Origin of the sequence: Desulfobacter postgatei 2ac9 (assembly GCF_000233695.2) — a bacterium.
GTDB lineage: Bacteria > Desulfobacterota > Desulfobacteria > Desulfobacterales > Desulfobacteraceae > Desulfobacter > Desulfobacter postgatei.
The window spans coordinates 3,046,665-3,099,400 of sequence record NZ_CM001488.1 but is presented as its reverse complement, the minus strand read 5'-3'; the positions used below and the strand labels follow the sequence as shown (position 1 = coordinate 3,099,400).

At 47.0% G+C, this 52,736-nt stretch carries 60 protein-coding genes (1 of these 60 only partly in view); 27 read left to right on the top strand and 33 right to left on the bottom strand.

Annotated elements, in window-relative coordinates; all coding sequences use genetic code 11:
* Nucleotides 1–49: 49 nt before the first annotated feature.
* Both DESPODRAFT_RS14325 and DESPODRAFT_RS14320 read right to left on the bottom strand, forming a co-directional pair.
* Nucleotides 50–871 (bottom strand): IS66 family transposase, encoded by an 822-nt coding sequence (locus tag DESPODRAFT_RS14325; protein WP_004074354.1) that lies wholly within the window; start codon nt 869–871, stop codon nt 50–52.
* Nucleotides 872–987: 116 nt separating this feature from the next.
* Complete coding sequence (locus tag DESPODRAFT_RS14320; protein ID WP_004074352.1) at nt 988–1,638, bottom strand: cache domain-containing protein; 651 nt, start codon at nt 1,636–1,638, stop codon at nt 988–990.
* Nucleotides 1,639–1,947: 309 nt separating this feature from the next.
* Between DESPODRAFT_RS14320 and DESPODRAFT_RS14315 the strand changes: the two genes are divergently transcribed.
* Nucleotides 1,948–3,837 (top strand): DUF294 nucleotidyltransferase-like domain-containing protein, encoded by a 1,890-nt coding sequence (locus DESPODRAFT_RS14315; RefSeq protein ID WP_004074350.1) that lies wholly within the window; start codon nt 1,948–1,950, stop codon nt 3,835–3,837.
* A 68-nt stretch (nt 3,838–3,905) separates the two neighbouring features.
* Here the strand turns inward: DESPODRAFT_RS14315 and DESPODRAFT_RS14310 are convergent, their stop codons facing one another.
* From DESPODRAFT_RS14310 to DESPODRAFT_RS21980, 5 genes are all read right to left on the bottom strand, one after another.
* Complete coding sequence (locus DESPODRAFT_RS14310) at nt 3,906–4,643, bottom strand: hypothetical protein (protein ID WP_245531926.1); 738 nt, start codon at nt 4,641–4,643, stop codon at nt 3,906–3,908.
* A gap of 284 nt (nt 4,644–4,927) precedes the next feature.
* On the bottom strand, nt 4,928–5,695 hold the full coding sequence (locus DESPODRAFT_RS14305; protein ID WP_004074346.1) for a succinate dehydrogenase/fumarate reductase iron-sulfur subunit: 768 nt from the start codon (nt 5,693–5,695) through the stop codon (nt 4,928–4,930).
* Nucleotides 5,695–7,608, bottom strand: a complete 1,914-nt coding sequence (locus DESPODRAFT_RS14300) for a fumarate reductase/succinate dehydrogenase flavoprotein subunit (protein ID WP_004074344.1) — start codon at nt 7,606–7,608, stop codon at nt 5,695–5,697. The genes DESPODRAFT_RS14305 and DESPODRAFT_RS14300 overlap by 1 nt, the downstream gene beginning before the upstream one ends.
* Before the next feature lie 29 nt (nt 7,609–7,637).
* The gene (locus DESPODRAFT_RS14295; protein ID WP_004074342.1) at nt 7,638–8,279 is read right to left on the bottom strand and encodes a succinate dehydrogenase cytochrome b subunit; all 642 of its coding nucleotides are present in this window, start codon (nt 8,277–8,279) and stop codon (nt 7,638–7,640) included.
* A gap of 340 nt (nt 8,280–8,619) precedes the next feature.
* Nucleotides 8,620–10,902 carry an NADP-dependent malic enzyme gene (locus DESPODRAFT_RS21980; protein ID WP_004074340.1) on the bottom strand — a complete coding sequence of 761 codons (2,283 nt, stop codon included), beginning with the start codon at nt 10,900–10,902 and terminating at the stop codon, nt 8,620–8,622.
* A gap of 478 nt (nt 10,903–11,380) precedes the next feature.
* Between DESPODRAFT_RS21980 and DESPODRAFT_RS14285 the strand changes: the two genes are divergently transcribed.
* The 9 genes from DESPODRAFT_RS14285 to DESPODRAFT_RS14245 all read left to right on the top strand — a co-directional run bounded on the left by DESPODRAFT_RS14285 (nt 11,381) and on the right by DESPODRAFT_RS14245 (nt 19,176).
* Nucleotides 11,381–12,526 (top strand): ABC transporter substrate-binding protein, encoded by a 1,146-nt coding sequence (locus DESPODRAFT_RS14285; RefSeq protein ID WP_004074338.1) that lies wholly within the window; start codon nt 11,381–11,383, stop codon nt 12,524–12,526.
* A 1-nt stretch (nt 12,527) separates the two neighbouring features.
* A complete protein-coding gene (locus tag DESPODRAFT_RS14280; protein ID WP_004074336.1) occupies nt 12,528–13,403 on the top strand; it encodes a branched-chain amino acid ABC transporter permease in 876 nt (291 codons plus the stop codon).
* Nucleotides 13,404–14,363 carry a branched-chain amino acid ABC transporter permease gene (locus DESPODRAFT_RS14275; protein ID WP_004074335.1) on the top strand — a complete coding sequence of 320 codons (960 nt, stop codon included), beginning with the start codon at nt 13,404–13,406 and terminating at the stop codon, nt 14,361–14,363.
* Entirely contained in the window at nt 14,360–15,154 is a 795-nt protein-coding gene (locus tag DESPODRAFT_RS14270; protein ID WP_004074334.1) for an ABC transporter ATP-binding protein, read from the top strand. Before DESPODRAFT_RS14275 ends, DESPODRAFT_RS14270 begins: the two co-directional genes overlap by 4 nt.
* 151 nt (nt 15,155–15,305) lie before the next feature.
* Nucleotides 15,306–16,052, top strand: coding sequence for an ABC transporter ATP-binding protein (locus tag DESPODRAFT_RS14265; RefSeq protein ID WP_004074333.1), 747 nt, complete (start codon nt 15,306–15,308; stop codon nt 16,050–16,052).
* Nucleotides 16,052–17,299: a phenylacetate--CoA ligase family protein gene (locus tag DESPODRAFT_RS14260; protein ID WP_004074332.1), complete on the top strand. Its 1,248-nt coding sequence runs from the start codon at nt 16,052–16,054 to the stop codon at nt 17,297–17,299. Before DESPODRAFT_RS14265 ends, DESPODRAFT_RS14260 begins: the two co-directional genes overlap by 1 nt.
* Nucleotides 17,300–17,357: 58 nt before the next feature.
* Complete coding sequence (locus DESPODRAFT_RS14255; RefSeq protein ID WP_004074331.1) at nt 17,358–18,368, top strand: tRNA 4-thiouridine(8) synthase ThiI; 1,011 nt, start codon at nt 17,358–17,360, stop codon at nt 18,366–18,368.
* A 194-nt stretch (nt 18,369–18,562) separates the two neighbouring features.
* Nucleotides 18,563–18,823 (top strand): AbrB/MazE/SpoVT family DNA-binding domain-containing protein, encoded by a 261-nt coding sequence (locus DESPODRAFT_RS14250; protein WP_004074330.1) that lies wholly within the window; start codon nt 18,563–18,565, stop codon nt 18,821–18,823.
* On the top strand, nt 18,823–19,176 hold the full coding sequence (locus tag DESPODRAFT_RS14245; protein WP_004074329.1) for a type II toxin-antitoxin system PemK/MazF family toxin: 354 nt from the start codon (nt 18,823–18,825) through the stop codon (nt 19,174–19,176). Before DESPODRAFT_RS14250 ends, DESPODRAFT_RS14245 begins: the two co-directional genes overlap by 1 nt.
* Before the next feature lie 173 nt (nt 19,177–19,349).
* Here DESPODRAFT_RS14245 and rlmN read toward each other — a convergent pair whose 3' ends face one another.
* Nucleotides 19,350–20,390 (bottom strand): dual-specificity RNA methyltransferase RlmN, encoded by a 1,041-nt coding sequence (rlmN, locus tag DESPODRAFT_RS14240; protein ID WP_004074328.1) that lies wholly within the window; start codon nt 20,388–20,390, stop codon nt 19,350–19,352.
* A 100-nt stretch (nt 20,391–20,490) separates the two neighbouring features.
* Here rlmN and ffh point away from each other — a divergent pair, with 100 nt between their 5' ends.
* From ffh to DESPODRAFT_RS14185, 11 genes are all read left to right on the top strand, one after another.
* Nucleotides 20,491–21,816 carry a signal recognition particle protein gene (gene ffh / locus DESPODRAFT_RS14235; protein ID WP_004074327.1) on the top strand — a complete coding sequence of 442 codons (1,326 nt, stop codon included), beginning with the start codon at nt 20,491–20,493 and terminating at the stop codon, nt 21,814–21,816.
* 16 nt (nt 21,817–21,832) lie between these two features.
* Nucleotides 21,833–22,087, top strand: a complete 255-nt coding sequence (rpsP, locus tag DESPODRAFT_RS14230) for a 30S ribosomal protein S16 (RefSeq protein WP_004074326.1) — start codon at nt 21,833–21,835, stop codon at nt 22,085–22,087.
* Between the two features lie 80 nt (nt 22,088–22,167).
* A complete protein-coding gene (locus DESPODRAFT_RS14225; RefSeq protein ID WP_004074325.1) occupies nt 22,168–22,398 on the top strand; it encodes a KH domain-containing protein in 231 nt (76 codons plus the stop codon).
* Entirely contained in the window at nt 22,391–22,945 is a 555-nt protein-coding gene (gene rimM / locus DESPODRAFT_RS14220; protein WP_245531925.1) for a ribosome maturation factor RimM, read from the top strand. Before DESPODRAFT_RS14225 ends, rimM begins: the two co-directional genes overlap by 8 nt.
* Nucleotides 22,946–22,952: 7 nt before the next feature.
* On the top strand, nt 22,953–23,705 hold the full coding sequence (gene trmD / locus DESPODRAFT_RS14215; protein ID WP_004074322.1) for a tRNA (guanosine(37)-N1)-methyltransferase TrmD: 753 nt from the start codon (nt 22,953–22,955) through the stop codon (nt 23,703–23,705).
* Nucleotides 23,702–24,322, top strand: coding sequence for an RNA methyltransferase (locus tag DESPODRAFT_RS14210; protein ID WP_004074320.1), 621 nt, complete (start codon nt 23,702–23,704; stop codon nt 24,320–24,322). Before trmD ends, DESPODRAFT_RS14210 begins: the two co-directional genes overlap by 4 nt.
* 20 nt (nt 24,323–24,342) lie before the next feature.
* Complete coding sequence (rplS, locus tag DESPODRAFT_RS14205; RefSeq protein WP_004074318.1) at nt 24,343–24,696, top strand: 50S ribosomal protein L19; 354 nt, start codon at nt 24,343–24,345, stop codon at nt 24,694–24,696.
* A gap of 25 nt (nt 24,697–24,721) precedes the next feature.
* On the top strand, nt 24,722–25,315 hold the full coding sequence (rnhB, locus tag DESPODRAFT_RS14200) for a ribonuclease HII (protein ID WP_052314746.1): 594 nt from the start codon (nt 24,722–24,724) through the stop codon (nt 25,313–25,315).
* Entirely contained in the window at nt 25,312–25,686 is a 375-nt protein-coding gene (locus tag DESPODRAFT_RS14195; RefSeq protein WP_004074314.1) for a YraN family protein, read from the top strand. The genes rnhB and DESPODRAFT_RS14195 overlap by 4 nt, the downstream gene beginning before the upstream one ends.
* Nucleotide 25,687: 1 nt before the next feature.
* Nucleotides 25,688–26,527, top strand: coding sequence for a 16S rRNA (cytidine(1402)-2'-O)-methyltransferase (gene rsmI, locus DESPODRAFT_RS14190; protein WP_004074312.1), 840 nt, complete (start codon nt 25,688–25,690; stop codon nt 26,525–26,527).
* Between the two features lie 238 nt (nt 26,528–26,765).
* The gene (locus tag DESPODRAFT_RS14185; protein WP_004074310.1) at nt 26,766–29,066 is read left to right on the top strand and encodes an inorganic phosphate transporter; all 2,301 of its coding nucleotides are present in this window, start codon (nt 26,766–26,768) and stop codon (nt 29,064–29,066) included.
* A gap of 112 nt (nt 29,067–29,178) precedes the next feature.
* On the opposite strand, the gene sat is transcribed toward DESPODRAFT_RS14185, so the two are convergent.
* From sat to rpmF, 17 genes are all read right to left on the bottom strand, one after another.
* Nucleotides 29,179–30,456 (bottom strand): sulfate adenylyltransferase, encoded by a 1,278-nt coding sequence (sat, locus tag DESPODRAFT_RS14180; protein WP_004074308.1) that lies wholly within the window; start codon nt 30,454–30,456, stop codon nt 29,179–29,181.
* A 122-nt stretch (nt 30,457–30,578) separates the two neighbouring features.
* The gene (locus tag DESPODRAFT_RS14175; protein ID WP_040016002.1) at nt 30,579–31,220 is read right to left on the bottom strand and encodes an HAD family hydrolase; all 642 of its coding nucleotides are present in this window, start codon (nt 31,218–31,220) and stop codon (nt 30,579–30,581) included.
* 19 nt (nt 31,221–31,239) lie between these two features.
* A complete protein-coding gene (locus tag DESPODRAFT_RS21515) occupies nt 31,240–31,974 on the bottom strand; it encodes a DUF1573 domain-containing protein (protein WP_004074304.1) in 735 nt (244 codons plus the stop codon).
* A 177-nt stretch (nt 31,975–32,151) separates the two neighbouring features.
* On the bottom strand, nt 32,152–32,397 hold the full coding sequence (locus tag DESPODRAFT_RS14160) for a chorismate-binding protein (RefSeq protein ID WP_245531924.1): 246 nt from the start codon (nt 32,395–32,397) through the stop codon (nt 32,152–32,154).
* An 84-nt stretch (nt 32,398–32,481) separates the two neighbouring features.
* Nucleotides 32,482–32,655, bottom strand: a complete 174-nt coding sequence (locus DESPODRAFT_RS20090) for a hypothetical protein (protein WP_157488491.1) — start codon at nt 32,653–32,655, stop codon at nt 32,482–32,484.
* Nucleotides 32,655–33,275 (bottom strand): MBL fold metallo-hydrolase, encoded by a 621-nt coding sequence (locus DESPODRAFT_RS14155; protein ID WP_004074302.1) that lies wholly within the window; start codon nt 33,273–33,275, stop codon nt 32,655–32,657. Before DESPODRAFT_RS14155 ends, DESPODRAFT_RS20090 begins: the two co-directional genes overlap by 1 nt.
* 48 nt (nt 33,276–33,323) lie before the next feature.
* Complete coding sequence (gene nusB / locus DESPODRAFT_RS14150; protein ID WP_004074299.1) at nt 33,324–33,752, bottom strand: transcription antitermination factor NusB; 429 nt, start codon at nt 33,750–33,752, stop codon at nt 33,324–33,326.
* A gap of 3 nt (nt 33,753–33,755) precedes the next feature.
* Nucleotides 33,756–34,223, bottom strand: a complete 468-nt coding sequence (gene ribH / locus DESPODRAFT_RS14145) for a 6,7-dimethyl-8-ribityllumazine synthase (RefSeq protein ID WP_004074297.1) — start codon at nt 34,221–34,223, stop codon at nt 33,756–33,758.
* 11 nt (nt 34,224–34,234) lie between these two features.
* Entirely contained in the window at nt 34,235–35,440 is a 1,206-nt protein-coding gene (locus tag DESPODRAFT_RS14140; protein WP_004074296.1) for a bifunctional 3,4-dihydroxy-2-butanone-4-phosphate synthase/GTP cyclohydrolase II, read from the bottom strand.
* 11 nt (nt 35,441–35,451) lie between these two features.
* Nucleotides 35,452–36,129 carry a riboflavin synthase gene (locus DESPODRAFT_RS14135; RefSeq protein ID WP_004074295.1) on the bottom strand — a complete coding sequence of 226 codons (678 nt, stop codon included), beginning with the start codon at nt 36,127–36,129 and terminating at the stop codon, nt 35,452–35,454.
* A gap of 15 nt (nt 36,130–36,144) precedes the next feature.
* Complete coding sequence (gene ribD / locus DESPODRAFT_RS14130) at nt 36,145–37,284, bottom strand: bifunctional diaminohydroxyphosphoribosylaminopyrimidine deaminase/5-amino-6-(5-phosphoribosylamino)uracil reductase RibD (protein ID WP_004074294.1); 1,140 nt, start codon at nt 37,282–37,284, stop codon at nt 36,145–36,147.
* Entirely contained in the window at nt 37,277–37,786 is a 510-nt protein-coding gene (gene nrdR / locus DESPODRAFT_RS14125; protein WP_004074293.1) for a transcriptional regulator NrdR, read from the bottom strand. Before nrdR ends, ribD begins: the two co-directional genes overlap by 8 nt.
* A gap of 19 nt (nt 37,787–37,805) precedes the next feature.
* A complete protein-coding gene (locus tag DESPODRAFT_RS14120) occupies nt 37,806–38,288 on the bottom strand; it encodes a deoxycytidylate deaminase (RefSeq protein ID WP_004074292.1) in 483 nt (160 codons plus the stop codon).
* The gene (gene glyA, locus DESPODRAFT_RS14115) at nt 38,288–39,535 is read right to left on the bottom strand and encodes a serine hydroxymethyltransferase (protein ID WP_004074291.1); all 1,248 of its coding nucleotides are present in this window, start codon (nt 39,533–39,535) and stop codon (nt 38,288–38,290) included. The genes DESPODRAFT_RS14120 and glyA overlap by 1 nt, the downstream gene beginning before the upstream one ends.
* 31 nt (nt 39,536–39,566) lie before the next feature.
* Nucleotides 39,567–40,004 carry a ribose 5-phosphate isomerase B gene (rpiB, locus tag DESPODRAFT_RS14110; protein ID WP_004074290.1) on the bottom strand — a complete coding sequence of 146 codons (438 nt, stop codon included), beginning with the start codon at nt 40,002–40,004 and terminating at the stop codon, nt 39,567–39,569.
* 25 nt (nt 40,005–40,029) lie between these two features.
* Nucleotides 40,030–40,263 carry an acyl carrier protein gene (gene acpP / locus DESPODRAFT_RS14105; protein ID WP_004074289.1) on the bottom strand — a complete coding sequence of 78 codons (234 nt, stop codon included), beginning with the start codon at nt 40,261–40,263 and terminating at the stop codon, nt 40,030–40,032.
* Between the two features lie 31 nt (nt 40,264–40,294).
* Entirely contained in the window at nt 40,295–40,483 is a 189-nt protein-coding gene (gene rpmF, locus DESPODRAFT_RS14100) for a 50S ribosomal protein L32 (protein WP_004074288.1), read from the bottom strand.
* A gap of 251 nt (nt 40,484–40,734) precedes the next feature.
* On the opposite strand from rpmF, the gene gltX reads away from it, so the two are divergent.
* The 3 genes from gltX (at nt 40,735) to DESPODRAFT_RS14085 (ending at nt 43,899) form a co-directional block, all read left to right on the top strand.
* Nucleotides 40,735–42,138, top strand: coding sequence for a glutamate--tRNA ligase (gene gltX, locus DESPODRAFT_RS14095; protein WP_004074287.1), 1,404 nt, complete (start codon nt 40,735–40,737; stop codon nt 42,136–42,138).
* A gap of 221 nt (nt 42,139–42,359) precedes the next feature.
* The gene (locus DESPODRAFT_RS14090; protein ID WP_004074286.1) at nt 42,360–43,244 is read left to right on the top strand and encodes a DUF2334 domain-containing protein; all 885 of its coding nucleotides are present in this window, start codon (nt 42,360–42,362) and stop codon (nt 43,242–43,244) included.
* A 220-nt stretch (nt 43,245–43,464) separates the two neighbouring features.
* Nucleotides 43,465–43,899, top strand: coding sequence for a diacylglycerol kinase (locus tag DESPODRAFT_RS14085; protein ID WP_004074284.1), 435 nt, complete (start codon nt 43,465–43,467; stop codon nt 43,897–43,899).
* A 122-nt stretch (nt 43,900–44,021) separates the two neighbouring features.
* On the opposite strand, the gene DESPODRAFT_RS14080 is transcribed toward DESPODRAFT_RS14085, so the two are convergent.
* The gene (locus DESPODRAFT_RS14080; protein ID WP_004074283.1) at nt 44,022–44,552 is read right to left on the bottom strand and encodes a DUF6691 family protein; all 531 of its coding nucleotides are present in this window, start codon (nt 44,550–44,552) and stop codon (nt 44,022–44,024) included.
* Nucleotides 44,549–45,091, bottom strand: coding sequence for a YeeE/YedE thiosulfate transporter family protein (locus tag DESPODRAFT_RS14075; protein WP_004074282.1), 543 nt, complete (start codon nt 45,089–45,091; stop codon nt 44,549–44,551). Before DESPODRAFT_RS14075 ends, DESPODRAFT_RS14080 begins: the two co-directional genes overlap by 4 nt.
* A gap of 131 nt (nt 45,092–45,222) precedes the next feature.
* On the opposite strand from DESPODRAFT_RS14075, the gene DESPODRAFT_RS14070 reads away from it, so the two are divergent.
* Nucleotides 45,223–46,056: an SIR2 family NAD-dependent protein deacylase gene (locus tag DESPODRAFT_RS14070; RefSeq protein ID WP_004074281.1), complete on the top strand. Its 834-nt coding sequence runs from the start codon at nt 45,223–45,225 to the stop codon at nt 46,054–46,056.
* Between the two features lie 30 nt (nt 46,057–46,086).
* Nucleotides 46,087–47,202 (top strand): DUF2786 domain-containing protein, encoded by a 1,116-nt coding sequence (locus DESPODRAFT_RS14065; protein ID WP_004074280.1) that lies wholly within the window; start codon nt 46,087–46,089, stop codon nt 47,200–47,202.
* A gap of 18 nt (nt 47,203–47,220) precedes the next feature.
* Here the strand turns inward: DESPODRAFT_RS14065 and amrB are convergent, their stop codons facing one another.
* The 6 genes from amrB to DESPODRAFT_RS14035 form a co-directional block, all read right to left on the bottom strand.
* The gene (gene amrB / locus DESPODRAFT_RS14060; protein ID WP_004074279.1) at nt 47,221–48,105 is read right to left on the bottom strand and encodes an AmmeMemoRadiSam system protein B; all 885 of its coding nucleotides are present in this window, start codon (nt 48,103–48,105) and stop codon (nt 47,221–47,223) included.
* Nucleotides 48,106–48,259: 154 nt separating this feature from the next.
* A complete protein-coding gene (gene hypB / locus DESPODRAFT_RS14055) occupies nt 48,260–48,925 on the bottom strand; it encodes a hydrogenase nickel incorporation protein HypB (RefSeq protein WP_004074278.1) in 666 nt (221 codons plus the stop codon).
* A 22-nt stretch (nt 48,926–48,947) separates the two neighbouring features.
* Nucleotides 48,948–49,313 (bottom strand): hydrogenase maturation nickel metallochaperone HypA, encoded by a 366-nt coding sequence (hypA, locus tag DESPODRAFT_RS14050; RefSeq protein ID WP_004074277.1) that lies wholly within the window; start codon nt 49,311–49,313, stop codon nt 48,948–48,950.
* Nucleotides 49,314–49,315: 2 nt separating this feature from the next.
* A complete protein-coding gene (tgt, locus tag DESPODRAFT_RS14045) occupies nt 49,316–50,446 on the bottom strand; it encodes a tRNA guanosine(34) transglycosylase Tgt (RefSeq protein ID WP_004074276.1) in 1,131 nt (376 codons plus the stop codon).
* A 9-nt stretch (nt 50,447–50,455) separates the two neighbouring features.
* Nucleotides 50,456–51,547, bottom strand: coding sequence for a tRNA preQ1(34) S-adenosylmethionine ribosyltransferase-isomerase QueA (gene queA, locus DESPODRAFT_RS14040; RefSeq protein WP_004074275.1), 1,092 nt, complete (start codon nt 51,545–51,547; stop codon nt 50,456–50,458).
* Nucleotides 51,547–51,738: a DUF2065 domain-containing protein gene (locus DESPODRAFT_RS14035; RefSeq protein ID WP_004074274.1), complete on the bottom strand. Its 192-nt coding sequence runs from the start codon at nt 51,736–51,738 to the stop codon at nt 51,547–51,549. The genes queA and DESPODRAFT_RS14035 overlap by 1 nt, the downstream gene beginning before the upstream one ends.
* A gap of 141 nt (nt 51,739–51,879) precedes the next feature.
* Between DESPODRAFT_RS14035 and gatB the strand changes: the two genes are divergently transcribed.
* Nucleotides 51,880–52,736 carry the 5' portion of an Asp-tRNA(Asn)/Glu-tRNA(Gln) amidotransferase subunit GatB gene (gene gatB, locus DESPODRAFT_RS14030; RefSeq protein WP_004074273.1) on the top strand. Its footprint extends 568 nt past the window's final position, so 857 of the gene's 1,425 nt are visible here — the first part of the coding sequence; its start codon is at nt 51,880–51,882; its stop codon lies beyond the right edge, outside the window.

Below are 52,736 nucleotides of genomic sequence, written 5' to 3'. Positions count from 1 at the left end.
AATCAGGAAATAGACAACGGATTCAGAACGACTGACCCATAACCACCATTTATTTCCGATTTACCTTCAATTTCTTCAAAACCTTCCAGCTGCTTTCATCTTGATGGAATCTGTCTTCGGTCATTTGTTGAAGGTAAAGCCTGTTGCAGATGGGTTCAAATAATTCTTTGAGATTGTTCAAGCCGCCTGAAATTGTACCGGCTGAAATGGGTAAACCAAGCTCCTCATAATGATTTAAAAGACGATTGGTCGGCTGGCAATAACGAAATTTGTTCAACAAAACGTCTGCCCAGATTGAAATTCCGTATGGGCTTTTGGGCATCAGCTTTGGAGGCATTGGCGCAGTAATCGTTTGAGGCACCCCTTTGCACGAGCATATTTTTGTTCCTGTCTGACGGACAATTCTCCTTGTGTAGGCTTTGACGTCAACCTCAATAATTTGGGTTTCAGGTCCTGAACTCCCATCAAGTGTATAGGGCAACCCGCAACAAGGGCATACTGGATTTTGGGGAAAACAAGCTTGTTCGTATACTACAGGAAGATCAGGACGCTCTGTCAGGCCGTGACCTTCACTTCCAGGTTGTTGACCACGAGGCCTTTTGTTTTCATTTGATTTTGGATTGGCTTTTTCTGTTTTTGAAGGTCTCTTTTCGGTTTTTTTCCCAAATAATCGGTTTTTCAGATCCCGGATTTGGCCATCTTTTTCTTTTATTTCTTGCTTGAGCCCTTCTTCCCGCAAAAGAGCTTTTTGGTGCATGCCTTTCCAATACCCCACCTGGTTTCTTAATTCCAGATATTCGCTCTCTGGGATTGAAATATATGGCTGTGAATCAGCCTGCAGATCAATAGTCTGACCATCAATTTGATGCATGCACACTGCTGATATTTTTTGACAAGAAGATACCATGCTTCTTCTTGTATCAATATTTTATGATAGTGTCCCGCTTTTTTTGAGATGGGAGAAAAAATTATTACTAACCCGAATATTTACATTATAAAAGCAAGAATAAGTATAATTATTGCTGATATTAATAGTGAAATCTTTGTTAACCTTTCTTTTAAAGCACCTATTTCAGCTTGTACATCATTCAGATAAATACCGGTTCCTATAATCCATCCCCAATTTTCAAAGCCTTTTACGTATGATAGCTTTGGAACAATTTGAGTAGAATCGTCTTTCCATTGCCACATGTAGTTGATAAACCCTTCGTCCATTGTTTTTACAACTTTGACTGCTTCAATAAACAACCTTACCCCTTGCGGGTCTGTGTAATCATCCAGCATTGAATTATTGAGTTCTGGACGATAGGGGTGCATGATCATTACTGGTTTCATATCAGTAATCCAGAAATAATCTTTTCCCTCGGTACCATATCTCATTTTTCCAATTTTTTTTGCAGCAAGGCGTTGGGCTTCCTCAAAAGTAATTAAAGAATCCTTGTATTCATCGTCATATTCTTTTATTAAACTCCATGCAGTGTTGGTCAGTTCCCTGATCATTTCCTTTTTTTTGTTCATCATGTTTTTTTCAAATGATGGTATTAGGATCACATAGATTGAAGTGATAAAAAGCAAAATAGTAAGTATGGACGGTACGATAATCGAAAAAAAGAATTTTCGTATGACTTTGTTTGACATGGCGTGTTTATTCTTTAATCTTTAGTTGTGCGTTCGTAATTTTTAAAGCTATGTATTTTACATACCATAGAGGTGTATTTAAGAAAAGAATAAGAATTTCATTTTTTCGAGCAGTTTGGGCTTTGCATTTTTTATTTTAAATTTTTGATATAAAATACAATAGGTTTTATATATTTTATTTTAATATGAATTAATATATATACAATAAGTTGGACCGTTTTTAGGATGCTTTTATAAAAAAAGCAGGCTAACGTTCTTCAAAGTTGAAAAATTTTAATTCGGACATACGAAAAATCCTAAGGATAAAATATGAGTCAAGACTATTTTGTATTTTTATCAAATATTGCGCCTTTTTCTTTTTTATCTGAAAAAGAGATTAAACATATATCAGAGTTGATTCAAGTTGAGTTATTTAATGAAAAAAAAATATTGTTTCGTCAGGGAATATCAAGATTAGAAAAAATATATATATTAAAAGAAGGCACAGCAGAGCGCTTTTATGAATCTATAGATAAAAAAATAGTCAAGGATGCTTTACATAAAGGTGAAATTTTTGGCGGAATATCAATCCTTTTGAATGAATCTATTGCAATAAGATCTTTGGAAATACAGGAGAATACCTCTTTTTATACATTTCCTAAAAACGTTTTTATATCTTTATGTGATAAATATGACGATTTTAAATACCACTTTACCAATATATTCGGAAAAAGAATGCTTGATAAAACATATTTAAATCTCATTGTAAAAAAAAAAAGTGATAAAGAACAATCGATACAATTTTTTAGTAATTCCATATCAAGCGTTATAAGACGGAATGTACTTTTCTGCGGTGTAAATAATTCTATCAAAGATGCTGCAATTTTAATGAAACAGCACAGATGCAGTTCTATTCTGATAAAACAGGAAGGCAGATTTATAGGTATAGCTACAGATCAGGATTTTAGAAATAGAGTTGTGGCTGCTGATTTAAAAATTTCAAATCCTATTTCAGATATAATGTCTGATCCGTTAATAAGCATATCAGAACATTCAAGTGTCTTTGAAGCTTTCATAAAAATAATGAAAACAGGCGTAAAACATTTAGCTGTAATAAACAATGAGAATGATGCAGTAGGCGTGATTTCAAATAGCGATCTTATAAATGCCCAAGGCAAACTTCCTTTTTTATTTATAAAAGAAATAAATAAGGCTGTATCCTATGAAGAAATATCAAAAAAACAAAAACAGCTCCCTCAAAGCATTTATATCTTAATAAATGAGGGTGCAAAAGCTCAAAATATAAATAACTTTGTTACTGCAATAACAGATGCGATTTTAGAGAAGCTGATAAAATTTGCTATTGAAGAAATAGGACAACCTCCTGTCAAGTTTGCCTTTATGGTTATGGGAAGCGAAGGGAGAAAAGAACAAACGCTTAAAACAGATCAGGATAATGCTATTATATTTGAAGATGTAAATGGAGAAGAATTGGAATCTGTAAATGCATATTTTTTAAGAATAGGCGAACATGTATGTAATCTGCTTGATAAAATAGGATATGATTTTTGTAAAGGTGATATAATGGCAAAAAATCCCAAATGGTGTCAGCCTGTTTCTACATGGAAAAAATATTTTAAAGAATGGATCTATAACGCGAATTCCGAGGCTCTTCTCCAGATCAGTATTTTTTTTGATTTTCGTTTTGGATATGGAGATATCGGTTTAGTAAATGAGCTTAGAGAGGACCTTTTTAATCTTTTGGGCAACAGGAGGGGTTTTTTCAGGTATATGGCTGTAAACACAACTCATTTTAGAGTGCCTATAGGTTTTTTTGGTAATTTCATTGTTGAATCTCAAGGTAAATTTAAAAATACTTTTGATATTAAAGCCCCTATGATGCTCGTGGTAGATTTTGCAAGAGTATATGCGCTTCAACATAAAATATCAGCTACAAATACTATGGAACGATTAGAGTTGCTATATAAAAAAAATGCAATAAGTGAATCCGATTATAATGATATCACTCATTCTTATAGCTATATGATGAATTTAAGATTTATCAATCAAATAAATGGAATCATCAATGAAGGTGGAGAACCTAATAATAATATTAATCCTAAAAAGCTATCAAGAATAGAGCAGCAGACATTAAAAGAAATATTTAAAAAAATCGAAGCATGGGTAAAACTTCAACAGGATTTCTTAGGAGTAATATAATTTGGAAAATGTTTCTCATAAAAGACAATAAAAATAACGGATCGGTTTTAAGGGGTGAAGATCAGAACTTACAAATCTGAGGGAGACTCATCTTCCGGTTTGTAATCAATAATTGCTTGAGCTTGGTCGGATGGTTCCTCCAACAAAAGCGGCAGTCCTGATTGGGAGTGGTAATCCAGACTAAGACGATGCTTTTGGATTTCGGTCTGGCTTTCAATACTTTTTTTAGCCAGCAGGTAGCGAAGATAAACGATCCAAAGCCCTACGCAGAAAGAAATCACTAACAATGCTAGAAATATCCATTTGTACTGAATGAAAAAATCAATCCCGATGTGCCCTAGATAGGTGAGCATGTTTGGAATGATCCAGTATGAAATCACACCAATGAATACCAAAAAACCGATGTTGAAAATATTCATACGGCCAATGCGGTTTAAAATCGACTCCAACTTAGTCTCAGTCACGGGTTGATTTACAAGCCCTGGGTCGTTTTCCGCCACTTTCTCACCATGAAAAATCACAAGATAGGCTTTGACAACAAATGCAAAGAGCATCATAGCCCCAATGGGTATACAGATGGCCGCCACGAACCAGGCCCGAAATGGAAAAGGTACTTCTTTGGTATTGAGTTGTACCGTGTAATTTTCAAGGGGGCCAAATACCTGCTCAAAATTATGTTTGTTGAAATCGCTTAAATTATTCCCACTGGATTCGTGTATGAGATTGCCCTGATTATCTATGACCTGAAGGATGGATTGTTTGCCTGCCGTCATGGCCGCCAGGGCGAAGATTTCGATTTCAAGCAAAAAAATGCCCACAATAATGATAGTAAAAAGGCCCTTGTTTTCCTGCAATAGATTGGTTATTCGAGATGATTTCACGGCATTACTTTTCTTAACACTGGCAATTTGGCCAAATTATACATAGAGAATAAGAATTAATTTTAATAATCTCAAAAACAACCGACGCCATTTAATTCTTATCATTTTTGTTATGTCTTACCACATTGGAATCAATGCATTTTATTTAAAATTTAAAAAGGTGGGACAAACTTAAGTCCCACCCTGTAATGTCTCTTTATTGCTCAGCCTTACATAGATGTAGAACAAACGCCTGCTGACAGGAACTCTCTGTTCAGACGAGCAATATTGGTTATTTGAATATTTTTAGGACATGATGCTTCGCATTCTCTTTCGTTTGAGCAGTTGCCAAAGCCGCAACTATCCATCGCTCTTACCATAGCCAATGCGCGTTTAGCTGCTTCAGGTCTACCCTGGGGAAGCAAAGCAAGATGGGAAATCTTAGCGCCGACAAAAAGCATTGCAGAAGCATTCGGGCATGCAGCAACACATGCGCCGCAACCAATACATTCTGCTGCATTCATAGCAAGTTCACCGGTTTCATAGGTAACCGGGAAAATATTTGCGTCGGGAGCGCCCCCGGCTTTAGCAGTTATATAACCGCCAGCCTGGATAATCTTATCAAAGGCACTTCTATCGATAACAAGATCTTTTACGACCTTAAACGCTTTTGCTCTGAAGGGTTCAATAAATATAGTGTCGCCATCTTTGAAACGTCTCATGTGAAGCTGGCAAAGGGTAGTTCCTTTTTCTTCTCCGTGAGCATACCCGTTTACAACCTGCCCGCACATTCCGCAAATACCCTCGCGACAGTCATGATCAAAGGCAATGGGTTCTATACCGGCAATTGTGAGATCATCATTAACGATATCAAGCATTTCCAAAAAAGAGGCGTCAGTAGAAATATGCTTTGCCTGATAGGTTTCAATTTTACCTTTCTTCTCACCCCTCTTCTGGCGCCAGACCTTTAGTGTCAGATTTAAAAATTTTTCTTCCATCACTTGTAGCTCCTTTGCGTTAATTTCACACTCTCAAAAACAAGTGGTTCTGTATTACGTATCGGGTCTTTACCTTCACCCGCATATTCCCAAGCAGCTACATGGCAGAAGTTTTCATCATCTCTCTTGGCTTCGTTTTCTTCTGTCTGGGACTCTTCCCTGAAATGCCCACCACAGGATTCTTGACGGGTCAGCGCATCACGAGCCAGAAGCTCGCCGAATTCAAGGTAATCAGCAAGTCTGTAGCCTTTTTCCAGAGTCTGGTTAAAATCTTTGCTGCTTCCTGTGACATCCACATTCTCCCAGAATTCTGCGCGAAGTGCTTGAATCTTCTGGATCGCTGTTTTCAGTCCGGCATCATTACGGGCCATGCCGCAGTAATCCCACATAATCAGGCCAAGCTCTTTGTGAATATCATCAACGGTTCTCTTACCCTTAATATTCATAAGCTTGTTCAATTTCTCACTAAGCTGTTTTTCTGCATCTTTAAACGCCTGGTGAGAGGTGTTTACTGGAGACAGAGACTGGGTTGCAAGGTATCCGCCGATGGTATAGGGAAGAACAAAATATCCGTCTGAAAGGCCCTGCATCAATGCACTTGCGCCCAGACGGTTTGCGCCGTGGTCAGAGAAGTTGGCACCACCCAGACAGAAAAGTCCGTCACGGGTTGTCATCAGGTTATAATCAACCCAGGTGCCGCCCATAACATAGTGGATGGCAGGATAGATTTTCATGGGCACTTTATACGGATCTTCATCCGTAATCTTATGGTACATCTGGAAAAGGTTGCCATATTTTGCTCTGATGACAGCTTCACCATCGCGGTTGATTGCTTCGGTAAAATCCAGATATACGGCAAGTCCTGTGTTGCCAACGCCTCTTCCTTCATCACATGCCAGTTTTGCATTACGTGAAGCCACATCGCGAGGAACAAGGTTACCGAAACTTGGATATTTACGCTCCAGGTAGTAATCTCTTTCGTTTTCAGGAATTTGATCCGGACTGCGTTTATCTCCCTTATTAATTGGAACCCAAATTCTACCGTCATTTCTGAGACTTTCACTCATCAGCGTCAGTTTGGACTGGTAGTCTCCATGCACGGTAATACATGTGGGATGGATCTGGGTATAACATGGGTTGGCAAAGGCGGCGCCTTTTTTGTAAGCAGCCCAACATGCAGAGACATTGGAATGCATACCACTGGTGGACAGGAAGTATACATTATCGTATCCGCCTGTGGCAAGAACTACGGCATGGGCTGAATGACTTTCTATCTCGCCTGTGACCAGGTTACGGCAAATAACACCTCTGGCGCAACCGTCTACAATAACGATGTCAAGGATGTCACGTCTGGGGAACATCTCCACACCGCCAAGACCGATCTGACGGCTCAACTGACCGTAAACGCCCAGAAGCAACTGCTGCCCCGTCTGCCCTCTGGCATAAAAGGTACGTGAAACCTGGGCACCACCAAATGACCGGTTGGCATGAAGTCCGCCGTATTCTCTTGCAAAGGGAACACCGGTGGCAACACAATGGTCAATAATTGCATTAGCATTCTGGGCAAGACGGTAAACATTTGCTTCTCTTGCACGGTAATCGCCGCCCTTGATTGTGTCATAAAAAAGGTTATATACGCTATCGCCGTCACCGGGATAATTTTTTGCTGCATTGATACCGCCCTGGGCAGCAATACTGTGCGCTCTTCGCGGAGAGTCTTGGATGCAGAAATTTTTTACATGGTACCCAAGATCTGCCAAAGTTGCCGCGGCTGAACCGCCGGCAAGTCCTGTTCCCACAACGATAATTTCAAATTTTCTTTTATTTGCAGGATTGACTTTTTTTAAATCAAATTTATATCTATCCCATTTGCCCTCTAGAGGACCTGACGGAACATTGGAATTTAATTGCATGTATCCCCCTGATTAATTGATAGTTATAGCTATGATATCATATTAAAAGCGATTGGAATTAAACCGAATCCTGCTCCGACAATCACACTAAAAAGTATACCAAACCCTCTGACGATAGGCATATACTTCGGATGACTCGCGCCAAAGGATTGGAAAGCACTCCAAAAGCCGTGATTTACATGAAATGCCACCACTACCATAGAGACGATATAGAACGCAAGATACGCAGGCTTGGCAAAAACACCAGCTGTGACATCAAAGGTAGTTAAGGTGGAATGATCGGCAAATTTCATAGAAACAAGATGAACTACTATAAAAACCAATATAAAAAGACCTGTGTAGGGCATAGTTGCCGATGCCAATGTCCGACCGCCGGCATTTGACTTTTTCTTGTATTTAACAGGTCTTGCAGCAAGGTTTTGAAAATAGAGAATAAGTGCCGTACCGATGTGAATGAGGGCAAAAACAATCAAACCCGCTTCTGCGATGTGGATAAGTACCCCAAGTGCATGAAGATGCTCAACATAACCATTGAACGCATCTTTTCCGCCATAAACAAACAGGTTTCCAATGAGGTGACTTGTTAGGAAGAGGCAGAAAGCGAGACCGGTTACTGCCATAAACTGCTTCTTGGCTATAGAGCAGCTAAAAGTTCGTACCAGCCAGTTCATAATTTAATCCTTTCTAAATTCGACAGAATTGCATAAACTTATGCAATATTGCCTTAAATTTTAATAAAATTAAATACTAAATCGTATTCAGCGAAAAAGTGCCAATATTTTTTTATCTCCTCCTTTTAATCCTCCTTATTTTGACTAATATTATTAATATATACCCATGTAATACCAAACAAAATAAAGCCCTGTCGAATGCATACGAACCATGGAAGCTTAAAATTTATAAACAATACATATTGAATTGTCAATATAAAATTATTAATTAATTTTTCTACAATTTTGGTAATATTTTCAAAGACTTCACTTTTGACACAGGTGCTTCAACACGCTGTTTTTAATGGGTATTTAATGGGTATTCTTCCAGTTCGTTCATCTGCGCGTCGTTGACAGCCACTGCTGCCATATTGACAATATCCGAGACATCATCTGCGCGCTGCAGCACATGAATGGGTTTTTTCATTCCCATAAGGATAGGGCCGACAGCAACGGCATTTCCCAATTTGGCAAGCATCTTATAGGTAATATTACCTGATTGCAGGTCCGGAAAGATAAAAACATTTGCATCCCCTTTGAGGTTGGAGAAGGGATATTGACTTTTGACAATTTCCGGATCCAGGGCAACATTAGCCTGAATTTCCCCGTCTACCGTCAGCTCCGGAGCCCGTTCCTTAACCAGTTCGGTTGCTTTTTTCACTTTCTGAGTTAATGGGTGCTGGGCACTGCCGAAGTTGGAAAAGGAGAGCATGGCAACGCGTGGCGTGATGTCAAAACGCTGTGCCTGTTCAGCTGCCAGGATGGCGGTTTCCGCCAGTTCTTCTGCGGTCGGTTCAATGGTAACGGTGGTATCGGCGCAAAAAACCACCTCTTTTTTGAACACCATCATGTACAGGCCATGCACCTTAGACAAGCCGTCCTTTTTACCAACCACTTCTATGGCCGGCAGGGTGACATCAGGATAATGGGCATTGATGCCGGAAAGCAGGGCGTCCGCATCTCCTTGTTCCAACATGATGGCGCCGAAATAATTTCCATCCTCCTGCAGGCGGCGACGGGCATCATAGCGTGTCATGCCCTTGCGTTGACGCTTGGCAAAAAGCACTTCCGAATACGCATTAAGTTTTTCACTTTTACGAGGATTGATGATTTCCGTTCCCCGCAGCTCAATATTGAGAGCATTGGCCTTTTCGCGGATGACTTTTTCTTCGCCAATAAGAATCGGAATGGCTATCCTTTCGTCCAGGAGTACCTGTACGGAACGCAGGATTTTATCTTCTTCACCTTCCGGAAAGACCACTCGTTTAGGCGCCGCTTTTGCTTTGTTGATCATGGTACGCATGATCTCTTTTGAGCGCCCCTGCAATGCTTCCAGGTGTTCAGTGTATTTCTCCATGTCCAGAATAGGCCTGCGGGCGACACCGGAATCCATGGCTGCCTGGGCAACGGCGGGTGCCATGCGTAACAAGACCCGGGGATCAAAAGGTTTGGGTAGAAGATATTCACGCCCGAATTTGATTTCACTGTTGCCATAGGCACGGCCTACGGAATCGGGAACATCTTCTTTTGCCAGTTGGGCAAGGGCATGAACTGCCGCCAGTTTCATCTCATCATTAATGGCGCTGGCATGGGTGTCCAACGCGCCACGGAAGAGAAAAGGAAAACACAAGACATTGTTTACCTGGTTGTTATAGTCAGAACGTCCGGTGCCAATGATAACGTCATCACGCACTTTTTTTGCCTCATTCGGCGTGATCTCCGGATCAGGATTGGCCATGGCAAAGACAATCGGGTCTTTGGCCATGACGCGCAGCATGTCGGCGGTCAGCGCCCCTTTGACCGAAACCCCGAAAAAAATATCCGCACCTTTCATGGCATCGTCAAGGGTACGGGCATCCGTTTGTGCTGCCAAGCGTTCTTTATACGGGTTCATACCGACAGTGCGGCCTTTATATATAACACCCTTGGAATCGCAGAGGATCAACTTTTTTTTGTTGACACCCATGGAAATTAACAGGTTGGCGCAGGCAATACCGGCGGCTCCGGCCCCGTTAAAGACAATTTTGATCTCGTCAATCTTTTTTTCCACGACTTCAAGGGCATTGACCATGCCGGCTGCGACAATAATCGCCGTTCCGTGCTGGTCATCATGGAACACCGGGATGTTCATGGTTTTTTGCAGCGCTTCTTCGATATAAAAGCATTCCGGCCCTTTAATATCTTCCAAATTGATACCGCCAAAGGTCGGTTCAAGCAACTGTACTGTACGGATCAATTCGTCGGGATCTTTGGTGTTCAGTTCAATATCAAAAACATCAATGTCGGCAAAACTCTTGAACAGGACGCCTTTCCCCTCCATAACCGGTTTAGCTGCAAGCGGGCCGATATCTCCAAGGCCGAGCACTGCCGTTCCGTTGGAAACAACAGCGACAAGATTTCCCTTGGTGGTATATTCATAGGCCATATCGGGCTCTTTTTCAATTGCCAGACAGGGTTGCGCAACACCTGGGCTGTAGGCAAGAGACAGGTCTCTGCTTGTTGCGCATGGTTTGGTGGTGATCACTTCAATTTTACCCTTACGGCCACTCCGGTGATATTCCAGGGCATCAATGAATTTTAACATTGTTTATTCCTTTAAATATAGGTAAATAGCAGTCTATTTAACGCAGGATTTAGGGCAGAAAAAGAGGTATTATGTATTTTTTATATTAGGACTATTTCTAATATAGATTAATTTTACATATAAAACAAACAGCAACTCAAAATAAAAACAGACTTTTTAAACTCAAAACCGATTAAATAAAAAACAACCCGAGAACAGGTCAGCTAAAAAGGCTTGACACGAACGGCACGCTTAATTAGGTATGTAGCCAATACCTGATGTACAACATAAGGAAACATTGAGGAATTACCGGAAACCACCGTTTTTTTTACTTTTATATATATTTTAAGCCGCGTCTTTTTCAGACCCTCTGCACGGGGAGCCTTCATGTAGACCTTTTAAGAGAGAACAAAGGATCTTAAACCATTGGCGGACCGGAAACCGGGAAAGCCCATGGTTTTTTTTGCCGAAAAAATTTAATTATAAAGGAAGAGTTACCATGAAACAAAAACACCTTGTACTTGCAATGCTTGTCACTATCCTGTCGATACTTCTGGTATCAGAGGCCATGGCGGCAGACGTTTACAAAATCGGTGGCATTTTTTCGGTCACCGGAAGTGCCTCGTTTTTGGGAGATCCTGAAAAGAAAACCATGGAAATGATGGTTGAACAGATCAATGCCGCCGGCGGCATTGACGGACACATGCTTGAGGCGGTGATCTATGACTCCGAAGGAGATCCGGCCAAAGCCGTATCCGCCGTAAACAAACTGATCCACAAAGATCAGGTCATCGCCATCATCGGTCCCTCCACCACACCGACTACCCTTGCCATTGTCAATTTCACCAAGCGGGCCAAAGTGCCTTTGATCAGCTGTGCCGCCGGCATCAAAATCACCACTCCGGTGGATCCCTGGGTATTCAAAACAGCCCAGAGCGATTTGCTGGCCGTGGCAGCCCTATACCAGCAGATGCAAGCCGCCGGCATTAAAAAAATCGGCATACTCACAGTCTCCAATGCCTATGGTGAAAGCGGGAAATTACAACTTTTGGATCAGGCCGAAAAATTCGGTATCCAGGTCATCTTAAGTGAAAGTTTTGGCGACAAAGATACCGATACCACTACCCAGCTGGCTAAAATCAAGGCTGCCGGTCCGGACGCCATTGTGTGCTGGGGTACCAATCCCGGTCCGGCAGTCGTGGCAAAAAACGCAAAACAGCTGAAGATCGACATTCCGCTGTACCAGAGCCACGGGGTGGGATCACCCAAATTTATTGAACTTGCCGGAGATGCCGCCGACGGCAACATCCTGCCCACGGGCAAAATTCTTGTGACCAGCCTTTTAGATGATTCCGACCCCCAAAAGAAAGTACTTAAAGATTATCAAACCACGTATGAAAATAAATATTCCGCAGCCGTATCAGGATTTGGCGGGTATGCATATGATGCCGTGAACCTTCTGGCCGGTGCATTAAAAGGCAGCGGCGGAGACAAGGAAAAAATCCGGGACAATCTGGAAGCCACCAAAGGTTACGTGGGGGCCACAGGAGAATTCAACTTCACTGCCGAGGACCATAATGGCCTATCCCCGGCTGCATTTGTCATGGTTGAAATCAAAAACGGCACCTGGACCCTGTTAAAATAATATGCAAGAAATTGTCCAATATTTGTTTTCAGGTATTACCACCGGCGCCGTATACGCCGTGATCGCCGTGGGGCTGTCCATGCTTTACAGCTCCACGGAGCTGATCAACTTTGCCCACGGGGAGTTTGTCATGATCGGGGCGCTTGCCATGGTGACGCTGTGGGTGCGCTTAAGCCTGCCCCTGCCCCTGGCCGTGGCAGGCGCTGTGGCAGCCGGCTGTATCCTGGGGCTTGTATTTGAACGGCTTGCCATCCGTACGGCCCGAAATCCTAAACCGATTACCCTGATTATTATTACAGTGGGGGCAGGCATTTTCCTAAAAGGCGCAGCCATGATGGTCTGGGGAAAAGACCCTTTCAGCATGCCCTCGTTTTCAAGCCATGAATCCATTGAAATGTTTGGTGCTGCCCTTCTGCCCCAGAGCATCTGGATTGTTACAGCCGCCCTGGTGCTGGCAGGCGGTATCCATCTGTTTCTGAAACAGACGCTCACCGGCAAAGCCATGGTGGCCTGTGCCGTCAATAAAAAAGCGGCCTGGCTCTCCGGCATCCCGTCGGAAAAAATGGGGATTCTGGCCTTTGGCATCAGCGCCGGTTGCGGGGCGGTGGCAGGGATCTTCATTGCCCCCATTACCATGAGTTCCTATGACATGGGCACCATCCTGGGGCTGAAAGGGTTTTGTGCCGCTATGATCGGGGGGCTTGGCAGCCTGTGGGGGGCCTTTGCCGGCGGACTGCTTCTGGGCATTCTGGAATCCCTGGGTGCGGGCCTTATATCTTCAGGCTTAAAGGATGCCATAGCCTTTGTGCTCCTGCTTCTGATTCTTTACATCCGGCCGGGCGGACTGTTTGCGGCCAAAGAGGCCAAGCGGTTTTAGATGATGACAGAGAAAAAGAAAATCATCTGGATTGAATACTTAGGTTTTATCTGTGCCGTCTCTGCCTTTGGACTTGTCACGGAAAACACCTATTATCTTCAGATCATGACCTTTATCGGGATCAACACCCTCCTCGGATTAGGCCTTAACATGCTCATGGGTTACACCGGCCAGGTCTCTTTAGGCCATGCCGCCTTTTACGGCATCGGGGCCTATACCACGGCCATCCTCTCGGGCACATACGGCATAAACCCCTGGCTGGCCCTGGTATGTGCCGTGGCTGCCGCCGTACTCATTGCCTTTATTGTGGGACTTCCTACCCTGCGGCTTTCCGGCTATTATCTTGCCATGGGCACACTCGGCTTCGGCATGATTGTCAACATTGTGATCCGAGAGTGTGCCCACGTAACCGGCGGGGCATCCGGATTTGTGGGAATCCCCGTGCTGGAGGCAGGCTCCCTGGTCTTCATGGCCGGACCCGGTTACTATTTCCTTGTTTGGGCCACTGTGTGTGTCGCCATGATCATTTGCCGCAGGCTTCTTGACTCCCGCACGGGCCGTGCGCTTCGAGCCATCCATGACGGAGAAAAAGCCGCTGTTGCCATAGGTATAAACACCCACTTTCTAAAACTTGAAATATTTATGTTTTCCGCCGCCCTCAGTGCGATAGCAGGTTTCTTGTACGCCCATTTTGTCCTTTTTATCAGTCCTGAGTCATTCGGGTTTATGTTCTCTATAAAAATAGTCACCATGGTGGTAATCGGCGGCATGGCAAGCGTATGGGGGGCTGTGCTCGGTGCAGCCGTGCTGACCCTTCTGCCCGAAGTGCTCCACGGATTTGCCGAATATGAAATGATCATTTTCGGAACTGTTTTAATGGTTGTCATGATATTCATGCCCCAGGGGTTGAACCGGGGGATCATGGATATGATCCGGACAGCCCGGAGGGCCAAGGCATGATACTGTCACAACAACGGCCTCAAATCCGGGCCGAACAGATCCTTGAGGTCCAGGATCTGACCAAAATGTTTGGCGGCGTCAAAGCCCAGGACCAAATCAGTTTTTCTATTGAAAAAGGCATCGTATGCGGACTGATCGGTCCCAACGGGGCCGGGAAGACAACGCTGTTCAACATGATCACCGGCATTTACCGGCCCGATGCGGGCAAGGTGATTTTCAATGGAAAAAACATCAAAAAAACGCCGGTTCACAGATTGGTGAAAGCAGGGGTGGCCAGGACCTTTCAGCATGTGGAGCTTTTTTCATCCATGACCTTACTGGAAAACATCATGGTTGGGATGCATGTACGCACCAAAGCAGGCTTCTGGGCCGCCGTCACCCGGATGCCTGCCATGAAAAAAGAAGAGCGAGACTCCCGTCGGCGGGCGGAAGCGTTGCTTGAATTCACAGGTCTTTCAACAGATACCCATAAAATGGCAGGCGATCTGCCCGCAGGCCGGCAGAAAACCGCACAAATTGCCCGGGCATTGGCTTCGGATCCCCTGCTGCTCCTGCTTGACGAGCCGGCTGCCGGATTGAACCCGGTTGAAACCCACGCCCTGGGCAAACTGATCCAAAAAATTAAAGAATCGGGTATCACGATGATGCTGGTGGAACATGACATGAGCCTGGTTATGGGGATGTCCGACAAGGTGGTCGTTCTGGACCAGGGGAAAAAATTAGCCGAAGGCACACCCCGACAAATCCAGCGCAATGAGGCCGTAATGTCAGCCTACCTAGGCAACGGATAATATTTGGATGAGAACTCACCCATCTGCGGCGTTGCTGCAAAAATTTGTAATCCTCACATACTATCATGTATGCTCCGGTTACAAATTTCCTTGCGCCTTGCAGCTGGGCAAGTTCTCATCCAAATAAAAAACAATCGGACAAAACTTTTTTATGCTGAAAATTAAAAACCTGAGATGCTGTTACGGAAATATTGCCGTGGTTCATACGGTAAGTCTTTCGGTGAGACAAGGGGAGCTGATCTCCATCATCGGTGCCAACGGCGCAGGCAAAAGCACCCTTTTAGCCGCGGTGTGCGGCCTGTTAAAAAACTGGTCCGGGGAGATCGAGTTCAAAGGCCGCCCCCTTAATGGCATGTCAGCACCGGCCATTGTCAGGCAGGGTATCAGCATGGTGCCCGAAGGTCGGCAGATATTTTCACCCCTAAGCGTTATGGACAACCTGAAAATGGGAGCATATACCCGGTTCAAAAAAGATGGAAAAAGCCGTGTGGCCGAAGATCTTGATATGGTGATTCAGATGTTTCCCATTTTAAAGGAACGGGCAGGCCAGTTGGCCGGCACACTGTCAGGAGGCGAGCAGCAGATGCTCGCCATTGGCAGGGCTTTGATGGCGCGCCCTACCCTGCTCGTACTGGACGAGCCATCCATGGGCCTTGCCCCCAAAATTGTGGAGATGATCTTTTCCACGATCCAGGATCTGTCACACAACGGGGTGACTATTCTTCTGGTTGAGCAGAATGCCAGGGCAGCTTTGAAAATTGCTGACCGGGGCTATGTGCTTGAAACGGGTAAAATGGTACTCCAGGGCAGTGCAGATGAACTTTTAGTGGATGATGATGTGAAGCGTGCCTACCTTGGCAAAGATTACGGCGACTTTTTGGACGAAAGGAATCAATAATGTCCGAACAGATAAATATGACCGCAGATATGGATGAAAACGACAAGGCCCAGCGTCAACTTGAGCGCCTGCAGGCCACCGTGAACCGGGCGTGCAAAAATGTTCCCTTCCACCGAAACCGCATCCAGGAAACAGGTCTTTCAGACATTACCGGGCTTGAAGACATTGAAAAGCTGCCTTTCATGGACAGAACACACCTGGCCACCCACTATCCCTACGGACTTTTTGCCGTCCCCCTGAAGGATATTGTCCGCATCCACACTGCGCCCGGATCCGGTACAAGCCCCTCCATCAGCGGGTATACAAAAACGGATCTGATGATCTGGGAAAAAATGGTTGCAGGTGCCTATGCCGAAGCCAATGTAACGGACAGGGATATTATCCTGGTTCACCTGCCGCCGGGACTTGCCAACTGGGCCAGGGACTACAAAGACGGGGGTGAGGCCATAGGCGCCGGCGTGATTCCCAATGCCCCCCTGTCCGTGGCCAAAACACTTATGGTACTCAGAGACTACAAGGTAACAACCCTTGTAAGCACCCCAGCCTTTGCCCGGCATCTGACAGCCCACATGTTTGACCGGGAGTGCCATCCCAACGAATTGAACCTGAAACAAATCATCCTTGTGGGCGAGCCGGATGACGGGCATACAGTCACCGAACTCAGGGAAAGTCTTCATGTGGATGTCTGGCTCAATTACGGCTTAAGTGAGATCCCGGGGCCTGCCATTGCCTATGAATGCCGATATCATGACGGACTGCACATGAATGATGACCACATTCTGCCCGAAATCATTGATCCTTCGACAGGCAGGCCTGTTCCGACAGGGGAAAAAGGAGAACTGGTCCTGACCACGCTGTCAGCCCGTGCATTCCCGCTGATCCGCTTTCGTACCGGTGACATGGCAAAATTCTTTCCCCAGGCGTGCCCTTGTGGTGCAACCTCGACCCGGATAGAGTGGCTGGCTGAACAGGCTGATAATTACATGCTCATCTCAGGTATCCGGGTATCCCAGGCCCAAGTCAGGGAAAACCTTAAAAACGCATTAAAGATGCCGGGCATCCGTTGTACCATGGAAAAAGAGTGCCGGGCCGGAACGGACATGCTGCTGATATCCCTGATTATGGATGACCACCTGTTTTCAGATGAAATCAAACATCTGCAGCAGATGATCACATACGCCGAAGAGACCCTGACAGAACAAAACGGCATCAAGGTGAAAATCCGCCTGATACAGCAACGGGTTTAACCTTTCAACAATAACCGATACAAATCGGGATACCTGTTCCATAACTCAAAACTTATATATGAACCCTATTGAAACCACAAGACAGGTCAAAGCCTTAGGCCTTTGCTCGGGCGGGCTTGACAGCATACTATCGGCCCTCTTGCTCAAGGACCAGGGCATTGATGTGACCTGGATCAGTTTTGAAACACCCTTTTTTGATGCCAGGGCCGCAAAAAAGGCCTCGAAACAGACCGGCATCCCCTTGATCGTAAAAAATATTAGAGAAGCCTACATGGAAATGATGAAAGCCCCCAAAGCGGGGTTCGGCAAAAACATGAACCCCTGCATGGACTGCCATACATTGATGTTTGCCAAAGCAGGCGCCATAATGGCGCAAATAGGGGCTGATTTTTTATTTTCAGGTGAGGTGGTGGGGCAGCGGCCAAAATCCCAGACAAAAAGCGCCCTGCGCTATGTTGAAAAAAATTGCGGTTATGACGGCCTGATACTTCGTCCTTTAAGTGCAGGCATACTGCCCGAGACCATTGCCGAACAAAAGGGGCTTGTGGACAGAAGCCGCCTTGAGTCCATCAGCGGTCGGAGCAGAAAACCCCAGACCGCCCTGGCAAAAAAGTACGGCATCACGGAATATCCCTCTCCGGCCGGCGGATGTCTGCTCACGGACAAGGGCTATTCCCAGCGATTAAGAGATCTTTTATATGTCCAGAAAACAGAAGATAAAACCCAGCTGAACCTGCTTAAACACGGCAGGCACTTCCGCCTGGACAGCAGATCTAAACTTGTGGTGGGAAAAAATAAGGCAGAAAACAAACGGATCATGAATCTCTACGATCCCCAAACCCACATCCGGCTTCGCTGTACCCACCTGCCCGGCCCCGACGCCCTAGTTTTCGGACAGACCGACGAAGCCGCCCTGCACCTGGCCGCTACGATCACATCCGGATACACCAAAGCATCTGCCGGTGCGTTAACTACTATTAGTATTTTTCAAAAACAGGGAACAAAGGAGATAGAGGTTGTCGCACCGGAATCAGGGGCATTTCATAATCTGTTGATACAATCCCCCTGACCCGCCCCAGCCCTTTTTCTTAACCTTGCTCTTAATCTTACTCCTGTTATTCATCATCATGGGAACCGGGTAAAGCAAGAGAATTAATATTTGGACGTAGAATTGGGCTTAAAATGTTTATACGTTGTTGACACAACTTCTTTTGTGCTGCAATGTATGTTTATACATTGCTTAAACTCTTGAAGGAGCACAAAATGACAGAACTGGTGATTAAAAAGTGGGGTAACAGCTTGGCAGCAAGGATACCAAAAATGATTGCTGACATGATTCAGCTTGAAAAAGATCAGATCGTTACCATTGAGGCGAAAGACGGAAGGATTATTATTACCCCTATCAAAAAGAAGAAAGATTATACACTTGACGAACTTTTAAACCAATGTGATCCCAAGGCTGTTGCCTTGAATGCCGAGGATAAGGCATGGTTGAACGACAAGCCTGTAGGAAAGGAATGGTAATGGCCGCAAGATCTGAAAAAAAAGTGTTTATTCCTGAGCGGGGCGATCTTGTCTGGACAGACTTTGACCCTGCCGCTGGTCACGAGCAAATGGGGCATCGCCCTGTCCTGGTCCTTTCTCCTGCTATTTTCAATAAAAAAATTCTCCTGGCTTTGGTCGCCCCGGTCACAAGCAGGGTCCGGGGACATGGTTTTGAAGTAGTTTTAGCCGGAGAAAAGATTTCCGGTGTTATTCTTTGTCATCAGGTCAAGACAATTGATTTTGTGGAAAGAGGTTTAAAATTTGCTGAAAAGGCCTCTGCTTCAGTCGTAAGTGACGCTTTGGCTAAAGTAAGGGCACTTGTAACAGAATAAGGACTTTCAAAGCGAAGACTACTTATATTATTCATTCCTGTTGAAGCTAAAAGGTCATATTCAAAGAGTGTTAACGCCTATGAGACTTTTCGTACCTTTGTCGGAATAAGGCTGATTAAGAACAAGAACAGGAACAGGAACACGATGAAGTATCAATTCATTTGCGGTGAACTCTATTCTATCCGGGCTGCCTTGAGCTGCCCACAGGCCGCAGAAATATCATCCCCCTTACTTTTCCTGACAATAGCTGTCATGTTCCGATTTAAAAGAATGGTCAAAAAGGCGTTGATCCGATCCCGTGAAGGCCTTTTAAAGGGGGCTTGGGGATGTTCGTTAAATGGAATAAGATTCACTTTTGCCCGAATGGGAGAAAGCAGGCGGACCAGGTCATGGGCATGGGCATCACTGTCATTGACCCCGCTCATCAGAATATACTCAAAGGTAATTTTGTTCCTGGGCTTCATCTCAAATTCTTTGCAGGCCGCAAGCAGCGCCTCAATAGGCCAGGTACGGTTGACCGGCATCAGGCTTGAACGCAGTTCATTGTCTGTGGCATTGAGCGACACTGCAAGATTGACTTCGGTATCAAGGCCCAGCTGAATGATTTTAGGCGCAATGCCGGAGGTGGAGACCGTAACTTTGCGACGGGAGAACTTCATCCCGAAATCCGTATCAAAAATCACACCAAGGCTGCGCAAAAGGTTATCATAATTTGCCAAAGGTTCCCCCATACCCATGAACACGATATTGGACAGAGACAAAGGTTCGATGCCCTGTTGGGCAACAAACCTTCGGGCATCCCGTACCTGACCTACAATCTCTCCCATGGTCAGGTTTCTTTTAAACCCGGTTTTGGCGGTCAGACAGAACTTACAGTTCATGGCACATCCGGCCTGGGTGGACACACAAAGGGTATAATGCTCTTTTTCAGGTATGAGAACACTTTCCACATACTCCCCGTCTGCCAGTCGATGCAAAAATTTCTTTGTGGCATCAACGGAAGTTTCCATGTTTTCAAGTTCCAGTGTTCCCAGAAAAAAATGCTCGGCCAATTCCCCCCGCAGCGCCTTGCCCAGGTCGGTCATCTCTTCGAAGCTGTCGGCAAGCTTCAGGTGGAGCCATTTGAACACCTGGTCAGCCCTGAAACGCCGTATTCCTTTATTTTCAAACCATTCACCCAGATCCTGCCGGGTAAAATCCAGTATATCTTTCATTGTACGCACCTGCATAATTTTATTATTTTCTTGACATTACACGGATTATTTATTAATTTCAACGATTTGATTTGACACTGAGAAAAAGGTTATCTTGCACATGTTTGACGATTTAAGCGACCGGCTGGATTCTGTTTTTAAGAAACTAAGAGGGCACGGAACCCTTACCGAGAGAAACATTGAGGACGGCTTAAAACAGGTCAGATTGGCACTTCTGGAAGCCGATGTCAATTATAAGGTTGCAAAAAATGTCATTTCAGATATAAAAGCCCGAGCCCTTGGCCGGGAGGTTATGCAAAGTCTGACCCCGGGCCAGCAGGTCATCAAGATTGTAAACGAAGAATTTACAAAAATGATGGGCTCCACCCACCAGGAACTGAACTTTGCCGCCACCGGGGCATCATCAATCATGCTGGTGGGACTGCAGGGTTCCGGCAAAACGACCACAGCTGGCAAACTGGCGCGTTTTCTGCGCAAAATCGGCAGAAAGCCCTATCTTGTGCCTGTGGATGTGTACCGTCCGGCAGCCATAGACCAGCTGACCAAGCTGGGCAAACAGATGGACGTGCCGGTATTTGAATCCACAACCGACATGAAACCGCTCAGGATCTGCCAGGATGCAACGCTTGCCGCAAGGGAGCTTGGCTGCGACACCCTGCTCATTGACACCGCAGGGCGGTTGCACTTGGATGACGCGCTCATGGTCGAGCTTGAAGAGATCAAAAAGGGCATCAACCCCGCAGAAATTCTTCTGGTGGCAGATGCCATGACCGGCCAGGATGCGGTGAACATTGCCGGTGAATTCGACAAGCGGCTGGATATTTCAGGCTTTGTGCTGACCAAGATGGACGGTGATGCCAGAGGCGGTGCAGCGCTCTCCATCAAAGCGGTGACGGGCAAACCCTTAAAGTTCATCGGTGTGGGTGAAAAGAGTACGGCACTTGAGCCCTTTCATCCGGACCGTATGGCGTCCAGGATTCTGGGTATGGGAGACACCCTGTCTTTTATTGAAAAGGCAGTGGAGGCGGTTGACCAGAAAGAAGCCCAGGCCCTTGAAAAGAAACTGAGGAAAAATCAGTTTACCCTGGAAGATTTTAAAAACCAGATGCAGCAGGTCCGCAAAATGGGATCGATCAAGGATCTTTTGGGCATGCTGCCCGGGGTAAATAAAAAGATGCTCAATGATTTGAACATCAGTGATAAAGAATTTTTAAAAATAGAGGCTATTATCAATTCCATGACTCCTGATGAACGGGCCAAACACGCAATCATAAAAGCATCCCGCAAAAAAAGGATTGCCCTTGGTTCGGGGACATCGATTCAGGATGTGAATAAACTGCTTAAAAGCTATACCCAATCCATGAAAATGGTGAAAAAATTTAATAACGGCGGCATGAAATCCCTTCGGAGCATGCTTCCATTTTAAGGAGAGAACAAGAACTATGGCAGTAAAACTCAGACTTACTCGTAAAGGCACCAAGAAGAAACCCTTTTACAGAATTGTTGCCGCCGATATTCAGGCACCCAGGGACGGCAAGTTCCTTGAAGCCGTCGGCACCTATGATCCCATGCAGAATCCGGCCGTTATCACCCTGAAACAGGACCGGGTGCAGTACTGGCTGGAACAGGGTGCAATACCCACCACAACGGTAAAAAGTATCCTTAAAAAACAGAGTGCTCAAAGCGTTCCTGCCTAAGGGTACCTTAAAAGAATAGAATCGCTGTAGACGCCTTGAAAACGGCCGGGCCCTTATGTCATTGATTAGGAGACGTTTTTATGAAAGAGCTGATTGAGTATTTAGCAAAGGCATTGGTAGACAATCCAGATGAGGTTCAGGTATCTGAAGTGACAGGAGACCAGACTTCGGTGCTTGAACTCAAGGTGGCAAAGGAAGACCTGGGCAAAGTTATCGGTAAACAGGGCAGATCCGCCAGGGCCATGAGAACTATCCTGAGTGCCGCAGCCACAAAACTGAAAAAACGCACGGTACTGGAAATCATTGAGTAGTTCCATGGAATCTTCGGATACCTGGCTGACCATCGGCAAAGTCACGGGCGTTCACGGCCTTGGGGGCAACCTTAAAGTTTGGTCCTGGGCCCAGTCGCCCGACACCTTTACCCCAGGGCTTGACGTGGTACTCAAAGATGAGGACAAGACCCTGGACCCTGGCCGGGAATATGTGATAATCCAAACCGGCAGGTATAAAAAAGGCGTACTTTTAACCCTTGAAGGGGTCAGTACCCGGGAAGCCTCGGAAGCCCTTGTGGGTAAGCTTGTCCTGGTTGATAAAACCAAACTGCCGGACCTGGATGAAGATACCTGGTACTGGCAGGATCTGATCGGGTTGACGGTTGTAGATACCTGTAAAGGCGAAGTTGGAAGCGTTGAGCAGCTTTTTCCCACAGCTGCGGATGATATCCTGGTTGTTACAAATAAAACGTCCCGGGGGAAACAGGAAGTGCTCATCCCTATGAATGCCGTATTTGTCAAGGATATAAACCTTGAGACCGGCGTAATTTCAACACAGTTGCCCGAAGGCTTCATCACGGACTGATTTTCCCATGAAGTTTACCGTATTGACACTGTTTCCGGAATTTATGGAAGTTTTTTTTGCCAACGGCATCATGGCCAGGGCTTTGAACCGAAAGGTTATCAGCGCAGACAGCATCAACATCCGGGATTTTGCTTCAGATCGGCATAACAGTGTAGATGACCGCCCCTATGGCGGAGGAAGCGGCATGGTAATGATGCCGGGACCTTTGGAAAAAGCGATTGATTCTGCCAGACAAACCTCTCCCAGCCCTTGGGTGGTGTATTTAAGCCCCCAGGGCAGACCATTTACCCAGGCCCGGGCCTGTGAACTTGCCGCAAATCGACAGGACCTTATTTTAATCTGCGGCCGGTACGAGGGTATTGACGAGCGGGTCTATGTCCGCCAGGTGGATGAAGAGATCTGTGTGGGAGATTTTGTGATGACCGGCGGAGAGATTGCTGCCATGGCGGTTATTGATGCCGTTGCAAGAATGATCCCCGGGGTGCTGGGAAACAATGAATCATCCCAGTGTGAATCATTTATGGACAACCGCCTGGAATATGCCCAGTATACCCGGCCCGAGATATATGAGGAAATGGGCGTACCCGGTGTGCTTTTGTCCGGAAACCATGAAAAAATCCGGCAATGGCGCAGGCGATCTGCTCTGGAACGAACATTTATCAAGCGTCCGGACCTGTTTAAAACCCGGGTGCTGGATAATGAAGAAAAAGAAATTTTACGGCAGTGGTGCCGGGAGCTTGAGGCACTTATTGATAAATGAATTCAACAGATGAACCAATAGATCAAGGCCCCACAGGCCAGGGGTCGGAAACGGAACATAACACGCCGAATCTTTACCTGGCATTGATCCACTACCCTGTGGTCAATAAAAGAGGAGAAATCACGGGATCAGCCCTGACCAACATGGATCTGCATGACATTGCCAGGGCAGGCAGGACATTCGGTGTAAAGGCATATTACGTGGTCACCCCCTATGAAGACCAGAGAGCCCTGGCCTTCCAGATCATGGAACACTGGACAAACGGCCATGGCGGAAGAGTTAATCCGGCACGAAAATCCGCCCTTGAAAGGATCAGGGTGGCGGATACATTTGAAGCAGTCTGCAATGATATAGAAAATGAACAGGGGCAGGTCGTGGTTAAAGTAGCCACCAGCGCCAACACCCGGCACCCCACACACAGTTGCAGAAAACTTGGACAGGAATTGAAGGGTAATGCCCCCCATGTGATCGTGTTTGGTACGGCATGGGGGCTGGCACCGGAAGTAATCAATCAGTGTGACCATGTCCTTGAGCCCATACAGGGGGCAGGATCATATAATCACTTAAGCGTCCGGTCCGCGGCATCCATATATTTAGACAGATTAATAAACGGCTGAAAAAATAGAAGGAACAAAACATGACAGCAAACCTAATCCAAAAAATTGAAAGAGAACAGATGCGCCTTGACATCCCGAATTTCGACTCCGGGGATACCGTAAAGGTCCATGTAAAAATCAGGGAAGGTGAAAAAGAACGCGTTCAGGTTTTCGAGGGCGTTGTTATCAAAAAAACCGGAGGCCTTTCAAGCGCCCGGTTCACCGTTAGAAAGATTTCCGGCGGCGTAGGTGTTGAAAGAATTTTCCCCCTTTATTCCCCTGGCATTGACAAAGTTGAACTGATCACCCGGGGACGTGTAAGAAGATCAAAACTTTACTATTTGAGAAATTTGCGCGGCAAAGCTGCAAGAATCAAAGAAAAACGCTTTGCCTGATACCCGCGCCAATTTTCCAGCCGATATGCTGGTCTTTGAAAACCAGGCTATGTTGGGTGGATATAAAATAATTGCAGGTGTTGACGAGGCCGGCAGGGGACCCCTTGCCGGCCCTGTCGTGTCTGCGGCGGTGGTTCTGCCTGAAAATTTTGATATTCCCGGCATTAATGATTCTAAAAAACTTTCCGAAAAAAAAAGAGCGGCGCTTTTTCCAGTGATCCAAAGCCAGGCCATAGCATTTGGCATCGGCATAGCCGACCACGGAGAAATTGACCGGATTAATATTTTGCAGGCATCCCTGCTCTCCATGAAACGGGCGGTTGACGATTTAGGACTTATCCCGGATTATCTGCTCATAGACGGCAAGTTTACCATAGACAGTAACATAGATCAGCGTCCTGTCATTAAAGGGGACACCTTGAGCCTGTCCATTGCAGCAGCCTCTATTCTGGCCAAGGTCACCCGGGACCGGATCATGACGGACCTTGACTTACAATATCCTGAATATGAATTTAAGCGGCATAAAGGATACCCAACCAAAGCCCACAAGCAGGCGATCCTGACCCATGGCCCCTGCCCCATTCATCGCAAAAGTTTCAAGGGTGTAAAGGATATATGAGCCTTGGGGGAATAGCGCTTGGAAAAAAGGGAGAACGGGCGGCCCGGAAGCTCCTTTTATCGCGGGGCTATAAAATATTGGAATCCAATTATTCAACCCCGCAGTTTGAAATCGATATCATCGCAAGAGACGTTGACACCTTATGCTTTATTGAAGTGAAAACCCGGACAGGCGTAAAAAAAGGCTTACCCCGGGAAGGTGTAACAACAGCCAAGCAAAAAAAAATTATCATGGGCGCCCAGTACTATCTAAGCCTAAATAAAATCACCAACACCCGGCTGCGGTTTGATGTGGTGGAGGTGTTATACAAGGACGCTTCGCACACCGCCTGCGACATCACTGTGATCCCCAATGCCTTTCAAGGATCTTAAGATGTCCGGCACTCTTTATATCGTGGCAACGCCTATAGGCAATCTTGAAGATATGACATTCCGGGCGGTACGCATTCTAAAAGAGGTGGACCTGATTGCGGCCGAAGACACCCGCCACTCAAAAAAACTGCTGGGTCATTACGGCATCACAACCCCCGCGATTGCCTGTCATGAGTACAATGAAACCCAAAAAGCCCATGACCTGATCCAACGGCTTGAAACCGGGACTACCATCGCCTTGATCAGCGATGCAGGTACGCCTTTAATTTCAGATCCCGGGTACCGTCTGGTTTCCCAAGCCCAAGAAAAAGGCATACCCATAGTGCCGGTTCCCGGATGCAATGCGGCGCTTACCGGATTGAGCGCATCCGGCCTGCCCACAGACTCCTTTATCTTCCTGGGCTTTCCGCCTAAAAAACAGGGCCGCCTGGAGAGCTTTCTCAATGATGCCGCCCGTCACAAGGCCACACTGATATTTTATGAATCGCCCAGGCGCATTATGCGGCTGATATCTTCGGCCATAATGGCGTTTGGCGACCGCCAGGCCTGTCTCGCCAGGGAATTGACAAAACAGTATGAGGAGTTTATTCCTGGGCCCTTATCTCTTATTTTATCCACCCTTGAGGTAAGAGAGATCGTCAAAGGCGAATGTGTCCTGTTTATTAAAGGCGCGGATGAACAGCCCGCCGATTTATCTTCAGACCAGATAGAGATCATGATCATGGATGGCCTGAATCAGGATATGCGGACCGGTGAACTTGCAAAAAAGATAGCTGAACTTGCCAACCGCCCTAAACCCAAGGTTTACGACATGATTTTAGCCCTTAAAAAACGTTCTTAAAAAGTTAGGTAGATCATCCCTCCCTTAATCCGGGATTCAACCACTACCGATGACGCACAAAACGTGACTATACGCTACAGGTTGATAAACCCCTTGCCAAATCAGGGCCAAAAGCCTTATAAGGGATAAAATATTTGCAAAGTGTGAGAATATTGTTAGGATTGCAATTCTAATAAAACGGACAGACGTACTTCGTCCCGAATAGATATCCAACTTTCACAAAGGAAATAAAAACACCATGAGCATTGAAATATGCTATGTCATTGTAGGGATGCTGATCCTGTTTGCAATTTTTGATCTGATTGTTGGAGTCACCAATGATGCAGTGAATTTTTTAAACTCCTCAATCGGATCCAAGGCCGCACCGTTTAAAGTGATCATGATTATTGCCAGTGCCGGTATTCTGACCGGCGTTACTTTTTCAGCAGGCATGATGGAGGTTGCCCGGAAGGGTATTTTTCATCCCGAACTTTTTACCATGCCCGAACTTCTGACCATCTTTCTGGCTGTCATGATCACGGACATCCTGCTTTTAGATCTTTTCAACACATATGGCCTGCCCACCTCCACGACCGTATCCATTGTATTTGAGTTGCTCGGGGCTGCCGTTGCCCTGTCCATGATAAAACTTGCAGCCCATGCTGATTCGGGCCTTGGACTTTTGGATTATATCAACTCGACCAACGCCATCACCATAATCTTTGGGATATTATTATCCATTATCGTGGCATTTGCATCAGGTGCAACTATTCAGTTTATAGCCAGACTTATCTTTACCTTTAATTATGAAAAACGGCTGAAATATTATGGCGCGTTATGGGGCGGTCTGGCCCTTACCGCCATCACCTTTTTCATCCTTGTAAAAGGCGCTAAAGGGGCTACGTTCATGGATCCACAAATGGTGGCATGGATAAATAGCCACTCGTTAATTATCATGGGCGGTATCTTCGCAACCTCAACTATCATCCTTCAAATTCTTATCAGCGCATTCAAAATAAACATTCTTAAACCCATTGTTCTTTCCGGCACCTTTGCTCTGGCCATGGCATTTGCCGCCAACGATCTTGTTAATTTTATCGGTGTGCCCCTGGCAGGGCTGAATGCCTTCAGAACTGCTCTGGCCTCATCGGATCCCATGAATATCACCATGGGGGCACTGGGGGGAAAAGTACACACCCAGACCTTTATCATGCTCATTGCAGGCGCCATCATGGTGCTCACTCTCTGGGTATCACGAAAGGCAAGGACAGTGACCGAAACCGAAATCAGCCTGGGCCAGCAGGATGAATGCATGGAGCGATTCGAATCCGTCTGGCTCTCCAGGCGCATCGTCAACCTGTTCCACAGCCTGTTTGCCTCTGTCAAAGCCGTGTCCCCCACCGTCATTGGTGAAATTGTGGCCAAAAGAATCAGCCCGATCCCCGAGGATACCCATGTCGGGGGAAAGGAGAAACCATCATTTGATCTGTTGCGTGCGTCCGTAAACCTGATGGTGGCATCTGCCGTGGTCTCCCTGGCCACGTCTCTAAAACTGCCTTTATCCACCACCTATGTGACGTTTATGGTGGCCATGGGGTCTTCCTTTTCCGACCAGGCCTGGGGCAGGGAAACCGCCGTATACCGTATCACCGGCGTTTTGACAGTGATAGGTGGCTGGTTTATGACCGCCTTTATTGCCTTTGCGGCGTCTTTTATCTGCGCCTATATCATCTACTATTTCAAAATGCCCGGTGTCGCCGGCCTGATGATCTTTGTCTTTTTTATGATCCACAGGAACAAAAAGCATCACGAAGGCACTGAAAAGACCAAAGAGGAGATCACCATTTACCACCTTGAAGAGGTGGTAAATTTCCCGTCTTCTGTTTCAGCCACATTTGACCATCTTGCCCTTCATCTTCGGAGCATACGGCTCTCTTTGAAAACCACGTTTAATGCGCTGTTTGAAGAGGATTTGGATACCTTAAGGGAGCAGCGCAGGAAGGTCAAGCAGTTCCAGATGAGCAGCAATATAATCATTGCAAATATTTTTAAAGTGTTACGGCTCCTGCAGCGTACGGATCACAAGGGGTCTTACAACTATTACCAGATTATCCGGCGCCTTCAGAAACTGAACGATGGACACAGAGATACGGTGATCAGATCCACCATGCATGTGGCCAACCGCCATAAAGGGCTTTTACAGGCCCAGATTGAGGAACTCAAAGAGGTCAAAACAGAAATGCTTTACATTTTTGAGCAGGTTGAAATCGCATTTAATAAAAAGGATATTGTGGACTGCAGCCACATCGGGGCAAGATTCCACTATCTCAGAGATCTTGTGGATGAATACAATGCCAATCAAATTGCCAGAATCAGGGAAGAGTCCTCAAAAACACGTCTGAGCATCATGTACTACGCCATTTCAGGCAATTGCGTCATGATGGCCAAACAAACCGTTAAGCTGTTGGAAATATTCAATGAGGCCCTGCCCTCGGAAGACGGCGCTAACGCATGCAGAGGACTGCATTTTGTCCACAGCTTTAAAGTAGCTTTAAAGTAAAAATTCAAAACGTTGGCAAGTTGCCAAATAAAAAAGCGGCCCTTTCCAGTCAAGGAAAGGGCCGCCTTAATTTAGATCACCAAACAGATGTCAGTGAAGGAAAATCCTTTAATTACATCTTGGTGCCTTCTGCATGGCTCTGCAGTTTTACTTCAACCTTTTCGGTCAGGCTGGCATAGTATTCTCTAAGGATAACCAAAACTTCTTCACGGCCAAAGTGATCAACAACAGGTTGGTTGTTGGACAAGGCGTGACGCAGTTTGGTGCCGGAGAGGATAACACGGTCGTCTTTGCCATGGGGGCAGGTTCTCATGGAAGCCATACCGTCGCATTTGTGGCAGTAGAAGGTCCAGTCGATTTTCAACGGTTCGCACAGCAGGCGTTTGCCTGGGTCTTCCGGAGTGGGGATGGTATCAAAAATTTCCTGGGCTTCGAACAGGGTGTAGAAGTCACCAACGCCGGCATGGTCACGACCGATGATCATCTTGTTAACGCCGTAATTCTGGCGGAAGGTGGCATGAAGCAGGGCTTCACGGGGACCGGCATATCTCATGTCAAGGGGGTAACCGGCATTAATAACGTGTTCCGGTACAAAGTAACCCTTGATCAGGGTGTCGATACATTTGATACGTACGTCTGCGGGGATGTCGCCAGGTTTCAGGTTACCGATCAGGGAGTGGATCAGAACGCCGTCACATACGTCAAGGGCGATCTTGCACAGATGTTCGTGGGATCTGTGCATGGGGTTTCTCAGCTGCATGGAAGCAACGTTTGCCCAGCCTTTTTCATCCATGATAGCGCGGGTTTCAGCAGGAGTCAGGTATACGCCTTTGAATTTTTCGGGGAACTCGCCTTCGGAGAGTACTTTTACAGGACCAGCCAGGCAGAACTCTTTTCTGGCCATAACCATTTGAACGCCGGGATGATCTTTCAGTGCGATTTCCCAGAATACTTTGTCATCAGACTCTTCGCCATGACCTTTGTAAACTTTTTCACATTCCCATTTTTTCTCGGCTTCAGTCATTTCGAATTTTTCTTCGATCTTCATGGTGGCATAAATCTCACCATTTCTTTCCAGGGTGATCTCATCGCCAACTTTGATTGCTGCGGCATCAGCAGCAGAAGCATCGAGCATAACAGGAACCGGCCAGAAAGTACCATTAGCCAGCAGGAAGTCTTCGCAAACGCTTTTCCAGTCAGCTTTGGTCATAAAGCCGTTCAGCGGAGAGAAACCGCCGATACCCAGCATGATCAAGTCGCCTTTAACCTGGGAAGAGATTTCGATTTTTTTCAGACCTGCGGCTTTTTTCCGTTCAGCTTCCAGAGCAGCGCCTTCAAGTTTGCAGCATACAAGACCTTTTCCGCCATGGGGTGCAACTAATTTAGACATATTACGTCATTCTCCTTAATCTATGGTTAACTGCCATTATAGGTGTCAAATGCCTTGACCCGGCACCTGACTTCAATTTTATTTAAAAATCTTGTAAAATTTAATGATGATTGGCTGATTTGTCAAGAATTATATTTGCTTAACTTTAACAGTCCTCCCACCTCATCCATGGATACTGCATGGGCGTGGGCTTCAAGCCCGGGCTGCTTAAATGCTATGAACCATGTACCAGCAGATTCAGCAGCCTTTTTATCGTATATGGAATCCCCGATAAACACAAGCTGTTTAGGCACCAGCGCATACGCCCCCATAATTTTTTCAAGCTGGTCAGGAAAGGGTTTGGGATTTGCGACATCCGATGCCGTGACAACAATATCAAATGACTTTTTCAGCTTATGTTCAATCAGCACACGTCCCATGGTATTTGTCCGGTTCGTGGCCACACCGCGCACCAGGCCTGCCTGCTTTATTGCATCAAGCAACTCAATAAGGCCCGGTTCCATCAGCATCAAAGGCACCACACTTTCATAACCGATGCTTTTAATCATTTTGTATACAGGCTGGTGGTCATCCATTTCCGGATAAAGATATTCAACAGCAGCCCTTACCGTCATCATATGAATATTTTTAAACTGCTCATCGTCAAGGGGGGCTTTATTAAAAGCGGCCAAAAGATCATTATAAAATTTACGGTTGGCCAGAGCCGTATCAAACATGACGCCGTCACAATCAAACACAACGGCCTTAATTGCTGACGTATCCATTATGTTAGCTTTCTTTGGGCTATTCATTGTTTACATGTGTCCTTAAATCGCTCTTTTCCATAGGCTCATCTTTTTCAAAAATAGCATAGACCCTAATTCTCAAATGCGATTTATTGGGGTTGTCTGTTGTCAGTGTAATAAAATCATAAATATCCGCAGGGTGCTCGGAATAACAGGAAACCCTGACCTTCCAGGTTTTTTCCCCCTGGCCGGGCTTGATCAACTCAGCCTTTATCTGTTTATTATATTTAAGCGTCATGCCAAGGATCTTTAATTCATCCATCTGCACCGGTTCAATTGTGACCACCTCACTTACGGTCTGTCCGGGAATCCCGTTCAGGTTCACAGTGCTGGGGCTGATCTTGACAATCTCTTTAACTTTACCGGCAATTTTTAAATAAAATTTTTTGTTCTCAGGATCGTCGGATTTAACCAAAATATTTTTAATTAACTCACGCCCGCCATATCCTGCGGTCTTAACGCCAATAGTGATTTTTCCTTCCCCGCCCGGGGGAATCTGCTTGTCATAGGCTTTTCTGTCACACCCTCAAGGCGGTCGAACATCGGTAATATTCAAAGGGGCATCCCCCTGATTTCTTATTATAAAATCATGGGTTAAATCCTCTCCTTCAAGCACGGGCTCAAACTCAAAAGAGGGGGCCACCGGGACGGCCCTGGGGCCCGCCCAGACAGATGCCGTTCCCGCAAAAATAAACAAACATGAAGAAATGATTATAAAATTGATATGTTTCATTCTTTGTATCCATTGTATTTTACAAACAGCCATGAGCCGATCGGGTCTGTCAACACCCGGATTTAACCCACAACAAAATAAACGAAAGGGAAAATAGCCCATTTCACCCTTAAATTCAAGCTTGCCCATGAACAGCAGATAAAAATCAGGATTACCAATTGATCAAGTTCTACAATTTCAGACATTTCGCATCAGATCCAAAATCATGGTCAGTTCAGCATCCTCTTTGGTACTCAAGGATAAGATTCTTGCATTTTCCCTGTCCTGTTCAGGTCTGGCTCCTCGGGCAATGGTTCCCTTGATGGGCCGGGTTTCAACAATGTGCCCCGCCACTTTAAGAAAGCGTTCGGGTGAAGTGGAAACGACCTGGTGATCCCCTGTCTGGACAAAGGCGAAAAAAGGCGCAGGATTCTTTTTAAACACCTCTAAAACAAGGCATATGCATCGCGCCGCTGAAACCGGTTTCAAAACGCTGTGACAGATTGGCCTGATAGATATCACCCTGTCTTAAATGTTCAATAATCTGTGATACCGGGCACAATCCTGGTCAGATCCTGACAAAAGCACCACTGTTCCCTCTTGTTGGGAAAACCTGGCAGCAGCATGTTCAAAGGCCGGATCAAAATTAAAACCCCGGATCACAATGTCGGTGATCCGGGGCAAAAATAATTTTTCAGACATTATCTGAGAAAGGGGTTCATCCGCTTTTCATTGGCAATGGTTGTTTCCGGACCATGTCCGGGATAAACCACGGTACTTTCGTCTAAGTTCAGCAGCTTGGTCTTGATAGAGGAGATCAGGGTGTCATAATTGCCGCCGGGAAGGTCGGTGCGTCCGATTGAGCCCATAAAGAGGGTGTCTCCGACAAACAGGTGGCCGGGCGTATAAAGGCAGATTCCCCCAGGCGAGTGCCCCGGGGTGTGAATTACTTTAAAGGTAATATTGCCAAACGTGATTGTATCGCTCTCCTTAAGATGAATGTCGGCAGGCGGGGAATTTTCTGCCCCAAGACCAAACATGGCAGCATGACTGGAGAGATCCAAAAGCATGGGTTCATCATCAGGATGAATGGCGATCTGGGCAGCGGTAGCGTCCTTCATTCGCTTGTTTGCCCCGACATGATCAAAATGACCATGGGTATTGATCAAATATTTGACCTTCAGTTCAGCTTTGGCAAGGGCCATGAGTATCCGGTCTGCATCATCGCCGGGGTCAATGACTACGGCCTGTTTTGTTTCTTCACACCCTACAATAAAGCAGTTGGCCATAATAGGGCCGACTTCAAGTTTACGTATAATCAAAACATCCTCCTTGATCTTCACGTCCTGGTCTATCTTCACATCATAAGTCTATGCCTCATGCTGGACTTTGATCCGGTCAAGCACCCCGTTGATGAACGACCCGGAATCCCTGGTGCCGAATTTTTTACCGATTTCAACCGCCTCATTAATGGATACCGAAGGGGGGATATCCGGCAAATTAAGGATCTCAAATACGGCAATACGCATGATATTTCTGTCCACTGCAGGCATTCGGGAGGTCTTCCAGTTCTTGGCCCACTGATCCAAAAGAAGGTCTATCTTCACCCGGTTCTCCAGGACCCCCTCCACAAGTGTCAGAAAAAAAAGACGGGTGGACTCACTCAAACCTTCGCCGTGCTGTTCGAGGAAAGCATCCATTTGCGACGGGGTATCGATTTTATTCAGATCCAATTTATTCAGATCCAAGGCAAACAGAGCCTGCAGAGCCAGTTCACGGGATTTGCGCCTGTCACCCATGTTCTATTCCATATTCGCGCACAGGTTTGCCATTTCAATGGCCCCCAAAGCCACATCAAAGCCCTTGTTACCGGATTTTGTACCAGCCCGTTCAATCGCCTGTTCAATGGTTTCAGTGGTAAGGATACCAAACATCACCGGCACTTTGGCCTCAAGACTCACGGCAGCAACACCCTTGGACACTTCGGCACACACGTAATCATAATGGGTGGTGGCCCCGCGGATCACAGCACCTAGACAGATAATGGCGTCATACTTTTTCAAGGCAGCCATTTTGGCTGCAGCCAAAGGGATTTCAAAGGCACCAGGGACCTTGACAATGGCAATATCCTCATCCTGCGCACCGCTTCTGATCAGCGCATCCAAAGCGCCTGACACAAGTTTTTCGACGATAAAATCGTTGAATCTTGCGGCAACAATACCAAACTTTTTGCCCTTGGCGTTTAAATTGGCTTCAATTATTTGAGGCATATTTATTATCCTTATTTTATGTGTAGTAGATGACCCATCTTAGCCTGCTTACACTTCAAATACCCCTTGTTGAAAGGATTGGGCGCCACCTCAATGGGCACCTGCTCCACAACGCTTAACCCGTACCCTTCAAGACCCACCATCTTTTTAGGATTATTGGTAAGCAGACGCATTTTGCGTACACCCAGATCCACCAGCATCTGGGCACCGACACCGTAATCACGAAGATCTGCGGAAAATCCAAGCTTTTCATTGGCCTGGACCGTATCCAGGCCCTGACGCTGGTATTCATAGGCTTTCAATTTGTTCACAAGGCCGATCCCCCGACCCTCCTGACGCAAATAGAGAATAACGCCGCAGCCTTCATCATCCACCATTTTCATGGCCCGGTGGAGCTGATCCTGGCAGTCACAGCGCAAGGAAGAAAAAATATCACCGGTCATACATTCGGAATGCACCCGAACCAGAATCGCCTTTTCCGGGTCAATTTCACCCTTAACCAGAGCGATGTGGGTAAGATTGTCGATATCATTCTCATAGGCAATGATTCTGAATTCCCCGCCCACCCGGGTGGGAATAAGGGTTTCGGCAGCGCGTTTTACAAAGCTTTCTGTTTTTAAGCGGTATTTAACAAGATCCGCCACAGTGCAAATGCCGATGCCGTGCTTTTCGGCAAATTTTTCAAGGGAAGGCATCCGGGCCATGGTACCATCGTCATCCATAATTTCACAGATGACACCAGCGGGCTTCAGCCCCGCAAGCCGTGCAAGATCCACAGAGCCTTCGGTCTGGCCGATGCGCACCATTACCCCGCCGTCCCGAGCCCGTAACGGAAAAATGTGGCCGGGGCGTGCAATATCCTGGGGGCCTGTCTCATCAGCCACCGCCGTCAAAATGGTGGTGGCCCGGTCTGCGGCGGATATACCCGTGGTCACGCCGTGTTTTGCCTCGATGGAAACCGTAAATCCCGTACCATACTGGGAGGTGTTGTTTTCAACCATCATGGGCAGGTCGAGTTTATCTGCAATACTTGAATCAAGGGACAGGCAGATAAGTCCCCGGCCATAAGTAGCCATAAAGTTGATGCTTTCCGGGGTTACGGCCTGGGCCGCCATGGTCAGATCACCTTCGTTCTCCCTGTCCTCATCATCCACCAGGATGACCATTTTTCCGTTTTTTATATCTTCAATCGCCTGTTCAATGGTTAAATGCGGCATTTGTCTGTCCTTTACAAGAATCCGTTCCGGGCAAGAAATGACATACTGATGTCCAGGTCGGCATCAGCACCGGCGTCGTTGGCACTCTTGGCGCCTTTCCCCTGCCCTGATAAAAATTTTTTCACATATTTTCCCAGCATATCTGTCTCAATATTGACGCGATCCCCCACATTTTTAAACCCGATTGTTGTAATCTTTGCGGTATGGGGAATAATGCTTACCGAAAAACCGTTTTCCCAGCATTGGTTGATGGTCAGGCTGATACCGTCAATGGCCACGGAGCCTTTTTCTATCATCTCACAGGCAAGGTTTTCCGGCACCTGAATGTCATATATGATGGCATTGCTCCGGGTCTCAATTTTTGAAACCACACCTGTGCCGTCTATGTGTCCTGATACCAGATGTCCATCTATGCGGTCGGACAACTTCAGCGCCCGTTCAATATTGACCCGGGCTCCGGGTCCAAGAGAATCAAATGTGGTGCGGGAGACGGTTTCAGGCGCCATGTCCACCTTGAACTGCCCTTTACCAAGGCTTACGGCGGTCAGGCAGGCCCCATTGACGGCAATGGAATCCCCGATGCCTGTACCGGTCAGATCCAGGTCACAGGCAATGACCAGAATTTTACCCTCACCCTGGGTTTCAATGCGCCGAATGGTGCCCAGACTTTCTATGATTCCCGTAAACAAAAAATATCTCCCCACTCATTTCCCATTGCCGACCGGCCTATTCCGGGGCTCAAGATAGCCTGTAACCAGCATATCTGAGCCGAACTGCCGGGTAGTGACCCGGACCAGTTCAAACACGTCTTTTATCTTTTCAGGCCCCGACCCTTTGAAGACCGGGATGCCGTCATTTGCGCCCAAAATCTTGGGGGCAAGAAAATAACAGACTTTGTTAACAATCCCTGCGGCCAGAGCCGATGCTGCCACACGCCCCCCGCCTTCAATCAGAAGGCTTGTGATGGACAATTCTTTTAATCTAATCATCAGGTCATTTAAATCAAGCAGATTTTCCAACACCCGGCATTTAAGAACCTGTGCGCCCTTGTCTTTGAGACGCTGAATTTTACCTGGGTCACACTCCGGACCTGTAACAATGATGGTGGGTGCACTTGAGTTTTGAACCACAACCTTGGCATTTTCTTGAATGCTCAAACGGGTATCCAGAATTATCCGGGCAGGATCCCGGGTCGGTTTCCCCTCAATTCTGGCGGTCAGAGAGGGATCATCCCCATGCAGGGTGCCGGAACCAATAAGAATGGCATCATTTTGATGGCGCAGTTCGTGACCGAAGTTTCGGGATGCACTGGAGGTTATCCACTGGGAATCCCCGGTTCTGGTGGCAATATATCCGTCAAGGGTGGCAGCACATTTTAAGGTGACAAACGGTGTTTTATGGTTTTGGACATTCCAGACAAAATCTTCAATCAGGGTCAAGGCCTCTTGTTCCATAACCCCTGATACCACCTCAAGCCCTTTTCCCCTTAAAAATTCAATCCCGCCCCCAGCGACATTGGGGTTGGGATCTTTACAGGCCACAACAACACGGCCGATGCCTGCGTTAAGAATTTTATGGGTGCATGGGGGGGTTCTGCCGAAATGATTGCAGGGTTCAAGGGTGACGTAGATGGTGGCATGGGCCAGTTTTTCAGGCGCTCTTGCTGCGGCATCATCAATGGCCACCACCTCGGCATGGGGGCCACCTGCCTTAGAGTGAAAGCCCTGACCAATGATCCGGCCGTCTTTTACCACCACGGCACCCACACAGGGATTGGGGGAGGTATACCCTTTACCCTGGGCTGCAAGTTCCAAAGCCCTTGCCATATAGTCCAAATCAGTCATCGGTCTTAACAGGACCTTCCTTACCCGGCTCGGCGTCTGCGGACCGGTGCTCCTTATGAATCAGGCTCTCAAGTTCCTGAATAAAATCCGTCACATCCTTGAACTCCCGGTACACGGAAGCAAACCGGACATAGGCCACATCATCGAGCTCCTTGAGAGCATTGATAATTTTCTCGCCCACGACCTTGGCAGACACCTCCCGGTCCCGGCCTTCCCGCAGGTCGCGTTCAATATCATCGACAATCTGTTCGATCTGGTTGATGCTGATGGCCCGCTTTTCACACGCTTTCTGAATGCCCCGCAGCACTTTTTCCCTGTCAAACTCCTCCCGGCGGCTGTCTTTTTTAACAATCATGACAGGGACCTGTTCAACCCGTTCATATGTGGTAAAACGCCGGCCGCAATCCTGACACTCTCTTCGGCGCCGGACCTCGAACTCAATTTTACCCGGCCGAGAATCCACCACTCTGGTGTTCGGGTTGCCACAATAGGGGCACTTCATATCAGCCTCTTTAATTTATTTATTCAAGCCGGATGAGTTCCACCCCGGCCTGGGCAAACATCTCCAGGGAAAGGGGATCGTCGTATCCCTTTTTAAAGTACACCTTTTTAATCCCGGCGTTAATGATCATCTTGGCGCAGATGGAACAGGGCTGGGTGGTGCAGTACAGAGAGGCACCGGCAACTGGTATCCCGTGGAAGGCCGCCTGAATGATCACATTCTGTTCAGCATGAACGCCCCGGCAAAGCTCATGTTTTTCCCCGGAGGGGACATTAAGCTGTTCCCGCAGACAACCGGTCTCTCTGCAATGGGGGATTTGGGAGGGCGCCCCGTTATAGCCCGAGCATAAAATGCGTTTATCCTTCACCAGCACCGCGCCCACCTTTCGCCGAAGACAGGTGGCCCTGGAGGCCACAAGTTCTGTGATGGCCATAAAATACTCATCCCAGGATGGACGGCCATCACTAACGACGCTTGCGGAATCAGGTAAAACAGGGGGCATCAGCAGGCGGTATCCCCATACAGCGGGTAGTGGGTGCAAAGCTCTTTAACCTTGGTCGCAACTTTAGGGACATTGGCCTCGTCATCCAACACATCGCAAATAAATCCGGCGATATCCCCCACGGCATCTTCCTTCATGCCCCTGGACGTAATCAACGGCACACCGATACGTACACCCGAAGTCACAAAGGGGCTTCGTTTTTCATTGGGTACGGTATTTTTATTCACCGTAATATTTGCCTGTCCGAGACGCTCTTCCGCATCTTTTCCAGTGATATCCAACCCGGAAAAATCTACCAGGACCATGTGGTTATCCGTACCATTGGACACCAGTTTATAGCCTCTTTCCATGAGCACCTTTGCCAGGACAGCGGCATTTTTGACCACTTGTTTCTGATATTCAGTAAACGCCGGCAACAATGCCTCTTTAAACGCCACTGCCTTGGCCGTAACAACATGCATCAGGGGACCGCCCTGGATACCGGGAAAAATCTGGGAATTGATTTTTTTGCCCCGTTCGGCGCTGGAGAGAATCAGTCCACCCCTGGGACCACGAAGGGTTTTATGGGTGGTGGAAGTGATAATATCTGCATATCCAACAGGTGTGGGATGTACCCCCGCAGCCACAAGGCCTGCAATATGAGCCATATCCACCAGAAACAGCGCACCGCATGCTTTGGCAATTTCGGAAAAGCCCTTGAAGTCAAGGGTTCTAGGATAGGCCGAAGCCCCTGCCACAATCATTTTAGGCTTATTTGCCCGGGCCAGATCTTCCACCTGGTTCAAATCGATTGTTTCGGTTTCCGGATTTAAACCATAATGAGAAAAATTGAACAAACGGCCTGAAAAACTTACCCCTGCGCCATGGGTTAAATGACCGCCATGGGAAAGATCCATGGCCAGTATCCCGTCGCCGGGAGAGAGCACGGAAAAGTAAGCCGCCATATTGGCCTGGGATCCGGAATGGGGCTGCACATTGGCATATTCCACACCGAATAGCTTTTTTACCCGCTCAATGGCCAGATTTTCCGCCTCGTCCATGTACTGGCACCCGCCATAATAGCGCTTTGACGGATACCCTTCAGCATATTTGTTGGTCATGATGGAGCCCTGGGCTTCCATGACTGCCCGGCTGACTGTATTTTCCGAAGCGATGAGATTGAGCCCGTATTCCTGCCGACTGTATTCACGCTCAATAACGGAGGCAATCTCAGGATCACAAGCTTTGATAAATTGTATATTTTCCATAATTCAATCGTGCCTTTCTTAACCTAATCTTCTAATCTAGGGAACGGATACGGTCCAGATGGCGACCACCTTCAAAGGGGGTGGCAAGCCATTCCCTGACCAGTTCAAAGGCAAGAATATCACCGATTACACGACCACCCATGACCAGAATATTGGCATCATTGTGTTGCCGGCTCATCCTGGCGGAAAAGATATCCGAGCACAGGGCGGCACGTACACCTTTAAACCGGTTGGCCTGCATGGACATGCCAAGGCCGGTGCCACACAGAAGAATACCCCGGCCAAATGTACCGTCGGAAACGGCTTGGGCCACCTTTTTACCGAAATCGGCATAATTTACCGAAGCAGTGCTGTGGGTACCCGCATCCTCAACCTCATAACCAAGACCGGTGAGCAGATCCTTAATCTTTTCCTTTAATTCAAACGCGGCATGATCACTGCCGATGATAATCTGTTTATCCTTTTCCATATCTACCCCGGACCTTTATATTTATTTATGATTTCGATGCAATGAAGTCATAAATATCCTGGACAGTCGACAATTTCTCGGCCTGGTCGTCGTCAATTTCTATTTCAAAAATCTCTTCCATGGACATGATAAGCTCAACGATGGTCAGAGAATCAGCCCCCAGATCTTCGATCAACGACGCCTGGGGAACCACGTCCTCAATATCAATGCCGGGAATTTTTTCAGCAATAATTTTTCTTACCTTGGTTTCAATGGTCATAATCTGACTCCTTGAAGTATCTTCCGGCCTACTAATCGTCTGCATCCATATCAGTGTTTACATTTCTGCCTTTGTATGCACCGCATTCAGGACATGCTCTATGGGGCAATTTTGGCTCCTGACACTCGGAACATAAAGTTATGGTAGGGGAACCGGTTTTATAATGGGTACGTCTTTTTCTTCCTCTTGCCTTGGAGCTTTTCTGCTTGGGTACGGCCATGACTTTCTCCTAACTATATTATTTTATTTGGTTTTCATTTAATACTTACCAAAATTTAAAACATATCTAATTACCCTATTTTTTATTTGAAGTCAACCAAAGATTCTAATTAGAATTGCTGATTGCTTTAGGCCTCGCAATTATGATAGATAAACCGTCGATTTTACGCTGTTTATACGAATTCGGGCAGTACAAGGCCCAAATATCCTGTATCGGCTGTTGTTCGTAGAGTTTAACTTTTGGAGATCATAATGAATACAATAATCACACGCTTTCCGCCCTCCCCTACCGGCTACCTGCATATCGGCGGTGCCAGAACCGCACTTTTCAACTGGCTGTGGGCCAGAAAAAACGCAGGGCAGTTTGTGCTACGCATAGAAGATACTGATGAAGCCCGTTCCACAAAAGAGTCTGTGGACGCCATTCTGGAATCCATGGAATGGCTGGGAATTGACTGGGATGACGGCCCCTATTTCCAGACCCAGCGCCATGATATTTACAATGAACACATCGACCGTCTGGTTGAGCAGGGTCATGCCTACTATTGCGACTGCACGCCCGAAGAGGTTAATGCCATGCGCGAAGAGGCCAAGGCCAAGGGGTTGAAGCCCATGTATAACGGCAAATGCCGGAACCGCGGGCTTAAAAAAGGGACAAACACCGTGGTGCGGTTGAAAACTCCCGACACAGGCGTCACCATTGTGGATGACATTGTCAAGGGCAGTACCGCTTTTCAGAATACGGAAATTGATGACTTCATCATCCAGAGAAGCTCGGGTATGGCCATGTACAATCTTGCGGTGGTGGTGGACGACATCACCATGGGCATCAACACCATTATCCGGGGGGATGACCACCTGGTGAATACGCCCAAACAAATTCTGATTTATCAGGCTTTAGGCGCGCCGCTGCCGGTGTTCGGCCATGTACCCATGGTGCTGGGATCAGATAAGGCCCGACTGAGCAAACGTCATGGCGCCATGTCCGTGGGTGAATATAAAAAGATGGGATTTCTGGCTGATGCACTGATCAACTATCTGGTCAGGTTGGGATGGTCCCATGGCGACCAGGAGTTTTTTGAACGCCAGGAGCTTATTGAAAAGTTCGACCTTGAACATCTTGGCCGTTCTGCAGGCATGTTTGATATGGATAAGCTATACGCCCTGAACGCCAAACACATCCAGAAAAAGAAGCCCATAGAATTGGGCGATGACCTTGTGCCTCACCTGGCGGACCTTGGCATTGAGGCCCAAAATGATGTCTTTACCCAGGGGGTAATCGAAACGCTTCAACCCAGAAGCAAAACCCTTGTGGAGATGGCCCAGGGTGCGGCGTTCTACTACATGGATGAGATCGAGTTTGAGGAAAAGGCGGCCAAAAAATTTCTTAAGCCTGAAACCTCAGACCTTTTAAACAAATGCGCCCACGCCCTGGAAGAACTTTGTGATTTCAGCCAGGGCCCCCAGGAGGAGATGTTTAAACAGATCATGGAGGAAACAGGCCTCGGATTTGGAAAAATCGCCCAACCCCTGCGGGTGGCTGTCACCGGCACAACGGTGAGCCCCGGCATATTTGAAATGTTTATCGCCCTTGGCAAAGAAAAAACCGTCCAGCGCATCAGAAAGGCGGCACAATTCTGTACGGCCCAGGGTTAATAAAAACAAAGCGCTGAAAACCAGACTACAGAACTGCACAAAATCGGCAGCGGGCTGTACCGGATCAAAATTTGAGACGCAGTCAAGGCAGACGCCTTCAACTGCGTCCATTTTTTGCGGCAGCCGTTCAGGCCGCTTTGGCACACCACAATCCCGGCATGAAAGATAAACGGAAACCACAGACTAACTTGTCAGGCCAATTTTATTGAAAGGATGTTCAAGTGCGAACCATCGTATTATTCCAACGAATTCCGGTTACCTTTTTATTTTTATGTGTGATTTCAATCACGGCCTGCAACAAACATCCAATTGAAATGAAACAAGTCAATGTCGTCTTTCGGTTCGATGATTATTCGGCCTGCAGCAATACGGACATGGAGCTGAGAATCATTGATGCCTTCCGCAAGCATGACGCTTGCTTTACCATAGGTGTCATCCCCTATGTATGTGCAAACGATATTCATGATCCCTCTGCGCAGGATCTAATCCCTCTTACACCGATAAAAGGGAATATTTTAAAGAACGGCGTTAATGAGGGTATATTGGATGTAGCCTTGCATGGTTACTCTCACCAGACAATCAGCACTGAGCAATGGGCAGAATTTTCAGGCCTGGATTACAACAGTCAGGCAGAGAGATTAGCCAAAGGCAAGACTCTGCTTGAGGGCATGATAGACGCGCCTATCAATACGTTTGTGCCACCGTGGAACAGGTACGACCTGAACACGTTAAGGGCTCTTGAGAAACTTGGGTTTTCAACTCTTTCGGCGGACAATAAAAGAATGGAGGTAACCGCGTGTAAGCTAAATTTCCTGCCATACTCATGCAACCTCTCTAAGCTTGGCGATGCCATCGAAGCATCACGAACATCTTCTGTCACTCAACCTGTCATTGTTGTTTTGTTCCATGAATATGACTTTAAAGAAATTGATGAAAAGCGTGGTCGCATTACTTATCAAGAGTTTTACGAACTTTTGAATTGGCTCAAATCCCAGAGGCATGTTCGTTTGCTTTCCATCAGCCAGGCAACTGAGGGGATTAAAGAAGATTATATTTTCAAAATCAACATCAGGAGAATTGAATATGCAGAACACAACGCGTTTTAATCTGTTTTATACGATTGCGGCCATTTTGGGCATCATTTTAGTCCATGAAGCATGGATGGGATACCAATCCATAAAGCCGCTGGCATACGGGCTCATCCCATTGACAGGTGAATTCCTTTACAAGCCTTTTTCTGATTAATACAATGTACATGATCCGCTCCGGGGCACCGGAATAAAACCTTGGCTGCGGCAATATTATGATCGACAGGGAACCTTCATTATGAGAAATAAATTTCTTGGTACCGGAGAACCAGGGTATAATCCCTTGCGTAAAATGAGGGTCATACTAGCGGGGCTCAGATTTGTTTTCCGCTATGAACTGACTGTTGCTTATAAGCTGGTACTCTCTACCATCATCCTTATCCTGGCCTTTATTTTCCGTCAGTGGCTGGATTTTGAGATAATTCTTCTTGCAACCGGCCTTGTTGTGGTGACGGAAATGCTCAATACCGCGATTGAAGCAATCTGCGATTTTGTCGAAATCAGGGAAAATGAAAAAATCAAGGCGATAAAGGATGTGGGCGCAGCTGCAGTAGGGATCAGCATTTTAATCTGGCTGGTGGTCATGATCTTCAACGGTGCCCATCTCATTTCCATCATCTGCGGCTATAATATTGAATATGTTATTGCCAACAACATTGCCACGTTCTCCTGATAAGGAAAAAATACGACCATTAAGGAACGGGTCTTAAATAACTTACCCTTTTTGCTAAATCCGGCAGCGCGGGCGTTTTGCCCGCGCTGCCGGGTTAAGTTATTCCGGTCTCATTCCTAAGGTTAGAGTCCCTTTTTTTCAAACCAGACAAACATCGGGATGATTCCAGCCCAGAACACAGCGATGATGAGCCAGGGAGAGATGTTCAATAGTTCGAACATACTGATTTTTCCGAAATCTTTCCACGCAAGAACTGTTGATTTGAAAAACGGATAAAGTTCAGCGTAAAGGGCCGCTCCTGCTATCATGCCTGCAATGGCGAAGACGGAGTGCCATCGTCCCTCGCCAAGGGCACCGATCGAAGTTCCCGGACAGAAGCCCATCACGGCCCAACCGCCGCCGAAAAGAGCGCCTCCAACTAGAACAGCCCCCACATTCATTGCCTTATGGCTGAGAGAAATAATTTCGGCACCGGCAAGCAGCTGAATCCCGACCATACCGACCAAGATGGCCGATAACATAAACTTGAAGATCGTCATATCCTTCAAGAGCATTGCACCGATCTGCTTTTGAAAGCGCAGAACACGTCCTTTCTGCAGAAAAAATCCGAATAAAACGCCTGTAATCAAACCAAGGATCTGACCGGTGCTCATGATGATCTCCTCCTGTATAAAAGTCCTGCAACGATTACCCCGACCACGAAAAACATAGCCAATGCGATGAAAGCGCTGACCGACAGCTGCATCATGCCACTAAGACCGTGACCGCTTGGGCAGCCGTCTGCCATGCGCGCCCCGATCATGGCCACAATACCTCCCAAAAAGGCGCCTGCCGCCCGTTTGCCGATCGATGGGCCAAACCGCTCTTTCCAGATCGGCGGAATAGTTTCGAACTTGAAGCTCCTGTCTGTCTGGGATGAGATCAAGGCTCCGAAGAAGATCCCGATCACAAGCATGAACTGCCAATCCACCCGTACTTTTTCCTTGGTAAAGTATGCGTTTGCAGCAACGCTCTCCGGAGAGACCGTTTTTTCAAGCAATCCTGCGGCACGCACAAATGTCGTTGACGCACCAAGGTAATTGGTCTTGCCCATCCACTTTGTGGTTGCATACACCGAAGCGATGGCCAAAAGTCCCACCAGCGCCCCTGCCAAATAAGGACTCCAGCCGCCATCTGCTGTTTTCAGCTTCATAGTTATTTCCTCCTTTCATATTTGTTGTTGAACATGGCATGCCATTGCTTTATATGTAACACTCCTCCCGTAAATTGGGAATAGTGCTTCAATTTATTTAAAAACGGGGCCGGGTAATACCGGTATATTTTATGGAGAACCTAAACAAAAATATCAAACAGGCTTGCCAGGCAATTAAAGATGCAGACGCACTTTTTATAACGGCCGGTGCCGGTATGGGCGTCGATTCGGGTTTGCCTGATTTCAGGGGAAATTCAGGTTTCTGGAAAGCCTATCCGCCCATAGCGAAACTGGGCAAATCGTTCAGTGAAATGGCAGACCCTGTCTGGTTTGACAAACAGCCTGAAATTGCCTGGGCGTTTTATGGGCACAGGTTGAATCTTTATCGTGAAACAATCCCCCACGAAGGCTTTTCAAAATTGCTTGATCTGGGAAAAAGCAAGCCGTACGGATATTTTGTATTCACCTCGAATGTTGACGGGCAGTTTCAAAAAGCCGGCTTTGACGATGCATTGATTGAAGAGTGCCATGGCTCTATCCACCATCTTCAATGCACCGGACCATGTTCCAGCGACATCTGGGCGATTGGGGAAGAAAAAGTCAATGTTGATATGGAAGCGTTCCGGGCTACAGGCCAGTTGCCGAAATGTAAAAACTGTGGAAGACTGGCACGCCCCAATATTTTAATGTTTGGAGACTGGAACTGGATATCACACCGTACCAGTGAACAAGGGGCACGTTTGCAGAAATGGCTTGAAGAACTCAACAGCTTCAATGCAAAGTTGGCCATTATTGAAATGGGGGCAGGCCTTGCCGTACCTACGGTAAGATATAAATCCCAACGAACCGGCCGGAACTTACATTCAACCTTGATACGCATCAACCCAAGGGATTACAATGTCTGCCAGAGCGCAATCGGCCTGCCGCTTGGCGCCAGGGAAGGCATAAACCGGATTTTGTGCTGATGAATTCAAAACGTTATATATAAAATTCAAATGAAAAATCTTGAAACCAAATGGGCGATAAGGCTTCTTAATGAACATGAGAATATATGTTGGCAACATGGCATCAACCTTACAACTCCGGTAATCAATATATCTTCCGGCAAACAGACGTATGGTTATTGGAGTCCCCGGCATAGGACGATTTCGATTTCAAGGCATCTTATCAAGACGGAACCATGGGATATCGTGTTGGAAGTCCTGAAACATGAAATGGCACACCAATATGTTACTGACTTTTATAATGATGCCGATAAACATGGAAACTACTTTAAGAAAGCATGCAAAAAATTAGGCGTTCACCCAGCCTTTGTTACAAACAAAGACTATGCTGCAAAGCTGGAGGATTTCAAAGGCAAGTTACCCTCTGATGCGAAAAGGATGTTAACGAAAGTTGAGAAGCTTATGGCCCTTGGGCAGTCCAGTAACGAAGCAGAGGCCCAGGCAGCTTCTAGAAAAGCCAACTATCTGTTAAACAAATATAACCTTCAAAGGGTCGAAAATGATAATCCGGAAATAAAATATCACACGATTTGCCATAAGAAAAAGCGCATTGAAAGTATCCAGCAAGCGATCATGTCTGTCTTGCAGAAATATTATTATGTTTCCTGTATATCATCCTACACCTATGATTTCCAAGATGATGCCGAATATAGAAGTGTTGTCATCGTGGGGAAAAAAGAGGCGATCAAGGTAGCTGAATATGTTTATCATTTCCTATTTGATACAGCTCAGACCCTTTGGCAGGAATATCGAAAGAAACATAAGGCCGGACGAGATGATAAAGTTTCTTTCGATATGGGTTTCATTAAAGGGATTGAGAATAATCATGAAAAAATGCTTGAAAGCTCTCAGATTGAATTAAACGATGATAGACGTTTGCCTGTAAGCACGGTAAAAGCATTGGTAGAACAAAATCGCATTAAGAATCAAGTTGAAGTGTCTCGAATTTTCCCCAAAAGAACCAAACAATATTATGGTAAACATCGACCTTCATCGAGTGCATACAAGAACGGCTTTAAGAACGGGAAGAATACGCATATAAAGAAAGGGGTGGCCACTCGTGGAGAAGGGATCTCAGGTTTTTTGGGTTCAAGTGGCAAAGGTTAAGAGCCATTGCATGAACGTCTATGCACCAAAAATCATGCCGCAATATCCCACAAAATCAGAGGTGGGCTCCAACGGATCGAAACTTGAGGCGTAGTCAAGGCAGACACCTTTGACTGCGCCCATTTTTTTTGCAGCAGCCACAGCCGCACACGCTGCACCGGCACAGCACATGTTATGGCGCGACAGTCCCTGGTGAATAATCTGCTTTTCATCCATGGCTGTTAACGCCTTAATGGCGGCCGCGTCATTTTCCTTTGCAACCCAATCAAATGCAGCCTTGCCTGATCCAGCCGGTTCAAATCCGAATCGCGGCCCGTAATGGGTCATGTCGGTGGAACCTACCACCGCCACGGAGCGGTCCAACTCTTGTGCAACCTCAACTACGATTATCCCCAATGCTTGCGCCGCATCCGAAGGCGGCACGGCACACACCACAATCCGGGCTTTTGGGAAAAAATATTTTATAAAAGGATATTGCAGTTCCAGGGTGTTTTCTTCGGGGAATCGTGCGGGTGTCAATTGCTTCAGGTCAACATTTGCGGCGGCGGCTTGCTTAACCAGCCGACCTGTGAACGCCTTATCAATTTCAATGGCGCCCAAAGGGGTATCAACGGCTGTGCAGTCCAGAACAAAGGACGGGGAATCGGCATGCATGTGAACCCCGAAAAGAACAATGGTCTCCACAGCCCGGCGGCCATGGGCCAGTGCCGCGAACACCCGGCAGGCCAATTTCCCCGAGTAAATCCAGCCTGCATGGGGAACAATGCCCGCCACAGGATTATTCAAAGTTTTTGTATCTGCTTCTGCTCTAAGATCATCGTTAAACCGTTCAAGAGCAGACCGGCACTGGTCAGCTGATCCCGGATACCATGATCCGGCAAATGCCATTTTTTTTAGACCCATAATTTGCCCCCAAAAAAAGAAAAATTTTAAACCTTTATTTTACCACGAAGGAGATGAAGTTCACGAAGATATTAGAGTACCAAACTTCGTGAACTTCGTGGTTTTAATTCTGAAACTATCTTAACTTTATGGCATTGCCCCGGCACCTTCGCGATTATCCGAGTTTTTCCTTCACCTTGGTGCGCAGCCATGCAAGCCATGGCTCCATGCCTTCCCGGGTCTTGGCGGAAAGTTCAAACACCGGCATGCCCGGATGCACCTTACCCATATTTTCCACGGCCAGGGCCGCATCAAAATCCAGATAGGGCAACAGATCTATTTTATTTAAAATGGCAGCATCGGCCACCTGGAACATAAGCGGATATTTTAACGGCTTATCCTCGCCTTCGGGGACGCTTAGGACCACGGCCCTTGCATCTTCGCCAATGTCAAACGCCGCAGGACAGACCAGGTTGCCGATATTTTCAACGATAAGCAGGTCAAGGTCATCGCACCCCAGGGACCTGGCCGACGATTCAATGAGATGGGCTGCCAGATGGCAGTCCCCCCCGAACTGATCCGTGTTGATCTGGGTCACCTTGGCCCCTGTTACGGAAAGCCGGTCCGCATCATTGGTGGTGCAGACATCACCCACAATCACCCCCACCCGTATATCGGGCATCAGCGCTTCCAGGGTCCGGCACAGGGTTTCGGTCTTTCCGGAACCCGGCGATGACATCATGTTCAGGACAAACACTTGTTTTTCTTTAAAAAAAGCCCTGTTGCGATCTGCATCGGATTCGTTTTTTGCCAGTACCCGTTTTTGTATATTTATCTCCATGGGTTATCTCTCAATTTTTTTATTATTTCTCAATCGTCTGATCGTCTGCCAGCTCTATGGATGAGATCTCAATCTCCCGTCCCGAAATCATGGTCACCTGCCCGTTTTTGCATGCAGGACACCCAAAGGCCGGGGTATCGGTCTGCCATTCATGGTTACAACTTTCACAGTGCAGACACACCGGCACCTCGTCGATTATCAGCTCAGCCCCTTCAAGAGGTGTGTTCCTGGTGATGACCTCCAGGCAAAAGGAGAGGCTGTGTGCCACCACGGCAGCCAGTTTGCCGATCCTTAAATTCATTTTTTCCACCCTGGGATTTTCAATGTCATCGGGAATGGCATCCAGGGCGATGGTTACCAGTTGCTGGGCAATACCCATCTCATGCATACTTACTGATCCTGCCTTGCTTTAAAAAATTGCTGTTGAAATTCAGGGAATTTGTCTTCCTTTATTGCATGACGCATTTTTGCCATAAGATCAAGATAATAATAGAGATTATGAATGGTATTCAAACGATAGGATAAAAGCTCCCGGGATTTATACAGATGACGCAGATAGGCTCTTGAATAATTTCGGCAGGTGTAGCAGTCACAGATTTCGTCTATGGGCCGCTCGTCCGTCTTATACACAGCATTCGGGATATTGATGGTACCGGTGTGGGTAAAAAGCTGGCCGTTTCTGGCATTCCGGGAGGGCATCACACAGTCAAACATATCGCACCCCATACCCACCAGGGTCACAAGATTTTCAGGCGTACCCACCCCCATAATGTACCGCGGCTTTTGTGACGGCAGAAGCGGCAGGGTGTGATCAGCCATCTCATACATCACATCGGTGGGCTCTCCCACGGAAAGACCGCCAATGGCAAAGCCGGGAAAATCAATGGCCGTAATCTGTTCAGCGGATAGAGAGCGAAGTTCTTTAACCATTCCGCCCTGGACAATACCGAACAAGTTATGAATCGCGCCGTTTTCCTGCCAGAAATCAAAGCCTCTTTTCGCCCAGGCCGTGGTCTTATTCAAGGCGTCAGCCACCTGCTGGTCCGTTGCCGGATGCCCCTGGCACCAGTCCAGGGACATCATGATATCCGATCCCAGAATCATCTGGATCTCAACGGCCCGTTCCGGGGAAAAAAAGTGCCGGGAGCCGTCAATATGGGATTGAAAATGCACCCCTTCATCGGTGAACCTGGCCAGTTTTGCCAAAGAAAAAAACTGGAACCCCCCGGAGTCGGTGAGCATGGGTTTGTTCCAGGCCGTAAAGGCGTGAAGCCCTTTCATGGTTTCAATGACTTCAACGCCGGGCCGCAGATATAAATGATAGGTATTGCCAAGAATAATCTGGGCCCCGCAATGTGCCAGATCCTCCTTTGACACGCCCTTCACCGATCCCAGAGTGCCAACGGGCATAAAAACAGGGGTTTGAACAACACCGTGATCCGTGAGAATCCGCCCCAAACGGGAGCGGTCCCGGCCGTCACCTTTTTTACTATTATCTTTTATTAAATCAAATGTAAGCATATTTTATTTTCACTCTATAAACATGGCATCACCATAACTGAAAAACCGATATTTTTCATCCACGGCGACCTTGTAAGCATCCAGAATCCGTTCCCGGTCATAAAAGGCGGAAATCAGCATGAGCAGCGTGGATTCAGGCAAGTGGAAATTGGTGATAATGGCATCCACGCATTTAAACCGGTAGCCTGGATAGATAAACAGGTCGCACCGACCCTGACCGGCCGAAATCCTGCCGCAAGCGTCAGTACAGAACTCCAGGGTCCGGACAGCGGTGGTGCCCACGGCAATCACCCTGCAACCGGCCCCACGGGCCCGGTTAATTTTTTCAGCAGCCTGCTCATCTACAATAAAATATTCCGAGTGAATCTGATGATCCCGGATATCCTTTACCCGCACCGGTACAAAGGTGCCATATCCCACATGCAGGGTAATCCGAACCACGTCCACACCCTTGGCAGAAAGTGCTGCAAGCAAATCTTCCGTAAAATGAAGCCCGGCCGTGGGCGCGGCCACAGCCCCCTCGGCGGTTGCATAAACCGTCTGGTAATCCTGCCGGTCTTTTTGCTCATCCATTTGCGCCGGTGTGCCTGCCCCCTGCCCCGGATTCTGATCCCGTTTAATATAGGGCGGCAAAGGCATTTTACCTGATTTTTTCAACCGGAATAAAAAATCATTGCCCCCGTTAAAACAGACCACAGAGATCCGGTCCCGGTGTTCAATCACGGTAGCCGTAATATCCTGTCCCAATTCAAGCACCGTGCCGGGTTCCGGCCTGCGTGACGCCCTGATCAGGCAGTCACACTGGAACCGTCCTGTATCGGCCAGGTGTTTCATGCCGGCAGCATAATCAATAATGAGAACCTCTACACGCCCCCCCGTGGGTTTATGGCCCAAAAGCCTTGCCGGCACGACCCGGGTGTCATTAACCACCAGCAAATCACCCGGGCGCAGCAGATCAGCGATATCAAGAAACCTGCGATGGCTGATGTCATGGCTCCTGCGGTCCAGGTGCATGAGACGGGACAGACTTCTGTGTTCACACGGTGTCTGGGCGATCAGGGATTCGGGCAGATTATAGCGGTAATCAGACAGATTGTACATCAACCGGCCTCCATGGCAAGATAGATAACCACCAGGCCCGCCAGCATCATAAAAAAGCCAAACCGCCTCAAGGTGCCTTCGGGCATTTGCAGGATCATCGTTACCATCTGCCGCATCTTATGCGGTGAGATGAAATAGGGCAGCCCTTCGACAATCATGACCATGCCCATCACACAGAAAAAAAATTTCATTCAAATAATTTCCTTTTGTTCTTTTATTAGAGGTACCCTTGATAATTAAAAATATCAAGGTTATAAAGGAAGGCTGGTAAGAACTCAACCCCGGGCATGGACCGCTTCATGCACCGGGCACTCAAAGGAACCAGACATCACATGGCATTTGAACCTGTTATCGGACTAGAGGTCCACGCCCAACTCAAAACTAAAACTAAAATCTTCTGCAACTGCTCAACCGCCTTTGGCAAGTCCCCCAACGCCAATACCTGCCCGGTATGCACAGGCATGCCGGGGGTTTTACCGGTACTGAATAAACAGGCGGTTACCTTTGCAATCAAAGCCGGCCTTGCCACCAACTGCACCATCAACCGGGAAAGCCGGTTTGACAGAAAAAACTATTTTTATCCCGATCTTCCCAAGGGTTACCAGATCTCCCAGTATGCAAAGCCCATTGCCGAACACGGCTTTCTGGATATTGAAGTGGATGCCAAGGAAAAACGCATCGGCATCACCCGCATTCACATGGAGGAAGATGCCGGAAAACTGATCCACGATCCCCTGCGGGGAAAAAGCATGGTGGACCTGAACAGGACAGGGGTTCCCCTTATTGAAATTGTCAGCGAACCCGACCTTCGCACCGCTGCCCAGGCCGGCGCATACTTGAGAAAACTGCATACCATTTTAAAGTACATTGACGTATGTGACGGGAACATGGAAGAAGGCTCATTCAGATGCGATGCCAATATCTCCCTGCGGCCCATAGGTCAGGAGAAATTGGGCACCCGCACCGAGCTTAAAAATCTAAACTCCTTTAAAAACGTAGAAAAGGCTATCCTCTACGAAATTCAGCGTCAGACGTGTGTGCTCGAAGAGGGCGGACAAGTCATCCAGGAGACCCGTCTGTGGGATCCGGCCAAAAACCGCACCGCATCCATGCGGGGCAAGGAAGAGGCCCATGATTACAGATATTTCCCGGATCCTGACCTTGTGCCGCTGATCGTTGATGATGCCTG

Excerpts from the sequence above, each read along its gene's own strand:
- amrB (WP_004074279.1), bottom strand. The coding sequence starts at position 48,105 with ATGGGTCTAAAAAAAATGGCATTTGCCGGATCATGGTATCCGGGATCA.
- DESPODRAFT_RS14315 (WP_004074350.1), top strand. The coding sequence starts at position 1,948 with ATGAGTCAAGACTATTTTGTATTTTTATCAAATATTGCGCCTTTTTCT.
- DESPODRAFT_RS14120 (WP_004074292.1), bottom strand. The coding sequence starts at position 38,288 with ATGCCCCCTGTTTTACCTGATTCCGCAAGCGTCGTTAGTGATGGCCGT.
- ribD (WP_004074294.1), bottom strand. The coding sequence starts at position 37,284 with ATGACTGATTTGGACTATATGGCAAGGGCTTTGGAACTTGCAGCCCAG.
- DESPODRAFT_RS14035 (WP_004074274.1), bottom strand. The coding sequence starts at position 51,738 with ATGAAATTTTTTTTCTGTGTGATGGGCATGGTCATGATTGTCGAAGGG.
- DESPODRAFT_RS14275 (WP_004074335.1), top strand. The coding sequence starts at position 13,404 with ATGATGACAGAGAAAAAGAAAATCATCTGGATTGAATACTTAGGTTTT.
- sat (WP_004074308.1), bottom strand. The coding sequence starts at position 30,456 with ATGTCTAAATTAGTTGCACCCCATGGCGGAAAAGGTCTTGTATGCTGC.
- DESPODRAFT_RS14225 (WP_004074325.1), top strand. The coding sequence starts at position 22,168 with ATGAAAGAGCTGATTGAGTATTTAGCAAAGGCATTGGTAGACAATCCA.
- DESPODRAFT_RS14075 (WP_004074282.1), bottom strand. The coding sequence starts at position 45,091 with ATGAAGCTGAAAACAGCAGATGGCGGCTGGAGTCCTTATTTGGCAGGG.
- DESPODRAFT_RS14320 (WP_004074352.1), bottom strand. The coding sequence starts at position 1,638 with ATGTCAAACAAAGTCATACGAAAATTCTTTTTTTCGATTATCGTACCG.
- DESPODRAFT_RS14070 (WP_004074281.1), top strand. The coding sequence starts at position 45,223 with ATGGAGAACCTAAACAAAAATATCAAACAGGCTTGCCAGGCAATTAAA.
- DESPODRAFT_RS14305 (WP_004074346.1), bottom strand. The coding sequence starts at position 5,695 with ATGGAAGAAAAATTTTTAAATCTGACACTAAAGGTCTGGCGCCAGAAG.
- trmD (WP_004074322.1), top strand. The coding sequence starts at position 22,953 with ATGAAGTTTACCGTATTGACACTGTTTCCGGAATTTATGGAAGTTTTT.
- rpsP (WP_004074326.1), top strand. The coding sequence starts at position 21,833 with ATGGCAGTAAAACTCAGACTTACTCGTAAAGGCACCAAGAAGAAACCC.
- DESPODRAFT_RS14285 (WP_004074338.1), top strand. The coding sequence starts at position 11,381 with ATGAAACAAAAACACCTTGTACTTGCAATGCTTGTCACTATCCTGTCG.
- DESPODRAFT_RS14175 (WP_040016002.1), bottom strand. The coding sequence starts at position 31,220 with ATGGATACGTCAGCAATTAAGGCCGTTGTGTTTGATTGTGACGGCGTC.
- rnhB (WP_052314746.1), top strand. The coding sequence starts at position 24,722 with ATGCTGGTCTTTGAAAACCAGGCTATGTTGGGTGGATATAAAATAATT.
- DESPODRAFT_RS14210 (WP_004074320.1), top strand. The coding sequence starts at position 23,702 with ATGAATTCAACAGATGAACCAATAGATCAAGGCCCCACAGGCCAGGGG.
- queA (WP_004074275.1), bottom strand. The coding sequence starts at position 51,547 with ATGTACAATCTGTCTGATTACCGCTATAATCTGCCCGAATCCCTGATC.
- DESPODRAFT_RS14270 (WP_004074334.1), top strand. The coding sequence starts at position 14,360 with ATGATACTGTCACAACAACGGCCTCAAATCCGGGCCGAACAGATCCTT.
- nrdR (WP_004074293.1), bottom strand. The coding sequence starts at position 37,786 with ATGAAGTGCCCCTATTGTGGCAACCCGAACACCAGAGTGGTGGATTCT.
- glyA (WP_004074291.1), bottom strand. The coding sequence starts at position 39,535 with ATGGAAAATATACAATTTATCAAAGCTTGTGATCCTGAGATTGCCTCC.
- DESPODRAFT_RS14245 (WP_004074329.1), top strand. The coding sequence starts at position 18,823 with ATGGCCGCAAGATCTGAAAAAAAAGTGTTTATTCCTGAGCGGGGCGAT.
- DESPODRAFT_RS14185 (WP_004074310.1), top strand. The coding sequence starts at position 26,766 with ATGAGCATTGAAATATGCTATGTCATTGTAGGGATGCTGATCCTGTTT.
- tgt (WP_004074276.1), bottom strand. The coding sequence starts at position 50,446 with ATGCTTACATTTGATTTAATAAAAGATAATAGTAAAAAAGGTGACGGC.
- DESPODRAFT_RS14195 (WP_004074314.1), top strand. The coding sequence starts at position 25,312 with ATGAGCCTTGGGGGAATAGCGCTTGGAAAAAAGGGAGAACGGGCGGCC.
- acpP (WP_004074289.1), bottom strand. The coding sequence starts at position 40,263 with ATGACCATTGAAACCAAGGTAAGAAAAATTATTGCTGAAAAAATTCCC.
- rlmN (WP_004074328.1), bottom strand. The coding sequence starts at position 20,390 with ATGAAAGATATACTGGATTTTACCCGGCAGGATCTGGGTGAATGGTTT.
- hypB (WP_004074278.1), bottom strand. The coding sequence starts at position 48,925 with ATGGAGATAAATATACAAAAACGGGTACTGGCAAAAAACGAATCCGAT.
- DESPODRAFT_RS21980 (WP_004074340.1), bottom strand. The coding sequence starts at position 10,902 with ATGTTAAAATTCATTGATGCCCTGGAATATCACCGGAGTGGCCGTAAG.
- DESPODRAFT_RS20090 (WP_157488491.1), bottom strand. The coding sequence starts at position 32,655 with ATGTCTGAAAAATTATTTTTGCCCCGGATCACCGACATTGTGATCCGG.
- nusB (WP_004074299.1), bottom strand. The coding sequence starts at position 33,752 with ATGGGTGACAGGCGCAAATCCCGTGAACTGGCTCTGCAGGCTCTGTTT.
- DESPODRAFT_RS14260 (WP_004074332.1), top strand. The coding sequence starts at position 16,052 with ATGTCCGAACAGATAAATATGACCGCAGATATGGATGAAAACGACAAG.
- DESPODRAFT_RS14325 (WP_004074354.1), bottom strand. The coding sequence starts at position 871 with ATGCATCAAATTGATGGTCAGACTATTGATCTGCAGGCTGATTCACAG.
- DESPODRAFT_RS14250 (WP_004074330.1), top strand. The coding sequence starts at position 18,563 with ATGACAGAACTGGTGATTAAAAAGTGGGGTAACAGCTTGGCAGCAAGG.
- DESPODRAFT_RS14140 (WP_004074296.1), bottom strand. The coding sequence starts at position 35,440 with ATGCCGCATTTAACCATTGAACAGGCGATTGAAGATATAAAAAACGGA.
- DESPODRAFT_RS14080 (WP_004074283.1), bottom strand. The coding sequence starts at position 44,552 with ATGAGCACCGGTCAGATCCTTGGTTTGATTACAGGCGTTTTATTCGGA.
- rsmI (WP_004074312.1), top strand. The coding sequence starts at position 25,688 with ATGTCCGGCACTCTTTATATCGTGGCAACGCCTATAGGCAATCTTGAA.
- DESPODRAFT_RS14265 (WP_004074333.1), top strand. The coding sequence starts at position 15,306 with ATGCTGAAAATTAAAAACCTGAGATGCTGTTACGGAAATATTGCCGTG.
- ribH (WP_004074297.1), bottom strand. The coding sequence starts at position 34,223 with ATGCCTCAAATAATTGAAGCCAATTTAAACGCCAAGGGCAAAAAGTTT.
- rpmF (WP_004074288.1), bottom strand. The coding sequence starts at position 40,483 with ATGGCCGTACCCAAGCAGAAAAGCTCCAAGGCAAGAGGAAGAAAAAGA.
- DESPODRAFT_RS14280 (WP_004074336.1), top strand. The coding sequence starts at position 12,528 with ATGCAAGAAATTGTCCAATATTTGTTTTCAGGTATTACCACCGGCGCC.
- DESPODRAFT_RS14255 (WP_004074331.1), top strand. The coding sequence starts at position 17,358 with ATGAACCCTATTGAAACCACAAGACAGGTCAAAGCCTTAGGCCTTTGC.
- DESPODRAFT_RS14295 (WP_004074342.1), bottom strand. The coding sequence starts at position 8,279 with ATGAACTGGCTGGTACGAACTTTTAGCTGCTCTATAGCCAAGAAGCAG.
- rpiB (WP_004074290.1), bottom strand. The coding sequence starts at position 40,004 with ATGGAAAAGGATAAACAGATTATCATCGGCAGTGATCATGCCGCGTTT.
- hypA (WP_004074277.1), bottom strand. The coding sequence starts at position 49,313 with ATGCATGAGATGGGTATTGCCCAGCAACTGGTAACCATCGCCCTGGAT.
- gltX (WP_004074287.1), top strand. The coding sequence starts at position 40,735 with ATGAATACAATAATCACACGCTTTCCGCCCTCCCCTACCGGCTACCTG.
- DESPODRAFT_RS14300 (WP_004074344.1), bottom strand. The coding sequence starts at position 7,608 with ATGCAATTAAATTCCAATGTTCCGTCAGGTCCTCTAGAGGGCAAATGG.
- DESPODRAFT_RS14085 (WP_004074284.1), top strand. The coding sequence starts at position 43,465 with ATGAGAAATAAATTTCTTGGTACCGGAGAACCAGGGTATAATCCCTTG.
- DESPODRAFT_RS14065 (WP_004074280.1), top strand. The coding sequence starts at position 46,087 with ATGAAAAATCTTGAAACCAAATGGGCGATAAGGCTTCTTAATGAACAT.
- ffh (WP_004074327.1), top strand. The coding sequence starts at position 20,491 with ATGTTTGACGATTTAAGCGACCGGCTGGATTCTGTTTTTAAGAAACTA.
- rplS (WP_004074318.1), top strand. The coding sequence starts at position 24,343 with ATGACAGCAAACCTAATCCAAAAAATTGAAAGAGAACAGATGCGCCTT.